This is a genomic window from Patiriisocius marinus, from assembly GCF_008974325.1.
GTDB lineage: Bacteria > Bacteroidota > Bacteroidia > Flavobacteriales > Flavobacteriaceae > Patiriisocius > Patiriisocius marinus.
This window is the reverse complement of sequence record NZ_BKCG01000008.1, coordinates 1-57,671: the sequence shown is the minus strand read 5'-3', so window position 1 is coordinate 57,671 and position 57,671 is coordinate 1. Positions and strand designations below refer to the sequence as shown.

Genomic DNA, 57,671 nt, shown 5'->3' with positions numbered 1-57,671 from the left:
TTGTAACCAATGAAAACATTATACTTTGCTCGTCATGCAAAATCATCGTGGAAGCACGATGTTGATGATCATCAACGCCCATTAAAAAGTAGAGGTAGAAGTGATGCCTCTTTAGTATCTGACAAAGCTGCTACTGAAATGAAGCCACCTCAGTTTTGTATAAGTAGTGATGCAGTGAGAGCAAAAACTACCGCTGCATATTTTGTAAATGCTTTTAAGGTAGCTGATGAAAATTTTAAACTAGACCATTCATTGTATGACTTTAGCGGTCAACAAGTAATGAGTTTGATTAAAGAATTAGATGATTCCTATAATCGTGTGATGATATTTGGGCACAATCATGCCTTTACATCAATAGTAAATATGCTAGGGAATGAGTACATTGAAAATGTACCTACTAGCGGCTTTGTTGCTATAGAATTTGATTCAGACTCTTGGCAAAATATTACAGTAGGGAAAACAATTAAAACAATTTTCCCAAGAAATTTAAAATAATTCAATGACGCCATCTAATACAGAAAACACATATTTTAATAGAGAGTTAAGTTGGTTACAATTTAATGGAAGGGTTCTTCAGGAGGCTGAAGATATAAGTACACCATTAATTGAGCGACTTCGTTTTATTGGGATTTTTTCAAATAATCTTGACGAGTTTTTTAAAGTACGTTACGCTACTATTAAACGTATTGCTGATGCAGGAAAGGGTGGGCGTAGTTTTTTAGGTGGTAAAAGTGCAGCTGAACTACTTGAAATGATTACCCAAACGGTAATTAAACATCAAAAAACAAGTTTACGTATCCTTGATGATATTAGAAAGGAATTACGAAAAGAAAATATTTTCATTATTGATGAAACTGAAGTTACTGAAAGTCAGAAGCCATTTATAATGGATTACTTTGTTTCTAAAGTAAGTCCGGCGTTAGTCACAATTATGATTGGTGAATTAGAGAAATTTCCTTCCTTAAAAGACAGTGCAGCCTATTTAGCAGTCAAAATGGTCATGTCTAAAGATGACACTATTTTTAACACTAAAAATAACTATGCACTTATTGAGATACCAAAAAATGTAGAGCGTTTTGTGGTACTTAATCCTGAAGGTGATAAACAGTTCCTTATTATTTTAGATGATTTAATTCGTTATTGTCTTCATTATATTTTCAATATTTTTAAATACGATAGTATTTCGGCACACATGATTAAAATAACACGTGATGCTGAATTAGATATTGAAAGTGATTTAAGTAAAAGTTTCATTGATAAAATTTCAAAAAGTGTAAAAAACAGAAGTACAGGAGATCCTGTTCGTTTTGTTTATGATAAAAAAATTGATAAAGAAACCCTTCAATTTTTGATGCAAAAAATGGGTATTGACGCTACCGATAGTATTATTCCTGGAGGAAGATATCATAATAGACGAGACTATATGGGATTCCCTAGTTTAGGTAGAAAAGATTTGCAGTATGAAAAAATTGCGCCTTTACCTATTCCTGGTTTAAACTTGCAAGGTAGTCTATTAGATAAAATTTCATCTAAAGATTATTTGCTTTATGCTCCTTATCAATCGTTTTCGTATGTTGTTAAGTTTTTAAGGGAAGCTGCATTAGACCCAACAGTTACTACTATTAAGATTACAATTTATAGGCTTGCTGAAGTTTCACACATTGCTAGCTCGCTTATAAATGCAGCTAAAAATGGAAAAGAAGTAACAGTTCAAATTGAATTACAAGCACGTTTTGATGAGCAAGCAAATATCTATTATGCTGAACAAATGCAGAGTGAAGGTGTTAAGTTGATTTTTGGGGTTACTGGCTTAAAAGTACATTGTAAGGCTTGTGTAGTTGAAAGACAAGAGAAAGACAAAGTGCGTAGATATGCTTTTATTAGCACAGGAAACTTTAATGAATCTACTGCTCGTATTTATACAGATTATACTTTGTTTACAGCAAACCAAAAAATTGTAAAAGAACTAAACAAAGTTTTCGACTTTTTTGAAGTAAATTATAAGGTGAAAAAGTACAATCATTTAATTGTATCACCACATTATACTAGAAATGCCATCTATAGTTTAATTGAAACCGAAATATTAAATAATATTAAGGGTAAAAAAAGTGGTATTAGACTTAAGTTAAATAGTTTGTCAGATTATAAAATGATTGATAGGTTATATGCTGCTAGTAGAGCGGGAGTGAAAGTACAGTTGATTATTAGAGGAATTTGTTGTTTAATTCCTGGTGTAAAAGGAATGAGTGAAAATATTGAAGTTATTAGCATTGTAGACAAATTTTTAGAGCATCCTCGTTTGTATATTTTTGAGAACGATGGCAATCAAAAAATGTATATTTCTTCCGCAGATTTTATGGGAAGGAACCTAGATAATAGAGTTGAGATTTCTTGTCCTATTTATGATGATGAAATTAAACAAGAAATAAATGATACATTTAATATATGCTGGAGTGATAATGTTAAAGCAAGAATGATTAATGATAAGCAAGATAACGCGTACCGTAAAAACGATAATATTAAGGTACGCTCGCAGTTTGCTACATATGAATATTATAAAAATAAATTAGAAGCTTAACGTGTTAAAAATCAATAAATATGCGGCAATTGACATAGGATCAAATGCCATTAGATTATTAATAGCTACGGTTATTGAGAAGGAAGGATATGCGCCGCAATTTAAAAAAACATCTTTAGTGAGATTGCCTATTCGATTAGGGGCAGATGTTTTCCTTGAAGGTAAAATTTCAGATGTTAATTATGAGCGTATGAAAGATGCTATGAAAGCATATAGCCTCATAATGAAAAATCATAAAATAAAAAAATACCGTGCTTGTGCTACAAGCGCAATGCGTGAAGCTGAAAACGGAATTCAAGTTGCAAAAAAGCTTTTTGATGCTACTGGTATTGATATCCAAATTATAGATGGAAATGATGAAGCTGCAATTATAGCTACTACAGATTTGAACCATTTAATACAAGATAACAAAGTATTTCTTTATGTTGATGTAGGTGGTGGAAGTACAGAGTTTACGGTATTTGCAAATGGTAATACTATAACTTCACGTTCTTTTAAATTAGGAACTGTTCGTATAATCAATGATATGGTTAAAGAGTCTATCTGGAACGATGTTAAGTCTTGGATAGTTGAAAACACTAAGGATTACGACAAAATTGAAGTAATTGGTTCTGGTGGAAATATAAATAGTATATATCGATTTAGTGAGAAAAAGGTTGGGAAGCCTTTAAGTTATTTTTTTCTAGCTAATTTCTATGAAGAGGTTAAATCATTGACATATCACGAGCGTATTTTTGAAATGCAAATGAACCCTGATAGGGCAGATGTGATTGTGCCGGCAACAAGAATATATTTATCTGCAATGAAATGGTCAAAAGCTAAAAACATTTATGTACCAAAAATTGGTTTAGCAGATGGTATTGTAAAAAGCCTTTACAATGAACAAAAAGCAAGAGATTTGTTAGTGAAATAAGTACGAAAGGTAGCGCTTGTTTTATCCGTGAATACTGCCGCCAGTACTTAAATTAGACATTACTTCGGCTTCAAATTCTAATAATTGTTGCCATTTTTGATCCACTTCTTGGCGGTCACCGTATTGTCTTGCAAATCCTAAAAACATTGTATAATGTCCTGCTTCACTAATCATCAAATTACGATAAAAAGTTGCTAGTTCTTGATCTTCAAGTTGTTCGCTCAGTAATCTGAAACGTTCACAGCTTCTAGCTTCAATGAGTGCGGCTAATAATAAGCGATGTACTAGCTGAGTAGTTCGACTTCCACCTTTTGGGAAGAATTTCAATAAGGCAAGCACATATTCATCTTTACGATCGCGCCCCATTGTCCAACCACGTTCTAAAATTTTATCGTGTACTAGCTTGAAATGGCTTATTTCTTCTTTTACAAGTTTCACCATTTCTTGAACTAAGTCAGAATATTCCGGAAATGAAACTATAAGTGAAATAGCTGTTGAAGTTGCTTTCTGCTCACAGTAAGCGTGATCTGTAAGGATTTCTTCAATATTTTTTTCGACAATATTTACCCAACGTGGATCTGTAGGTAATTTTAATCCTAACATTTTTATTACTGAAGTGTCGTCTTGTGCTTTCATTTTAAATATCTAAGTCGAATGTTTTTCGAAGTTCTTCAAGTAGCGGGTTTATCGCTACTAATTTTTCGTATTTTTCTTTAGTGGTATAAGCATAACGTTTCATCTCTTTTTCATCTACTTCGATAGAGAGATCTACATCATAATTTTGAAGTTTTTTACGCAAAAACTGAAGTAACTCATACTTTTCGCGTTCCATTTCTATTTTAATAGTCTCGTTAGGAAAAACTAAATGAATTAAGTTTCCTTCTAATTTTGGAGTGCCCATCCTTAAATGAGAGTGAAGAATATGTTTTCCTTCTTTTGCTACTATTTCGGTAAATTCTTTCCATCCTTCAAGCATTTCGGCTTCTGTAAATGGATTAGTAGGTAAATTTTCAACGTCTGGTTCGTTTGCTTCTTGCTCTAGTTTGAGTTTCTTTTTAGCAACAATACTTTTTAATGATAGCGCAGATACTTGTCTTTCCCGTCTAGGTATATTTATTTCTGGAGCCTTTTTTTGTTGAGAGACTTCAGCAGGACTTTCAGTTTTTGTTGTAGTTTGTTTATCGGTTACTTCGGTTTTAGCTATTACATGAGTGTTTGGTTCAGTACTTTCTTTGTTAATTGCACTAGTGTAACCTGATGGTTGTTCACTCTTTTCGATATCTAATATTTCAGGAGGAGAAATAGGAGTAACGTCATTAAAATGTGATGGTGGAAGTATAAATGGAGTGTCTCCTATGCTACTGGAGTTTTTTTTTTAGCAGTAAGCGAAGCTAATTGCATTAAGCATAACTCTACGAGTAAGCGTTGGTTTTGTGATGTTTTGTACTTTAAGTCACAATTGTTAGCTAGTTCAATACCTTCCAATAAAAAGTCTCGGTCACATTTTTGCGATTGTTCAAAGTACATTGCCTTAACTTGTTCACCTACTTCAAGTAGTTGAATGGTAACTTGGTTTTGACAAACCATTATATCTCTAAAGTGTGATGCTAGACCCATAACAAAATGGTGCCCATCAAACCCCTTAGATAAAATGGTGTCATAAGCTAATAGTATTTTAGGGATATCATTTGCAAGAAATAAATCGGTTATCGCAAAGTAGTAAGTGTAATCTAATACGTTCAGGTTTTCTGTAACTGCTTTTCGGGTAAGGTTTTTACCTGAAAAACTAACCACACGGTCAAATATTGAAAGTGCATCTCTTAATGCACCATCTGCTTTTTGAGCGATAACGTGTAATGCGTCATCTTCAGCTTCAATACCTTCTTGTTTTGCAACATCGTGAAGATGTTCTTTAATGTCTTTTACTGTAATTCGTTTAAAATCGAATATTTGACAACGAGAAAGTATAGTTGGTATAATCTTATGTTTCTCAGTTGTTGCAAGTATAAATATGGCGTGTTTAGGTGGTTCTTCTAGAGTTTTTAGAAATGCATTAAATGCTGATGATGACAACATGTGTACCTCATCAATAATATATACTTTGTATTTTCCTACTTGTGGTGGAATTCTAACTTGGTCAGTCAGATTTCTAATATCATCTACAGAGTTATTAGAAGCAGCATCTAATTCAAAAATATTAAATGCAAAATCTTCATCAGTTTGATCTGTACCATCCTGATTTATTTTCTTTGCTAAAATTCGAGCACAGGTTGTTTTACCCACACCTCTTGGCCCTGTAAACAATAATGCTTGCGCTAAATGATTACTTTCTATGGCGTTTTCTAAAGTATTAGTTATAGCCTGTTGTCCCACTACGTCCTTAAAAACGAGGGGTCTGTACTTTCTGGCTGATACTATAAAAGGTTCCATAAATTGAATAATAGCTGTTACAGCAAATATACTAATGTGGGGTATTAATTATTAAAATTTCGGCTTCGTATTTATCGCTATTTATTAACATTAAAGGTACATTTGCCGCAGCAGGCCGCCTTACCGTCGCCAATTTTAATTGGGGGAGGAAAGTCCGGGCACCATAGGGAAGCATAGCGGCTAACGGCCGTCGTCTTAAACTTGTTTTAAGATAGGACAAGTGCAACAGAAAGTATGTACAGGTAATGCTGTAGTGAAACCAGGTAAACTCTATGCGGTGAAATGCCACGTAAACCAGCGCTAAGGGTTCCCGCCCGTGTTGGAGGGTAGGCAGATTGAATAGTGCGGTAACGTACTATCTAGATAAATGGTAAGGAATTTCTAGGATAACTTAGATTGAACAGAACCCGGCTTATAGGCCTGCTTTTTTTTAAAAGACTCTAATTGAGTCGAAATCCACTCTAAGGCTTTAGACTCGATGTGAAAAATTTCAATTAAACAGTTATGCAACGTACTTTCAAATTGGGCGTTTCTGTATGATTTATCATTATAACAAACTATAGCGGTACCGACTAAGTTTTCATATTGTAATGAATATATAAAACTAGTAGGATTTACTGTGTAATCAAATACTCTATTTGAAATATAACCGAAAGGTTTATGTTTAAAATACTTGTCAAATACTTTATGTACTTCGTCTAGTTTTTTGTGATCAAAAAGTACCCCTTCGTGAACGGTTGTCACAATATATTCATCATAAATTTCAAGTTTGACAAAGTCTAAATTAATAGTCTCTAATAGGGGGGATCTCATTGGTAATAGGTTGAAAATTTAAGTAAGAAAGATAAATCTTTAGCTTACAAGTAGCGACGTTGAGTCTTTCCTACGTAAATTTAAACAAAATAATGAATTATTTAACTAAAAAAGCTAAAAACTGAACCACCATACCTTCTAGCTTCTGTAAAGCCTTTAATACTAGATAGGTTTAAATGTTTTGTATGTTCTATTATAACTTGACCATCAGTTTTTAGAAAACCATTTTCAATACTTGAAGTCACTAATTCTTCTAATTGCTCTACGGTAAAATTATATGGAGGATCTGCAAAAATAATATCGAAGCTAGCACCGCGGCTAGTTTTTAAATATTTAAAACAATCTGCTTTTACAGTTTGAATATTAAAGTTTAATTCTTCGGAAATTTGCGAAATGTATTTAATACAGCCATAATGACTGTCTACCGCTGTAATTTGAGGACAACCTCTAGATCCAAACTCATAACTAATGTTTCCCGTACCCGAAAACAAGTCTAACAGTGACGATTCGCTAAAATGGATATTATTATTTAATATATTAAATAATGCCTCTTTGGCAAAATCTGTTGTTGGTCTAACAGGTAGTGATTTTGGTGCTGTTAATCTTTTGCCTTTATACGTTCCTGATATAATTCTCATTTGGTTGCTTTAGATAATAAGTAGTAAGTATAAGCTTTATTTGAAATGGTATTCAACATAGAAAGCTCTGCAAAGGTAATGTGTCTAATGTACTTAAAAAGTATTGTAAACAAATCAACTTCTTTTGAGATAGCTCCACTAAGTACTATTGGTGTTTCATTAGGGTCTAATTGTAACTGTTCAAAACAGAATAAAATATAATATATAAAATCTTCACTTGTTTTGTAAGAGTACACATTGTGTAATTGAAGCTTACCTTTAAATATTACTGTGCAGAAAAAAATGTCTTTAGCAACATCAATAAATACAGTAGTTTCTTTCTTAAAGCTAGATGATTTTATGGAATCTTCGATAGCTATAGTAGAGGAGTGGTAATATTTAAATGACCCATAAGTGTCAAATATGTAATTATTGATATTGATGTAAGGAACATAAACAACAACAATTTCTTGATTTGTGATAACATCAAATGCTATGAAATCTGTGGGGAGTATTTTAGTATTAAATTTTAAATAATTAGCAGCTTCATTTTCATCAAAAAGTGCTTGAGGTACAACGGTAATTAAATCGTTTTGATGTACAACAGTTACCGAATCAAAAGAGCCTTGTAATTCAGGAAATTTGGCAATGGTTGTTGTTAGTGCTATAAGAGCTTCATCAGGTGATGTGGCGTTACTAAAAGTAGCGGTATGCGAAAAAAGCACGGTGTTTAAACTAACATCTTTCACTAAAAAAGAATGTCCGATCAAAGAAATTTGAACGGACAGACTTTTAATGATATGTTGTTGACTATTTGTCTTGCTTAGGTGCGTCATAAATTTTAGGCCAGTTACCTGAAGTGTCTACAGTTTCTAACGATCCTACTTTAATATATTTTCCGTTAACTCCCTCAACAGAGACAACCATCTTCTCTTGAGAAAGTAAGTCTTTATCTAAGTCACCAAGAATTACATCTTTAGCAACCTTTGCTTCGAATGCTGAGTAAGGATCATCATTTTTGATTACAACACCAGCTTTCAATTCGAATTCAGCATCAACTCCTTCAACTGGAATTTTCATCATTCTTTTGTAACGATCAGTTCCACCGTAAAGTGAATCTTTAATAGGAGTAAAACCTAACGTGTCAATTAAAGTTTCCTCTAAAATATACCCACCAGTTTTAGCATCAAGTCCAAAAGCTCTGTTTTTCTTCTCATCTGCGTAGAATGTATCTCTACGTTGTACTCTTGCAAATTGAGCAGTATCAATAAAACGAATTAAACTGTCAAAACTTCCTGTGAATTTTCCGTTAATTTCTTTAAAAGCTAATTCGGCAGAGCGAATATCTTTCAAATTATCGATTACTTTTGCATAACGAGCATCACGTTTCTCGTTAAACTTTACCGGTCCAATAATGGAACTATAAAGTTGCCAAGCTAAAAATGCGATTAATACCCATAATACGAGCTGAATAATTAGTTTCATTATCTTGAAAGTTTAAGTTTTTAGTTTATAATGGTCTCTCGCAAATCTACAATTTTTTTTTGTTCGTAAAAGTATATTGTAAAAAAATCATGGCATCTTTAACCCATAAATTTAAGTAGTGTAAATGGATATAAAACAATTTTACAGCGTTTTAAAAAGCGATTTCCCTCATAATGCAACACTTAAACAAGATATTGCGCTTCAATTACTGTCAAAATTTTTATTAAGTAAGGAAAAAAATGAGCTATTTCTTCTCAAAGGATATGCTGGAACAGGAAAAACTACAATTACAGGTACAATTGTTAAAAATCTATGGAAAGCTCAAATGAGCCCAGTGTTAATGGCACCTACGGGAAGAGCAGCTAAAGTAATTAGTAATTATGCAAATAAAGAAGCTTTTACTATTCATAAAAAAATATATTTCCCAAAAGCTAAAAAAGGTGGTGGAGTTAGCTTTACACTTCAAACAAATAAACATCGTAATACCTTATTTATAGTTGATGAAGCTTCAATGATTCCTGATGTTAATCAAGATGCTAAATTATTCGAAAATGGCTCTTTATTAGATGACCTTATCCAATATGTATATAGTGGTCATAACTGTAAAATTCTATTTATAGGAGATACAGCACAGTTACCACCAATTAAACTAGACGTTAGTCCTGCGCTCGATGCACGAATTTTAGAAATGAAATTTGATAAAGAATGTATTGAATTAGAATTAGACGAAGTTGTAAGGCAACAACAGGATAGTGGAATTTTAACTAATGCAACTAGACTTCGTGAAGTATTAAACGAAGGAATATACGATAGGTTTAAATTTAGTGGAATCACTTTTCCAGATGTAATTCGTCCATCAGACGGAATGGAAATTATGGATGCACTAGAGGAAAATTATAATGATGATAAACAGGACGATACAGTATTTATAGTACGTTCAAATAAAAGAGCAAACCTATATAATCAAAATATTAGAAGTAGAATTTTATACCAAGAGGAAGAACTTTCTCCTGGTGACCGCTTAATGGTGGTTAAAAACAATTATTTTTGGGTCTCAGCAGAAAGTGATGCTGGTTTTATTGCAAATGGGGATATTATTGAAGTACTCGAGCTATTTAGAATTGTAGAATTATATGGTTTTAGATTTGCTGAAGTTAAAGTGCAAATGGCAGATTATCCAAGAATGAAAGCATTTGAAACAGTACTGCTGTTAGACACATTGTCATCTGAGTCACCATCGTTAACTTATGAAGATTCCAATAAATTGTATCAAGCCGTTATGGAAGATTATCAACACGAAACTTCAAAATATAAAAAGTTTCAAGCGGTTAAAAAGAATCGATATTTTAATGCATTGCAAATTAAGTTTTCTTACGCTATCACCTGCCATAAAAGCCAAGGTGGACAATGGGAGAACGTTTTTGTAGAGCAACCTTATTTACCAAATGGAATAGATAAAGACTATTTGAGATGGCTCTATACAGCAATCACAAGAGCACAAAAAAGATTGTATTTAATAGGTTTCAAAGAAGATTTTTTTGAGGCATAGCCAAAATATTAATGAATTAAAATTTCGGCATAACTTATGATTGTTTAATTCCGAAATATTCTAAAAACAAAAAAAAGTGAAGATAATTGCTATGATACCCGCGCGTTATGCTGCATCAAGATTTCCAGGAAAGCTAATGAAAGAGCTAGGCGGAACCCCAGTAATTGTTAGAACCTATGAGGCTACTGTTGCTACTAATTTATTTGATGAAGTATATGTAGTTACTGATAGTGATATCATCTATAATGTAATTACTGCTCAGGGTGGTAAAGCTATTATGAGTAAAAAAGAACACGAATGTGGAAGCGATCGTATTGCTGAAGCCGTGGAGAATATGGATATTGATATTGTTGTTAATGTTCAGGGTGATGAACCTTTTACAAATAGAGAAGTTCTGGAGCAGGTTTTAGAAGTTTTTAAAGGTGAAGATGCAGATAAAATTGACCTCGCATCTTTAATGGTGAGAATTAATGATTGGGATGAAATAAATGACCCAAATACCGTTAAAGTAATTGTAGATAAAAATAATTTTGCACAGTATTTTTCAAGATCTCCTATTCCTTATCAAAGAGATAAACAAGTGGAGGTGCCCTATTACAAGCATAAAGGTATATACGCATTTAGAAAACAAGCAATTTTAGATTTCTATAAATTACCAATGGGAACCCTAGAGGCTGCCGAAAAAATTGAATGTATTCGATATTTAGAATACGGAAAAAATATTAAAATGGCCGAAACTACAATTCTAGGAGTAGAAATTGACACTCCAGAAGATTTAGAAAAAGCTGAAAGACTTTTAAGTAATAAAACTGCAAATTAAAACGGACTAAACAGGTAGTTTTACATTGTTTTATAAATAAAAGTGAACACATAAAAGTTAGTACAGTACATGGGAATAACAAGTTTTTTTTATCATAAAGTTTTAGGTTGGACAATTGATGGTGACTTTGATCGATCAATTAAAAAGGCGGTGCTTATTTGTGCCCCGCATACTAGCTATTTTGATTTTATTTTATCCATATTAGCTCGCCGAATTTTAAATGTTGAAATCAACTTTGTTGGAAAAAAGGAATTATTTAAATGGCCTTTTGGTTGGTATTTTAGATGGATGGGTGGAGCCCCTTTAAATAGAGGTAAAGCCGAAAATAAAGTGGAAGCTATTGCTAATGTAATAAATAGTAAAAAAGAATTTAGAATGGCACTTGCTCCTGAGGGAACTCGAAAAAAAGTAGAATCTTGGAAAACTGGTTACTACTATATTGCTATGAAAGCTGGTGTTCCTATCATTCCAATTAGTTTTGATTATCCAAAAAAAACCTTGAGTATAGGTGATGCCTTTTATCCTACAGGTGATTTAGAAAAAGACGAGAAGGAGTTGCGTAAATTTTATGTAGGTGTAGTAGGTAAAATTCCAGAGTGGACATAATAACATTACGCAATTACTAAAATCTTATGTTTTTCTTTTGTAGAATTAAGATGTTGAGCTTAACATTCTATTATACAAATTTCTTGTTAACTCAACTTTTCTTGGAATGAGTTAACTGTCTGAATTTCAGTTGCATTTAGTTAAATCTTAGTTAATGATTGCAAGCAGGTTTTTTCTGTTTCATTGATGTAGTTATCTATGTCATAAACATAAAAACAAATCATATGAAAACATTAAAATTTTTAACAATTTCAGCAATCGCTTCACTAACATTTATTTCTTGCGGAGATGATGATGACATAACTGGAGACGACTTGAGAGTTAATCTTTATGCATCAAGTAATACAAGTGGAAATATTACAGCGTATCAAATAGAAGATGACGGTGATGTAGAAGTTAGAACACTACTTACAATAGCAGCAAGTACAGATGGTGAAGGTCTTTTTGTTGATAGTGATGAGGACGAAATTACACAAGTAAGTAGAAGTAATAAAAACATTAATACTTACGATGAATTAGACGGAACTGATGACGGTGATGCATTAGAAATTGAAGCAGGAGGACCAACAATTTTAGGGAGTCCTAGAGATATAGCTGTTAATGGAAACCTATATGTTGTTTCAGATAATATGGATGTTGATGGAGATGATTCTACAGTAGATAATCGATTATGGGTTTTTGTAAGGAACGATAATACGTATACTTTAAGAAACGTTATCACTACAGATTTTGCTGTATGGGGTATTGAATTTGTAGGTGGAAATTTATACGCAGTAGTTGATAAAACAAATGAGGTAGCATTGTTTTCAGATTTTGAAAATAACTTTACAACTTCAGGAACGGCTTTACCATCTAAACGAATAGCTATTGAAGGAATTGTAAGAACACACGGTTTAGGACAAGATGGAGGAACAATGATTTTAACTGATATTGGTGATGCACAAAGTGATAGCGATGGAGGTTTTCATTTTATATCAGATTTTCAAGCAAAATTTAGCGCTGTAGAGGATGGTGGAACATTATCGGTTGCTGGTAATCAAATACGTGTAGCAGGTTCTTCAACATTTTTAGGAAATCCTGTAAGCGTTGATTTTGATTCAGATTCTAATACTGTTTATATTGCAGAGAGAGCAAATTCAGGAGGACGAGTATTAGCATTTACAAATCCAATAGCAGGAGGTAACATTGCGCCTAATTTTAACTATTTATTAGATGGAGCATCTTCAGTAATATTTTCTCAAGATTAAATTTAAGTTGATCTATAAAATTGATCTAAATATAAAACTCCCAATTCATATTTATGAATTGGGAGTTTTTTGATCAATGAGGTTACCTAAAATTTCTAAGAAGAATAACTAAGCATATTACTCAGCACTTTCTTCCATTGTATGATATACGTTTTGTACATCATCATCTTCCTCTAATTTTTCTAAAAGTTTTTCAACGTCAGCTGTTTGTTCAGCGGTAAGTTTTTTAGTAACCTGTGGAATACGTTCAAAACCTGAAGACAAGATTTCAATATTATTAGCCTCTAAATACGCCTGAATATTTCCGAAGCTTTCAAAAGGAGCATAAATCATCACGCTAGTTTCTTCTTCACCATCTGCATTTTCCTCAGTATCTTCGAAAATTTCCTCAACTCCTTCGTCAATAAGCTCTAGCTCTAAATCTTCTAGATTTAAACCTTCACCTTTAACTTTAAAGTTACAAGTGTGGTCAAACATAAAAACAACTGAGCCTGAAGTACCCAAACTTCCATCTGTTTTATTGAATGCTGCACGAACATTAGCTACAGTTCTTGTATTATTATCAGTTGCAGTTTCAATTAAAACTGCAATACCGTGTTGTGCATACCCTTCAAAAATAACTTCTTTATAATCACCTTGACTTTTGTCACTCGCTCTTTTTATGGCGCGTTCAACGTTGTCTTTAGGCATATTTACAGACTTCGCATTTTGAATAACGGCACGCAATCGCGAATTAGAATCTGGATCTGGACCGCCTTCTTTAACAGCCATTACAATATCTTTCCCTATACGTGTAAACGCTTTACTCATTGCTGACCAGCGTTTCATTTTACGTGCTTTTCTAAACTCAAAAGCTCTTCCCATAATTAGTTTCTTAGTGTTTGAAATCGATAAGGATTTCAAGTATTTATTAATAGTTCAAATATAGAAATTCCAAAACAGATTTTCCAAATTCTAAAAAAAGAAAAATGTCTTGCTAAATTTCTATTTAAACAATATATTTTTTTACCGAAATGCGCTTTCGGGTTAAATAGTAATTAGCCTATTAACTCGTCAATAATTTCAGCTAATTCAAAATCCTTTTCAGTTACTCCATCAGCGTCATGTGTAAGTAAGAAAATTTCAAGACTATTATAAACGTTACTCCATTCGGGATGGTGGTTTAGGCGTTCACATTCAAATGCAATACGTGTCATTGCAGAGAAACATTCTTTAAAGTTTTCAAACTCAAAAATTGTATATAATGCTCCATCTGTATATTCCCAACCGTCCATTGTTGCAATACGCTTATTTATCTGCTCATCTGTTAATTTGCTCATAGTATAGTATTTAAATATGTTAGTTTCTAGTTATTTCGAAGTGTAATTATATCTTCTAGTATGCAATTATCAACTACTTGCGCTACAGTAATAGTATAGGGTTCAGGTAGTTTATTAAATTTAGGAAGTATGGCATTGTATGAATCATCATTCCTAGAATAGGCATTTTTAAAGATAGGAAATTTGCCATTATAACGATTGCATATTTCCATCATTAAATCGTGATGGTGTATTACATCTTCACTTGCTAAATGGAAAATTCCATCAAGATTTTTATTAATGATATAATGTATTTGTTGCGTAATTTTATTGATAGTATTTACACTAATTATTTTATTAGGATAAACTTCAAAGCTAGTTGCAAACTCTGCCGATTTTCTTAAAAGTGTTATTATAGGAGATGTGTTTCCTAAGACTAACGGTAATCTAATAATGGCTAGTTGTGCTGGAATTTCGGTTAATAATAACCGTTCCATTTTAATTTTAAAAACTCCAAGTGCGGTAGCAGATTTAGGAGTGTCATTTTCATACGAAGGGTATTCAAACATTCCATCAAAAACTTGTGCTGTACTAATAAAAAGTAATCGTGAGTTATGATGTGCTTTGATGTATTCGCAAATTACTTTATGTTCTTGAAATGTGCTTCTTTGATCGCCTTTATGAGATGATATTATTACAGATGGGTTTACCGCTTTTAATATTTCGGCTATGCCACCTTTTGCAGTATCGTAATAATGAAATACTTGATTTTCTATAAACTGTTCTTTTTGCAAATAGTAGGTTCCATGTGTTTCAAAGTAGGAGCAGACCTCTTTATAGATTGCATTGCCTATAAAGCCGCTTGCGCCTAGAATAAGTATGGTGTGTTTTTGGGTATTCATATAAACTACAACTAAAAAATAGACGAATTAGTCTGCGTTGTAAATTTTTCTAAAGCCTGCATTCCGTAATAGGAGTTTCCTTTTTCATTTAGTGCAGGAGACCAAGTTGTTATTACAAATTCGTTTGGTAATAAAGCAACGATACCTCCGCCAACACCAGATTTTCCAGGTAGTCCTACTTCAAAAGCAAATTCACCAGCCTCGTCATAAAACCCGCAGGTAAGCATAATTGCATTGATACGTTTAGCTTGCTTAGCAGAAACACAAGCATCATTAAGTAAGCTCTTTCCTTTGTTTGCATAAGGAACAAAAGCGTTCGATAATTGTTTACAATTCATCTCTATAGAACATTGATGAAAATAAAAATCGAGTACTTCTTCAACAGGATTTGCAAGATTGTTATACGATTTTAAAAGATTTGCAATAGCATAGTTTTTAAAACCTGTAGCTTTTTCTGAAGCAGCAACTTCTTCATTAAAATTGATGGTTTGATCATCAGCGAGATCTCTTACAAATTGCAGAAAATCTTTTTTAGGATTTTTAAGAGTACTTACTAGGCAATCTGCTACTACAATAGCGCCACTATTTATTAGTGGGTTACGTGGTATACCTTTTTCGCGTTCTAATAGTGATAAATAGTTGAAAGGATTTCCGGATGGTTCTACATCAACACGGTTCCACAATGCATCACCTTGATTGGCAAATGCCACTGTAAGTGAAAATACTTTAGAAATACTTTGGATTGAAAATTTTGTATCTGTATCGCCTTCAGCGTAGTTATTGCCGTCAATTCGGTTTAAGTACATCCCAAAATGATCTTTACTTACTTTCGCAAGTTCTGGAATGTAAGAAGCTACTTCACCAGTGTTTTCTAGTGAAGTGACTTCTTTATAAATAGTTTTTAAAATTTGCTCGTACTTCATAAATCCTTCAATTTGCAAGCGCTATATTTTAGAGTACGCTTATTTCTTTTTGTAAAAAGGTAATTTTACAACAGTTGCAGGAATTGCATTTTTTCTTATTTGGATATTTATAGCACTTCCTACGTCTTTAAATACAACTGGCACATAGCCAAGTCCTATTCCTGTACCCATTGAAGGAGACATTGTACCACTAGTTACGACACCTATCTTTTTACCGCTTCCATCAACTATATCGTATCCTTGTCTTGGAATTCCACGTTCGTTTAGTTCAAAAGCAACTAATGTTTTTTCAACGCCACGTTCTTTCTGTTTTTTAAGAGCTTCACTGTTTACAAAATCTTTAGTGAATTTAGTAATCCAACCTAAACCAGCTTCAAGAGGAGAAGTGGTATCATCTATATCATTTCCGTAAAGACAATATCCCATTTCCAATCTAAGTGTATCACGAGCTGCAAGACCTATTGGCTTAATACCAAAATCTGCTCCAGCTTCCATAACCTTAGTCCAAACTTGGGCTACCTCTTCATTTTTGCAGTAAATTTCAAATCCACCACTACCCGTGTAACCTGTAGCACTAATAATTACATTTTCAATACCTGCAAAGTCACTTACTTTAAAAGTGTAAAATTTTATTGCACTTAGGTCTTCACTGGTGAGAGACTGCATAGCATCGATAGCTTTAGGCCCTTGTATAGCTAGTAAAGAGTAGCCTTCGCTTATGTTTTTAAGCTCAGCACCCATTGTGTTATGCTTATTAATCCAAGCCCAATCCTTATCAATATTTGATGCGTTTACAACTAATAACCATTTTTCTGCTTCAAGACGGTAAACAATTAAATCATCAACAACACCACCATCTTCATTAGGCAAACAACTATATTGTGCTTGTCCGTCTTTAAGTTTAGATGCATCATTACTACAAACACGCTGAATTAAATCTAAAGCATTAGGGCCAAGTACTAAAAACTCACCCATATGGCTTACATCAAAAACACCTACGCTTTCACGTACAGTTTCGTGTTCTGCATTTACGCCTTCGTATGAAACGGGCATATTATAACCTGCAAAAGGAACCATTTTTGCTCCTAACGCTTCGTGTATTGTAGTTAAAGCTGTGTTTTTCATCTTGTATTAATCTTTTAAAATTCTATATATAATTTACAAATAGGGTAGTTGGCTTTTGCCGAAATTTTAAAGCATTAAACCCTATGCGTAGTGTTTATTTATTGTTCCACAAATGTAACGTCTTGATGGTTGCTTGACCAAATTTTTAAACAAATTTGTTTTTAGAGCAACAAGTTATTTTTACCTTGTCATTCTATTAAAAGAAGGCGAGTTAAAATAAGTATTTAGCCTTCAATAACTAATAAAAGAATTAAATTTTAAGTTTATAATATTTCGGCGAAAGCCAGAACTCTATGAAAATATTTTCCAGTAAACAGTTTTACGAAGCAGATAAAATAACAACAGAAAAACAAGGGATTACTTCTGTAGATTTAATGGAGCGTGCTGCTACACAAATTTACGGTTGGTTGCACCAGCGCTTACAAGGTGCGCAAGTACCAATTCATATTTTTTGTGGAATAGGTAATAATGGTGGAGATGGTCTAGCGCTAGGAAGACTTCTTGTTGAAAATGGCTATTTAGTAAAGTGCTATATCGCTAATTATACAGATAAACGTTCGCCAAGTTTTTTGACTAATTATTCTCGTTATAAGGATGTGACTAAAAATTGGCCTTTGCTCATGACTTGCGTAGAAGATTTTCCTGCAATAGCTAGGGAGGATATTATAATTGATGCACTTTTTGGGATTGGTCTAAATCGTCCACCAGAAGGATGGGTAAAACAATTAATCCAGCATATAAATACAACACCTGCATACAAGTTGTCAATAGATATACCTAGTGGTTTATATGCAGAGCAAGCAATTACAGATCACGAAGCAATTATTAAGCCTAATCATACACTTACGTTTCAAGCACCTAAATTATCTTTCTTTCTGCCTGAAAGTGGACCTTATGTAACGTTTTACGAGATTTTAAATATTGGACTTGATGAGGAGTATATGCAAACGACTAAACCTGTTGCACAACTTATAGCTAAACCACAAGCACAACGTTTTTATAAGCAACGAAATAAATATGCGCATAAAGGTAATTTTGGTCACGCATTAGTTGCTGCCGGAAGTTATGGAAGTATGGGTGCTGCTGTTTTAAGTACGAAGTCAACATTACGTATAGGAGCTGGAAAGGTAACAGCTTTTATTCCAGAATGTGGATATAATATTATGCAGATTTCTGTACCAGAGGCACTAGTGCAAACTGATGTAAATCCAAAGGTTTTAAGTAAAATTGAATTTGATTTTATGCCTGATGCTATAGCAGTAGGTATGGGAATGGGAACAGGAAAAGAATCTGTTGCTGCATTAAGGGGCTTGCTTAAAAAAGTTACCTGTCCTATATTATTAGATGCAGATGCACTTAACTGTATTTCGTCAACTAAAACGCTCTTAAAATTGATTCCACAAAATGCAATTTTAACGCCTCATTCAGGAGAGTTAGAACGATTAATAGGAGAGTGGTCTGATGATTACGATAAAATTGAAAAAACAAAAGCCTTTTCTAAAAAATACAATGTAATTGTAATAATTAAAGGAGCTAACACGATCATAATTTCGGAAGGAGAAATGTATATCAACACAACCGGAAATCCAGGAATGGCAACTGCAGGAAGTGGAGATGTATTAAGCGGAGTGATAACAGGACTTGTAGCTCAAGGATATGATCCTTTGATGTCATCAGTATTTGGAGTTTATCTTCACGGAAGTGCAGGAAATATAGCTTCGCAACTAATAGGTTTTGAAGCAATGATAGCAAGTGATATTACTGAAGCTTTAGGAGATGCTTTTATAGAGTTGTTTAGGCAAGATGAACAGCAACAAGCACCAGCTGATTAATATATATGTACGTCTTAATTAAATTTCAAAAGCTCCTTTTCTATTGAAAAGGAGCTTTTTAAGTATAAAATAGTACTTAATTTTTTTAGATTAAACCATCTAATAAAGTTCTTAAAGTATCTTCACTAGGGCGTGGAGCACTTGCATCAACGATGTTTCCTTCTTTGTCTAAAAGTATAAATCTAGGAATACCATTTACACGGTAATCTCTAATAAACTTTGTCTGCCATCCATTTGGGGCATAGATTTGAATACCACCAAGGTCCATATCTTTAACCATAGTCTTCCAGTCAGTTTTAGCTTGTTCCCAAGATCCACCGTGAGATCTGTCATCATCAATTGACATACTTACAAATGCAATATTTTTTCCGTGGTAATCTTTTTCTAATTGCTTTAATGCTGGAATTTCGGCTTTACAAGGAGCACACCAAGTTGCCCAAACATCGATGTAGACATTTTTACCTTTTAAATCTGCAAGTGAGGTTTTACTACCATCAATATTTTCAAAATCTTCAAAAACAGGTGAAGGAGAACCTTTAGGCATATCTATACGTAAAGAGATCATTTCGCCATAATAGTTTTTAAACGACTCCATCATCATACTTACTTCTAGCTTATTTTGATTAGTAAGTATGGTGTCAATACCTTTTTTAGAATCAATAAACTCGTTTATGCTAGTAGACATTTCTACAATTTTAGCATCAAGTTCTTTCATCCCTAAAGCATCGAAATTTTGATCATAAATTTTTTCTTCAAATAACATTTTCTCTGACAGATATGTGCTATTTTCGGCTCCTTCACCAGCGTACTTTACAGTTTCGTCAAACTCCTTAGAATCAACAGTCATATTTATATCATAGCCATTTTTTAGAAACAGTTGCGTACTCTCGCTACCATTATCAAAATAGTAAACACCAGTTTTAACTTTTAAAGTATCACTAAATGTACCATCTGCATTAACAGCTATTTCTTTTCTAAAATCTCGACTATTTATTGAAATCATTTCAACATCGTTATTCTCAATTTTACCAGAGAATGTTACATAGTCTTTAGGAGCTTCTTCTTTACAACTTGCTAAAATGGCAATAGCTCCAAGCATCAATAATTTTTTCATATTCTTATAAGTGTGTTATTTTCAACCTTAAAGATTGACAATTTTTTACAAATTTAGGGCATAATACTTATCTTCATTTAGTTTAGTAAAACCTTAACAGAAATTGTATTTTTGTGTAAACAAGCTACCCATTTAATGCAAGATACACATTACATCAGTTCAGCCCTTTTAGATTTATCAATAATTGAATCAATTATTAATGACGATAAAAAATTAGCCCTTTCCGAAGAAGCTATAGCTAACATCAATAAATCATTCACATTTCTTTCAGAAAAAATAAAGAATAACGATACTCCCATTTATGGAATTAACACAGGTTTTGGATCACTTTGTAATGTGAAAATTTCAAATGAAAATTTATCTAAACTTCAGGAAAACCTTGTAAAGTCTCACGCTTGTGGAACAGGAGATTATGTACCTCAACAAATAGTAAAGTTGATGTTACTACTAAAAATCCAATCCTTAAGTTATGGATACAGTGGGGTACAATTAGTTACTGTTGAGCGTTTAATTGCTTTTTATAATAACAATATTATTCCAGTTGTGTATACGCAAGGAAGTCTTGGCGCATCTGGTGATTTAGCGCCTTTAGCACATATGTCACTTCCATTATTAGGAATGGGAGATGTGTGGATTGATGATAAGATAGTGACTTCAGCCGAAATTTTAACGCGTCATAATTGGGAGCCAATTGTACTACAAGCTAAAGAAGGATTAGCATTGCTTAATGGAACTCAGTTTATGAGTGCTTATGGAGTGTATTGTTTATTAAAAGCGCATAAACTATCATACTTAGCCGATGTTATTGGATCTGTATCAATTGATGCTTTTGATTGCAATATGAGCCCTTATGATTCATTAATTCATTTAGTACGTCCACATAGAGGTCAAGTAAAAACAGCCGAAAGAATTCTTGAACTTCTAGAAGGAAGCGAATTAGGTGCTTCTGAGAAGAAAAATGTTCAAGATCCTTATTCTTTTAGATGTATTCCGCAAGTTCACGGAGCAACAAAGGATACAATTGTTTTTGTGCATAAAACATTTAAAACAGAAATAAATAGTGTGACAGATAACCCAAATATTTTCATAGAAGAAGATAAAATTATTTCTGGCGGAAATTTTCATGGTCAAGCACTTGCGCTAGGACTTGATTATTTAGGTATTGCGATGTGTGAATTAGGGAATATTTCAGAAAGAAGAACTTATCAAATGGTTTCTGGGTTAAGAGGTTTGCCAGCATTTTTAGTAAACAATCCAGGTTTAAATAGTGGGTTTATGATTCCGCAATATACTGCTGCTAGTATTGTTAGTCAAAATAAGCAGTATGCAAGTCCAGCATCAGTTGATTCAATTGTTTCATCTAATGGGCAAGAAGATCATGTAAGTATGGGTGCTAATGCAGCTACTAAATGCTTAAAAATCATAGACAATATTGAAACTATTTTAGCGATAGAGTTGTTTAATGCTTCGCAAGCGCTTACATTTAGAGAACCTAAAAAATCATCACCATTTATTGAATCGTTTGTTGCTCATTTTAGAGATGTGGTTCCATTTGTAGAAGATGATCGCTTAATGGCGAATGATATTCATGCAGCTGTGGCATTTTTGCAAACGTTTCAGATAGATGGAGACTTACTTTATAAATAGATGATAAAGAAAATTGTATTTGTGATTAGTATTATTTTATGCTCTCATTTGAGTGCACAAGATTACACGCCGCTACTTGCGGATGTAAACGAATGGCAATTTTCAACCTGTTTTTTAGGTGACTGTACGAAAGATGTTTATTATACTGATGGTGATACTTTAGTAGATAATAAAAGCTATAAAATACTTGATGGGTATCATTATATTTCACGTACATTTTTATTGAGGGAAGATATTTCAGAAAAACAAGTCTTTCTTTTAACAATAGTTAATGGCGTAAAGCGAGAACATTTATTGTATGATTTTTCACTAGAAATTGGTGATGAAATTTTAATGAAAAATCCATTCACACCATTTCCAGAAAATGGGGGGATGTTTACGTTAAGTTCTATTGAGTCCCTTCCATTGGTAGACGGGTCTAATTATAAGCACTATACTTTTTCACCTTCTCCAGGTAATACAATAAGTTCGACTAATGCGGTATGGATTGAAGGAGTTGGGTCTTTATCTATAATTAATGCGCCAGGAGGAGAACCTGATTTTGATGATGTAGGGGAGTTGAGTTGTAGTTTTAGAGATGGAAATTCATTTTATTCAAATTTTGAGCGTGTTGATGTTTGTGAACAAGTTATTTTAGATATACCCGATAACAAATCAAAATCTGCCATTGTTGTAGTTAGCACAGATAGTAAACTTAAAATATTAAATACTCAAGAAGTTGTTTCCGTTGAAGTTTATAGTTTGGATGGAAAATTAGTTGAAAATATACACAATGAGGAGCAATTAGAATCCCTTCAAATAAAACGAAATCCATTAAGTAATGGAGTATATATTTTGGTATTTACTTCAGTTAATGGCCTCTTGTCAAGTAAACAAGTTATAGTTGATTAAACTAAACTTTCAATCCATTCTACGGCTTCGGGTAGTGAAGTGAATTTTTTAATGGGTTGCTTTAAAAATTTCTGTTCTAAATTCGAGTTATCTATATTTATTTCATTTACTGAAACAATAGCGAAAGCTACTAAGTTGAAAATTTTAGATGTTTCAAAGTATATTTTAGGATCTACTGAATAAGAATTTTTTCTGTGAGAAATATATCCAAAAGGTCTGTCATAAAAATAAGTATCTCTCATTTCTATTAGATCGTCATTGTATTTTGGTTCTACAATAATACCCTCATTCATTACAACAATAATATAGTTTTCAAAAATTGAAACTTCTCCAAATTCAAATGTTAGCTTATCTCTCATAAGTTCATTGATTAATCCTAAATAATTGATAATAAATACTTATAAAGCTTTTAAGTATTAGTAATGAGGGGATTAATAAAACAAATGCAAAAGAAGTCATTTAATTTCATTGTTGCTAACTATACTTAAAATAATTAACTACTGAAATAGTTAATAGTGGGTGTTTTCGGAATGTAGGTGTAAGAAAAAAGCGACCAATTATATAATAATAATTGGCCGCTTGAATGTAATTAATTACAAGAAACTAAGATTCGGTGGTCTTTTTTTGTTTTTTGATTTTAATAGTTAATTCATTTGTTTCTTCGTCAAGATCCATTGTGATGGTGTCACCCTCTTTTAGATTGCTATTAATAATCTCTTCGGCAAGAGCATCTTCAATGTACTTTTGAATTGCGCGTTTTAATGGTCTTGCGCCGTAATCTTTGTCAAAACCTTTATTTGCGATATAATCTTTTGCTTTTTCAGTTAGGATTAATGTGTAGCCTAAATCTGTAATTCTTGCAAAAAGTTTTTCTAATTCAATATCAATAATTTTATGAATGTCCTCACGCTCTAGTGCATTAAACACCATAACATCATCTACACGATTTAAGAATTCAGGAGCAAATGCTTTTTTTAATGCATTTTCTATAATTCCTTTTGCATTCGCATCTGCTTGGCTAGTTTGAGCTGCGGTACCAAAACCAACACCTTGTCCAAAGTCTTTTAACTTACGAGCCCCAATATTAGAGGTCATTATGATAATTGTATTTCTGAAATCAATTTTTCTACCTAAACTGTCCGTTAAGTGACCATCGTCTAATACTTGTAAAAGCATATTAAAAACATCTGGATGCGCTTTTTCAATTTCATCAAGTAATACAACTGCGTAAGGTTTGCGTCTAATTTTCTCTGTCAATTGACCTCCCTCTTCATAACCTACATATCCTGGAGGTGCACCTACAAGTCTTGAAATTGCAAATTTTTCCATATACTCACTCATATCAATACGTACAAGTGCGCTATCAGAGTCAAATAGCTCTTGCGCAAGAACTTTCGCTAATTGAGTTTTACCTACACCGGTTTGGCCTAAGAAAATAAATGAACCAATTGGCTTATTAGGATCTTTTAAACCAGCTCTGTTTCTTTGTATTGCTTTAACAACTTTAGAAACAGCTTCATCTTGTCCAATAACTTTTCCTTTGATGAGTTGAGGTAGTTCTGCTAACTTGTTACTTTCAGTTTGTGCTATTCTATTTACAGGTACTCCTGTCATCATTGACACAACTTCAGCAACTTCTTCTTCGCCTACAGTTTCGCGATGTAACTTAGCGTCGTTTTCCCAGTTTTCTTGAGCAATAGCTAATTCTTTTTCAAGATTTTTTTCATCATCACGTAACTTAGCTGCTTCTTCATATTTCTGTTTTTTAACAACAGAATTTTTAAGATCTCGAACTTCTTCTAATTTTTGTTCAATTTCAAGAATTCGTTTAGGAACATTTATATTGGTAATATGAACACGAGATCCAGCCTCATCTAAAGCATCAATAGCTTTGTCTGGCAAAAATCTTTCTGTCATATAGCGGTTTGTCAATTTGACACAAGCCTCTAGTGCAGCATCAGTATAAGTCACATTATGATGCGCTTCATATTTTTCTTTAATGTTTTGCAGAATCTCTACTGTTTCTTCAACAGATGTTGGCTCAACAAGTACTTTTTGAAATCTTCTTTCTAGTGCTCCATCTTTTTCTATATACTGTCTGTACTCATCTAGAGTAGTAGCACCAATACATTGAATTTCACCTCTAGCTAATGCGGGTTTAAACATATTAGATGCGTCAAGCGAACCTGTTGCTCCACCAGCACCAACGATAGTGTGAATTTCATCGATGAATAAAATGATATCATCATTCTTTTCAAGCTCGTTCATAACGGCTTTCATTCGCTCTTCAAACTGTCCACGGTATTTAGTACCTGCTACTAAACTAGCAAGGTCTAAAGTAACTACACGTTTATCATATAAAATTCGTGATACTTTACGTTGAATTATACGAAGTGCTAAACCTTCTGCGATGGCAGATTTACCAACTCCAGGTTCACCAATTAGAAGAGGATTGTTTTTCTTTCTTCTACTTAACACTTGTGAAACCCTTTGTATTTCGGCTTCACGACCAACTACAGGGTCTAGTTTTCCATTTTCGGCCATAGCCGTAAGATCTCTACCAAAGTTATCTAAAACTGGTGTTTTAGACTTTTTGTTTCCCTTAGCGGCAGCACCACCAAAAAGGTTTTCTTTATTACTGTCTTCAGCACCAGCGTCATTATCTTCATTTGGGAATGATTCAGCTCTTGGTGTGTCTATAAAATCGTCGTCGTTTGCTAACATAAGTTTAAATTGTTCTTTGACGCCATCATAGTCAACTTTCATTTTGTTTAAAAGTTTTGTAGTAGGGTCGTTTTCGTTTCTCAAAATACACAACAGTAGGTGTGCAGTATTTATAGACGAACTTTGAAACAATTTAGCTTCAAGAAATGTTGTCTTTAAGGCACGCTCTGCTTGTCTAGTGAGATGTAAATTCTTTTTATCGTTGCCAATAAGTCCAGTGCCTGGATTAGCGGGGCTTAATATTTCAACTTTACGTCGAAGGTGATTTAAATCAATTTCGAGGGCATTTAAAATAGTTACCGCTTTTCCGTTGCCGTCTCTTAAAAGTCCAAGCATTAGGTGCTCAGTGCCAATGAAATCGTGGCCTAAGCGTAATGCTTCTTCTTTACTGAAGGCTATAACGTCCTTAACTCTTGGGGAAAAATTATCATCCATACGCTCAATGTCTTTCTTCTAAAATTACACAATTATACTGCAATAAGGACAAAAACTATTCCTATTTGAAGTGATAGTAGGTAAAATGACAAAAAAACAGGCAAATAAAAAAGCCTTAACCCTTATAGTTATTAACTGTTGGACGCTAAAAATTTGTTAATAAAATCGTGAATAACCCCCTTGGTTGAGGTTATAAAAAAGTACGAAATACTGTATCTTGCTTGTTTAGTAAAATAACTTAAATTAAGACAAAAATACTATGGCTGAAGGCGAAAAAGTGATCCCTATCAACATTGAAGATGAAATGAAATCGGCTTACATCGATTATTCGATGTCTGTTATTGTTTCCCGTGCATTACCTGATGTTCGTGATGGTATGAAACCTGTTCATAGACGTGTACTTTTTGGAATGCATGAACTAGGAATTCGAGCTACAGGAGCACATAAAAAATCTGCTAGAATTGTTGGAGAAGTTTTAGGTAAGTATCACCCACACGGTGATACCTCTGTATACGATGCAATGGTGCGTATGGCTCAAGAATGGAGTTTACGTTATATGCTTGTAGACGGACAAGGTAACTTTGGGTCTGTAGATGGAGATAGTCCTGCCGCAATGCGTTATACGGAAGCTAGAATGCAACGTATAAGTGAAGACATGTTGGCAGATATAGATAAAGATACTGTAGATCATCAATTAAACTTTGATGATACGTTGAAAGAACCAACAGTGCTTCCAACAAGAATACCTGGATTACTTATTAATGGTGCTTCTGGTATTGCAGTGGGTATGGCGACTAATATGCCACCTCATAACTTAACAGAAGTAGTAAATGGAATCCAGGCATATATAGATAATCCAGATATTGATGTTGATGGTTTAATGGAGCACGTTAAGGCCCCAGATTTCCCAACAGGTGGAACTATCTATGGATATGATGGTGTTAAAGATGCTTTTCATACAGGACGTGGTCGTATTGTAATGCGTGCTAAAACAAGATTTGAAGAAGTTGCTGGTAGAGAGTGTATCATTGTTTCTGAAATACCATATCAAGTAAATAAGGCGGATATGATTAAGAAAACCGCTGATATGGTTAATGATAAAAAAATTGAAGGTATCGCAAACATTCGTGACGAAAGTGACCGTAACGGAATGCGTATCGTTTACATATTAAAGCGTGATGCAATACCTAATATTGTTTTAAATACTTTATATAAATATACAGCACTACAAACTAGTTTTAGTGTAAATAACATTGCCCTAGTAAAAGGACGTCCACAAATGTTGAATCTTAAAGATTTGATTCATTATTTTGTTGAACACCGTCACGAAGTAGTTGTTCGTAGAACTGAATACTTACTTAAAAAGGCAAATGAACGTGCACATATTTTAGAAGGGTTAATTATCGCATCAGATAATATTGATGAGGTAATTAGATTAATACGTGCATCAGCAAATGCAGATGAAGCTCGTGCTACTTTAATGGAAACATTTAAGCTTAGTGAGATTCAAGCAAAAGCAATTGTTGAAATGAGGCTCCGTCAATTAACAGGTCTGGAGCAAGATAAGCTTCGTAGTGAATATGACGAGTTAATGAAAACGATAGCTGATTATGAAGATATTTTAGCAAATAAAGAGCGTAGAATGTCTATCATTAAAGAAGAACTTGCTGAAATTCAATCTAAATATGGTGATGAGCGTCGTTCAATAATTGAATACGCCGGTGGAGATGTAAGTATTACAGACCTTATACCTGATGAACAAGTAGTATTAACTATTTCACACGCGGGTTATATTAAGCGTACTTCACTATCAGAATACAAAACTCAAAATAGAGGAGGAGTTGGTCAAAAAGCTTCGACTACACGTAATGAAGATTTCTTAGAACATTTATTTGTAGGTACCAACCACCAGTACATGTTATTCTTCACTCAAAAAGGAAAATGTTTCTGGATGCGTGTATTTGAAATTCCTGAAGGAAGTAAAACATCTAAAGGTAGAGCCATCCAAAACTTAATCAACATAGAGCAGGATGATAAAGTAATGGCATTTATTTGCACTAATGATCTTAAGGATGAAGAGTATGTAAATAGTCGTTATGTAATTATGGCTACCAAAAAAGGACAAGTAAAGAAAACGCCACTTGAACAATACTCTCGCCCACGTACTAATGGAATTAACGCCATTACTATTAAGGACGATGATGTTTTATTAGAAGCAAAATTAACTCGTGGTGATAGCCAAGTAATGTTAGCTGTTAAAAGTGGTAAAGCAATTAGATTTGAAGAAGAGAAAACTAGACCAATGGGGCGTAATGCTTCAGGAGTTCGAGGAATTCGCTTAGCAGATGAAAATGATGAAGTTGTTGGAATGATTGCTATTAACGATAAGGAGTCTGAAATATTAGTAGTTTCAGAAAACGGATATGGTAAAAGATCAAGTATTGAAGACTATAGAATCACTAACCGTGGAGGTAAAGGGGTTAAAACAATTAGTGTAACCGAAAAAACAGGTAAGTTAGTTGCAATTAAAAATGTTGTTGATAGCGATGATTTAATGATAATCAATAAATCTGGTATTGCAATACGTATGGCTGTAGACTCTTTAAGAGTTATGGGTCGTGCAACGCAAGGGGTGCGTCTCATTAAAGTAAGAGAAGATGATTCAATAGCTGCGGTAGCTAAGGTAATGAAAGAGGATGATGATGTAGAACTTGATGAAGAAGGTAACCCAATTGTACCTGTTGACATAAGCGAGTCTGAAAATGGCACGCCTCTTGCAAATAGTGAAGAAGAATAATTATATAAAAAAACAAAACAAATTCTAATTTAGAATTTGAACTAAATTCAATTTAAATGAAAAAACAATTCATACTTGCGGGAGCGTTGTTAATTGCAGCCGCATCTTTTGGACAAAAAAAAGAACTTAAAAAAGCACAGAAAGCATTCGCTAAGAAAGACGTTGCTGAAGCATTAATTCAAATTGATGCTGCTGAAAAATTGATGGGATCTGCAGATGATGATTTAAAAGTTGATTTTTATGCATCAAAAGGTGAAATTTACCTGGCCGATGCTGGGAAGTCTAACTATAATAGAATGAAAGAAGCTGCTGAAGCTTTTATGATGGCTCGTGAGTTAGATGTTGATAATAAGAATAAAGTAAATATTGACAATGGTATTGATAACACTCGTGTAGCATTAGTAAATAGTGCAGTAGGTGATCAAAAAACAAATCCAGAATTAGCGGCTGAAAAATTATACAAAGCATTTGAAGTAAAAAGAGATACTTCAGATTTGTATTATGCAGCTGGGAATATGCTTAATGCTAAAAATTACGATAAAAGTGTTGAGTACTATGAAATGTTGCTTGATATGGGATACACTGGTATTAAAAAGGAATACACTGCATTACGTATTGAAGACAACGTAACAGTACCTTTTGCTTCTGAAGCAGATCGTAACTCTGAAATGATTTCAGGTAAATACACTAAGCCAAGTGAGCGCTATACAGAATCTGCAAAAGGAGATATGTTACGTTCTTTAGTTTTGATTTACTCAAGTCAAGGTAAAAATGATAAAGCAATTAAATTGATGGCTGATGCTCGTGCAGCAAACCCAAATGATATGTCTTTAGTGCGTACTGAGGCTGATATGGTTTACCGTATGGGAGATTTAAAGCGTTATAATGAATTAATGCAAGAAATTCTTTCGTCAGATCCTGAAAATCCTGAATTACATTTCAACTTAGGTGTTGCAGCAACTTCAAATGGAGAAACTGCTAAAGCGATGACTTATTATAAAGATGCTATTCGTTTAAAACCCGATTATTCTTCAGCTCAAATAAACCTTGCTTCTTTAATTTTAGGACAAGAAAAAGGTATTGTAGATGAAATGAATGCTCTTGGAATGAGTAAAGCAGACGAGAAAAAATACGATGCTTTAAGTGTGAAAAGACAAAGTTTGTATACTGAAGCTTTACCTTATTTAGAATCAGCTTACAATTCTAGAAAAGATAATAAAGAATTAGTTAGAACATTAATGAATATCTATAGCCAACTATCAATGACTGCAAAGTACAATGATTTTAAAGCTAAGTTAGATGCGATGGAATAACATCTAAAATTTATTTTAACAAAAGCCTCAAGATTTTCTTGAGGCTTTTTTTATATCAATTATTTTATATAAATAAGAAGTAGTAATTAATAGTCTTAATCTATTTAATTTATTTTTTAGAGAGCGTTGCTTTATATATGAATTCAAGTATAAAACTGAAAACGATTATTCCTAAAGCAGTGATAACTCCAATTCTATTTTCTGAATACTGCTGTATTACTAGAGTTAGAAATGCTAAAGAACATAATATTGTTGCTAATAAATGTATCCATTTATTTGACTCAAGAACTTTATGTTTTTTATAGCCTATATAGTTAACAATTGCAAATACTAGAAGGAATCCGGCACTTCCAGCTGTTGAAATACTTTGCAAATTAAAAAGATTTACTAATGCAATAGATAAAATGGCGGTTACTAAAAATCCAATAGGTTTGCCCCAAAAAATATGACTAAAATATTTAGGAAGTTCATTATCTTTAGCAATGACATAATTAACTCGTCCACTTCCCAAAACTGTTGCGTTGATAGCAGAAAATGTTGAAATTAAAGCGGTAATAGTAATGATTGTAAAACCTAATTGTCCCAGAGTAGGCTCAGCTGCTTTTGCTAAAACATAATCTTTAGCTGAAGCAATTTCGTCAAAAGGTAAAGCTCCAACTGTAACTATTGAAATAAGAATGTAAAGTACTACTACAAAACCAACAGCACCAAAATAAGCTTTTTCTGTATTTTTCTCTTTGTCTTTTAGGTCGGCTATTGAATTTGCAATTAATTCAAAACCCTCATAAGCAACAAATATTACCATACCTCCGGAGAGCAATAAAATTGGACTTTCCCAATGTTGAGGTGATAATTGTTCTATATTTTCTGGATGAATTGAAAAGCCATAAAAACCTACTACAATAAAAGCGATTAAAATAAGGAGTTTTACAACTACTGCTATGGATTCTATTTCTCCCACGAGTTTAACACTCAGGTAATTTATAGACAAAGCTATCAATATAATAGAGGACTGAAATATTCTAATATCAATCTCTTTTGTTCCTGTAATTGAGAATAGTTCAGCACCATAGGAGCCAAAAGCTGAAGCATACAGTGCTAACATAACAATGTAGCTTATCCAAAGTAGATTGTTTATTCCTCCTGCAAAAACTCCACTCCCGTATTGTTGATGTACAAACTTTACAGTACCCCCATTTTCAGGAAACTTTTTTGAAAGTTTTGCATATGAATATGCTGTTAGTAATGCTATAATACCGGCAAAAAGAAATGCAAGGGGAGTACCACCTTTAGCTAAAGAAACTGCAAGTCCTAAAACAGCGAAAATACCTCCGCCAACCATTCCGCCAATTCCTATTGAAATAGCATCTTTAAGACTTATTTGTTCTTTCATATTTCTTATAATTCAAATAAAGATTTTGGAATAGCGTGAAAGCCTGTTTTCGCTACAGCATCTTCAATATCTTTTACTGAAACTACTGATTCAGTATGTATTGAAAATTTCTTAGGAAAAACATTCTCATCTAAAGTTACATTTTTGACTCCAGAAACTGAAGCCATAGCGTCTTTAATCTTTAGTAAATCAGCATGTTCTGTTGCATTTGTTTCAAAATCTTTTCCGTGATTTCCAGGAATTACATTGTCTGATAGTAAGCTCATAATTTTATTATTTATAATTTATTAATGTTTCTTTTAAACAAATAACACAAATCAAAAGTTTGAAAACTCGTTTAGTTGTTTTAAAAGATGTAGTGGATATTAATTAATCTGTAGGTTAAATCTACTTCAGACTAATAAGTGTGTAAACAAAACTAGGTAAGGATAATCAATTTATATGCGTCACTCAGGTTAAAATTATGCAAATAATTATGAAACTAGTCCATTTCAAAAATAGGAGTACTTGCCTTCGAGTCAGAAATTAATAGAGCATAGTCGATAAATTGTAATGTTGACATCCCCTTTACAGCTTCGCTATTAGATGGATTGTCCTGCATAATAACTTCTATTAAGTCGGGTTCGTTTATGGAGTAAGGTGAGTTTTTATTATTTAACCGAAATAGAGTTTTATCAGATATTTTGGCATCTTTTAAATTTTGAATTCCTCTAAAATATTCTTTTTCATAATCACCAATTCCAAAACCGCCTTCTATAGTATAACCCGTGTAATTTCCTTGCTCATCGTAAAGTTCGTCCCAAACCACTTCGCTATCCATAAAATAGCCAATTATGGATAATACTTTTTCATTTTTGTAGAATTCATTTTCAATAAGTCTTGCAAAAAAATGAGGATAGCCATTTATGCCTTCTCTCGATTTTTCAATATGTGAAAACCCCATTCTCAAAAACTGCGGTTTTTCTTTAAAATGATATATTTTATCTAATGCCAGGTAATTATCGTACATCACTCGATCTCTATCTCTGTATTGCTTAGAGTATTCAAATGAAATTTTCAAGTTGGATATTATGTGATTAAAGGCTGGAATATTTTCAACATAATTTTTATAAATTTCAGTATTTGTTTCTACATGATTTACAAACGATTTTAAAATATTATGCGCATAACTTAAGTCTCCAAAAGCATAACTCGTAGTGTCTATTTTTACCATTTGACGAATTTCTTCGAGTGGTTTTAATGTGTTTTCTGGAGCGTTAACTAGTTCTAGTATATGTCTAGAAACATATTTGTAATTTACTTGTATATCAATTCCAATAACCTCTAACTTATTTTCTATAGCTAGTTTGTCATTAACTTCTTTTAATTTTTTCCATTTTTCATATATCTCTATAGTTCTTTCTTGTTCAACGCGAGTTCCAGCGACGGTAACTAAATCTTTTAGTAAAATAGTATCCCCAGTTTTTAAAAACTGATTGAAATAATGAGCGATACTAAAATCGGTTTCTGGTAAGTAGTAATCAATCGCATTATTTTTTGTTAGCGCAGTAATTAAAGCGAGTTCAGCTTCTTCTGTTTTTACGCTTCCGTGATAGGCTCCAAAGCCAATGATATTGAAATCGTTTTCTGGGAACACTAGAGTACTAGTATTTAAATCAAATCGGTTTTTCATTAAATATTCCCTTTTTGATTTTGAACAGGATTGAAATAGCACACTTAAAAGTAGGGCAACTAGTATTTTTTGCATTATATATTGTTTTCTTAGAGATAGTATTTAATAAGAAATGTTACAGACTTTTCTAATAATTAATTTAATAATTTACCAGGCCTCGAGTATTTCTTATAAAAATTTTGTGATTCTTATATTTTCTGAATGTCATTTAAAGCGTTGTTTAACAATGTGTTGGCTTTGATTTGCAATTTTTTTAACAATTCCCTAAAAACTTTTAACAAACTTTAACTTCGATTAGTTCGGTTGCTTCCGAACTAATAATATATTTGCAGTATAAAATATTGTGAACTCTATTTAATTAAAGTTCATATTAATTAAATATTTAAAATGAAAGATACTGTTTGTGATGATAAAATGTCCTTAGTTGAAAAACTTGGAGTCCATTTGGAGGCTAGGGAAAACTTGGCACCAGTTGCTGCACGCATTTTATCTTATATAATTCTTACGGGTAAAAAAGGTACCACATTTGAAGATTTGGTAACTAATCTTTGTGCAAGTAAAAGTACTATTTCGACACATTTAAATCATTTACAGGATTTGAATAAAATTCACTACTTCACTAAAACTGGAGATCGTAAAAAGTACTTTGTAATAAAGAAAGATATTATAATTCAGCATATTGATAAAATGGTAAAGCATTGGAAAGAAGAGCGTGCCATACATTTAGAAATTAAGGAATATAAAGAATCAATTAACGACTTAAAAATAGAAAATGAGGAGGAGAAATTCGATTTATCTTTTCATACAGATTATATGAAATTTATAGATGAAGCTAGTTCTTCCATTGCTAAACTAAGAAAGAAAATCACTGATAATACATTCAATATTTAAATTAAGCTAGAAAATGAGAAATACTAAATTATATAATATAATAGCCCCTCTATTATTTTTAGCAGCTATTAGCTGTGGGGATGAGAAAGAGAACACAGCAGCTGTAAGTGCACCACCACCAGCATTTCCTGTAGCTCAATTACAACAAAAAACGGTTACTGGTTACAAAGAGTACCCTACAAATATTGAAGGTGTTGTAAACAGTGATGTTCGAGCAAAAGCTTCAGGTTATATACAAAAAGTATTTGTAGATGAAGGTCAAAAAGTTAGAAAAGGTCAAGTGCTTTTTAAAATTGAAACGCAATCTTTAAATCAAGATGCAAGTGCAGCAAAAGCTCGAATTAATGTAGCTCAAGTTGAAGTCGATAAGTTAATTCCACTTGTGGAGAAAAACATTATTAGTTCGGTACAATTAGAAACTGCTAAGGCTAATTTAGCTCAAGCAAAAGCTAATTATAGTGGTATTTCAGCAAACATAAGTTATGGTACTATTAAAAGTCCTGTAGATGGTTATGTAGGTGCTATTAATTTTAGAGAAGGTGCATTAGTAAGCCCTAATGATACGAAATCATTAACAACGGTTAGCGATATTAGTATGGTTTATGCTTTTTTCAGTTTAAATGAAACTCAATATTTAGATTTTCTTCAAAATGCCGAAGGGAAGAACCTAGAAGAAAAGTTAGCAAATTTTCCTGAAGTTGATTTAATACTAGCAAACGGAAGTGTTTATGAGCAAAAAGGAAAAATACAAACTAGTTCTGGTCAAATAAACCAAAGCACAGGAACCGTGAGTTTTAGAGCAATTTTCGATAACCCTAATCAACTTGTTACTAACGGGAATAGTGGGAAAATTCAGATTCCAACAATTTATGAAAATGCTATTGTAATCCCTCAAACTGCTACATATGAACAACAAGGAAATATTATGACTTTTAAATTAGGTGAAGGTAATAAAGTTGCAACTTCATTAGTAAAAGTAAAAGCTTCGGTAGATAATTTATACGTTTTAGCATCTGGAATTGATATTAAAGATAGAATTGTTATTTCGGGGGTTGGAAAACTTCGAACTGGTATGGAAATTACTCCACAAGAGACTTCTTTTGAAGAGGCAATTAAGCCAATACCTACTTTATTTAGAAACTAGAATAAAACCAACACACATATCATGTTAAAAACATTCATTGAAAGACCAGTACTTTCGACGGTAATCTCTATTATCATAGTCGTACTTGGTATTATAAGCATTTCAAGCTTACCTATAGAAGAGTATCCAGATATTGCTCCACCTACAATTAAAGTGGTGGCTTCATATCCAGGAGCAAATGCAGAGACTGTATTAGAAAGCGTTATTGTGCCTATTGAGGAGCAAATAAATGGAGTAGAAGGGATGACCTATATTACTTCAACAGCATCTAATACAGGTACCGCAGAAATTACGGTTTATTTTAATCAAGAAATGGATGCAGATATTGCAGCCGTGAACGTTCAAAACCGAGTTTCTAGAGCAACACCATTACTACCTCAAGAGGTAATTCAAACAGGAGTAACAACACAAAAGCAGGAAACAAGTGCTTTAATGTTTATCTCTATGTATTCTGAAAGTGATAATTATGATGCCACTTTTATTCAGAATTATTTAAAAATAAATGTAATTCCTGCTATGCAACGTATTAGCGGTGTGGGAGATGTGAGCGTTTTTTCTCAACAAGATTATGCAATGCGTGTTTGGTTAAAACCAGAAAAACTTGCTGCATACAATTTAATACCGTCAGATATAACTGCAGCGCTACAAGAACAAAATTTAGAAGCAGCAGCAGGATCTTTAGGTCAAAATAATGGGGAAGCGTTTACTTATACACTTACTTATAGTGGTCGTTTTAAAGAAGTTAAACAATACGGAGATATTGTAATTAAGGCATTAGGGAATGGAGAGTTTCTTCGTTTAAATGATGTGGCTACTATTGAGCTAGATGCTCAATCATATGCTGCAAACGCAATGAGTAAAGGAAATCCCGCAGTTTTTATGGGTATTTTCCAAACAAAAGGATCAAATGCTCGAGAAATTATAGAAAACATTAAGGTTACTCTTGAATCAGTTAAAAAAGATTTACCTGAAGGACTAGATGTTTTTGTTCCTTATGATACAAGTTTATTTTTAAATGCCTCTATTGAAAAGGTAATAAGTACCTTATTAGAAGCTTTTTTACTAGTTTTCTTAGTTGTATTTATATTCTTACAAGATTTTAGATCGACATTAATTCCTGCAATTGCAGTTCCGGTTTCAATTATTGGAACTTTCTTTTTCTTGAATGTATTTGGTTATTCAATTAACCTATTAACATTATTTGCATTAGTACTCGCAATTGGTATTGTAGTGGATGATGCCATTGTAGTTGTGGAAGCAGTCCACGCTAAAATGGATGAAGGAGAGAAAAATCCTAAAAAAGCGACACTTACGGCAATGAATGAAATTTCTGGAGCAATTATATCTATTACATTAGTAATGGCAGCAGTATTTATTCCAGTAACATTTGTAACAGGTCCTACGGGAGTATTTTATGAGCAATTTGGAGTAACACTTATTATCGCCATTCTAATTTCCGCAGTAAACGCATTAACATTGAGCCCTGCCTTATGTGCATTGTTTTTAAAATCGCATAACGAAGATGAAGAATTAAAAAGTAAAGGCCCTTTAAAACGTTTTTATACCCTATTTAATCGTGGTTTTAACGCAACTATAAATAGATACGGTAGATCACTTCAGTTTTTATATAAAAGAAAATGGGTACCTGTATTATTATTAGCATTAGCTGTTGTAGGTATATTTTATGCTTCTAAAACAACGCCTACAGGTTTTGTGCCAAATGAAGATAGAGGAATTATTTTCGCAAATATTGAATTACCTGCAGGATCATCATTAGATAGAACTGATGCTGTTTCAAGAGAATTATATGAAAAGGTAAATGGTTTAGAAGGTATTGTTGCTGTAAACTTTATTAAAGGTAGTAGTTTAATTAGTGGAGCAGGGAGTAACTATGGTTTTGGTATTATAAAACTAGAAGATTGGGGAGAACGTGAAGATCCTTCACTTTCAGCAAATGCTATAACCGGAAAATTATTTGGAATCGCAGCATCAATTCCTGGTGCTAAGATTATTTTCTTCTCACCTCCAAGTATTCGTGGTTTTGGTAACTCATCTGGTTTTGAGGTTAATTTATTAGACAAATTTGGTGGAGAATTTAAAGATTTAGATCAAGCAAATAAAGAGTTTGCAATGGCATTAATGTCTCATCCAGAAGTTAAATACGCGCAATCATCATTTAGTACAGAATATCCTCAATTTGAACTAAATATTAATGTGCCTTTAGCAAAAGAAAAAGGGGTGCCTATTAATAGTATATTCTCAACTTTACAAGGATATATAGGTGGAGTTTATGCATCAGATTTTTCTAAATATGGAAAGCAGTTTAGAGTATATATTCAAGCATTACCAGATGATAGAGCAGATGTAGAAGATTTGAATAGTATGTATGTGAGAACTGATACAGGTGAGATGACACCAATAACACAGTTCGTGAAACTAGAACGAGTATATGGTCCACAATCTGTAACACGTTTCAATCTTTTTAACTCTACAGCAATTACTGGAGCGACTAATGACGGCTTTAGTACAGGTGATGCTATTAGAGTTATAGAAGAAGAAGCAGCAAAATTACCTAGTAATTACACTATTGCTTATTCAGGTTTAACAAGAGAAGAGGTAAGTGCAGGTAATCAAACAACCTTCATTTTTGGACTAAGTATTTTGTTTGTGTATTTCTTGTTAAGTGCGCAGTACGAAAGTTACTTGCTTCCATTTGCGGTAATATTATCGCTGCCATTTGGGGTATTTGGAGCCTATATTAGTACAAAGTTATTCGGACTTGAAAATAACATTTACTTCCAGATTGCTTTGATAATGCTTATAGGACTATTGGCCAAAAACGCCATACTTATTGTGGAGTTCGCACTAGCAAGGCGTAAAAAAGGAGAGGGTATTGTAGACGCAGCTATCGATGGAGCTAAATCACGTTTACGCCCTATTTTAATGACATCATTTGCCTTTATTTTAGGTCTAATGCCTTTAGTATTAGCAAAAGGAGTAGGATCTGAAGGTAACAATTCTATTGGTACAGGTGCCGTAGGAGGAATGCTTATAGGAACAATTTTAGGAGTTTTTGTAATTCCTGTTCTATTTATATTATTTCAATGGTTACAAGAAAAAGTTTCTAGTACACCAGCAGTACAAACAATTGAAGAATAAGAATGATGAAATCAATTAAAATACATAGCAATTTTAGCAAAGGAATCTTGTTATTACTAGTTGCTGTAACACTACAAAGTTGTTTTGTTGCAAAGGAATATACAAGACCAGAACTTACTACAGAAACTGAAGCATTATATAGAACTGAAAATCTGCCTGCAGATAGTTTATCATTTGCCGATGTATCCTGGAAAAAATTATTTACAGATCAGTACCTTCAAAAATATATAGAAGAAGGACTGCAGAATAATATGGATGTGCGTATTGCAATTCAGCAAATGATAGCAGCGGAAGCTTACGCAAAACAAGGAAAAGCAGGTTATTTACCAACGTTACATGTAGGTCCTAATTATACACACCAAGAATTATCAAAAAACAGTCAGTTTGGATCATTTTTAACCAATACAACAACTGATCAATTTGATGTAACTGCTAACCTTTCTTGGGAAGCAGATCTTTGGGGAAAAATAAGAAGCACTAAAAGAGCAACTCAAGCAGCATATTTACAAAGTGTAGCTGGACATCAATTGGTCAAAACGCAGTTAATATCAAGTATTGCTAACACCTACTATAATTTATTAGCATTAGATGCACAATTAAAAGTAACTGAGCAAACCATAGCGACAAGAGACAGTAGTGTGACTACTATTAAAGCCTTAAAAGAAGCAGGACAAGTTACTCAAGTAGCAGTAGATCAAAATATCGCTCAGTACAATAGTGCAAAAGCATTACAAGTAGATATTAAAACTGAAATTTTCAAAACTGAAAACTTGTTAAGCATTTTACTAGGTAAATCACCTCAGCATTTTGAAAGAAGTTCTCTCGATATTCAAAAATTAGATCAAGATTTAAAATTAGGTGTACCTGCAACATTATTAAGCAATAGACCAGATGTTATGTCAGCTGAATACGGTTTAATACAATCATTTGAGTTAACTAATGTAGCCAGAAGTAATTTCTACCCTTCTTTAACATTAACAGCATCTGGAGGATTTCAAAGTTTAGAATTAGATAAATTGTTTAATGTAAATTCATTATTTGCTACAGTTGTGGGTGGTCTAACTCAACCGTTATTAAACCAGCGTAAACTTAAAACTGAAAAAGAAGTTGCACTTGCAAACCAAGAACAAGCATTACTTCAATTTAAGAAAATATTATTAGTAGCAGGAAGTGAAGTTTCTAACGCATTGTTTACTTATGAATCTGAAGTGAAGAAATTTGAATTCAGAAAAAACGAAGTAGAAGCATTACGAACTGCTGAAAGTAATTCTGAAGAGCTTTTAAAAAGTGGTTATGCTAACTACTTAGATTTACTTACCGCAAGACAAAGTGCCTTAAGCGCAGAGCTTAATATTATTGATAGCAAACTTCAACAATTAGTTTCAGTTGTTGATTTATACGAAGCACTTGGTGGTGGTTGGAAATAATTTGAATAAAATTAGCTGTTATTCATTTTCTTGAAATTCAAAAAAATAAATAGCAAATACTACAAATATAGATGATTACTAAAGCAGAATTATTAAAATGTTCTATTGAAATGTTTACTGAAATAGGTAGTAAGCATGTGACGTTAGACGAATTAGCTAATGAGCTTGGTATTTCAAAAAAAACGATTTATACGTTTTATAAAAACAAACACGATTTAGTTACTGCTAGTCTTGAATGCATATTAGGAGATTTCAAGAAAGATATCAATACTATCATTTCAGAAAATAGTAACGATCCAGTTTTAAGTGTTATATTAATTTATGAAAAGGGGTTTGGATATTTAAAATATTTCAAACCTTCTTTTCTATTTGGATTAGAGAAGTACTATCCCAAAGCAAGCGCGAAATTTTATGATTTTATTGAAGACTTCTCTAGTAATGTAGTTTTTCGGTTATTAAGACAAGCTCAAGAAAACGGGAGTGTTAAAAAAAATATCAATTTAGAATTATTAGTGAAAATCTACTTTTTTAGGATGGATAATATTGTTTTTAAAGGGAACGATTTATTTGACATCTATTCTAAAGAAGACATATTTAAATACTTAATAGTGTATAATTTAAAAGGAATTATTACAGATGGTTATACTAACCCATATTTTGAAGAAAAATCTGTTTCACACTCATAAATATTGAAATGACTAGTTACTTGTAATTTCAATTTCATTCATTTCTTTAGCCTCTTCAAGTTCGATTACTTTATTCTTCACAGCTCTTAGCGCAATATCTTTGGCTTCAGCATAGGAAATAGCATAACGACGTTCAATATTTCTGAATTCTTCTGGAAAAGGCTTTAATAAAGCGTTATAATAATTGTCTAATTCGCTAGTATTAGGTGCTTCAAATTTCAGTTTTAATTGAAAACGCCTTAATAAAGCAGTATCAATAATACTAGAATGATTGGTTGCTGCAATTAATAAGGTGTCATTTGGTAGATGATCAATTAGCTGAATTACAGTATTTACTAAGCGTTTCATTTCACCTGAATCCTTATCATCGTAATCACGTATTTTACCTACATAATCAAATTCATCTAAAAAAAGCACTGCCTTTTCATAAGATGCTTTTTTAAAAATCGCGGTCATATTTTTAGCAGTTTCACCAAGACGAGAGGAAACTATTTCTCCTAAATTTAGCGTAAAAATTTTTTTGTTTAAAGCCGCTGCAATTGCTTTAGCAGTGGTAGTTTTGCCGCAACCTGTATGACCAAAAAGTAACAGCTTATTATCTACCGGTAAACTGTATTGGTTAAGTTTATCAATGTACTTAAACTCTTTTAGTAATTGATCTATTAAATCTTTATTGGCATTACTTAAATGAATGTTATGTAGTTCAATAACAGTGTCATTATTTGAATTTATGATGAGATCAGATATAGCCATTGCGATACTTTTTTTAGGATTCGAAGTTAGTTATCCTATTTAATTTTTCTTACTAATTAATGTTAGAGATATACACCCAAGCTTTTTTTCCAGATTTAAAAGTTTCCAAAACCCGTTTATAATCTGAAACTTCATAGGTATCTGTTTCAAGGAGTTCTTCTTCCGTAATTTCAAAAATAACACCTTCAATATGGTCTTCTCTATTTTTAGAAGGAATAGCAATAGGGTGGAATTGTTGTAGACTTTTAGCTAATACAGTTTTATCAGTTATTTCAAGTTGTTCTATTCTGTAATTTTCGAGTACATCTTTAGCGCCTTTTAAAATTCTCCCATAACTTTCTAATTGAACTTTTTCTAATTGAAGTGTTCCATAGGAGAATAAATAGTGATTTTTCATAAAAAGATATTTTCTGAAATATTAAGATTTTCTCTTATAAATCTCCATAACTTCTACAGGAAGTTTTTTATCTGATTTTTCAAGTATCAAACCGTATTTTTTCAATTCGGAATGTAATGTTTTAGCATCCACTTCCTGCCATTCTAGGTCAATGTCATATGCTCCGTTTAATTCAGTGACATCAAGTACAGGAAGACTTGTGAAGTTTTCTAAATACTCAGCAAGTTGTGACATTTTTATTTTTTTAGTTTTAAGAATTGAACCCATAAACATATATTCTGTTTCCTCTGAAATAGATTCTTCAATCGTATTATCTATATTTCTTAATACAAAACAGTTTAAGGTGTCAACCCCCATTTTTGCATTAACATCGAAATTTTCATTTAAAAAATCAATTCCTATTTTTTTCCATTCATTTTGATAAGTGTCTGAAACCTCAACAATCATATTGTATCTATTTTCATTGTCATAAGGAAAATCTTCATCACTTAAGCCATCATTATACACAACTCTGTGGTATGATACCACGTCAAATAATGTCTGGTAAAGCCTTGGTAATGTATTGTTCCACATTTCGATTCCATTGACAGCACCTTCTGGATCTTTTAAAATTCTAGACCCACCTCTTTTTGATTGGTCGTAACTTTTAAGCTCAATTCTGTAATCTGAATTTGAAACGGCTTTAATAGTTTTAACTTCTAATGTAGGGTCAACGTAAAAATCATCTTTAAATGCTAAGTCTATTTCATCATTAGAAATAAGGTTTTGAATAACCGACTCAGTAACGTTTTCGGGATTTGTAATCGCTCTCACAATTCCATTTTTATCAATAACTATTGTATGCGGTATAACTTGATATTTGATTTTTTTTAAATGTGTAGTATCTGAAACAATACGAAGCGATGTTTTTGAACTCTCAATAAATTTTTGAAGTCTTTCAGGTTTTTCTGCTGAAATTGTAATGATTTCAATTTGGTCACCAAATATAGTTTGCAGGCTATCTAGCTTTTTCATAGCGGGAATACAAGGGCCGCACCAAGTTGCCCAAAATTCTAAAATGATAGGCTTTCCTTTTAAATCGCTTAATGAAATTTCTTTTTGATTGCTATTAAGAATAGTGCTGAACGTTTGGTTTGGAACAGTTTTTCCTAATTCAGCAATCGTGTTTTCATTTTTACAAGATGCTAAACCAACAAGTATAAGTAAAAGTAAAAAGTGTCTTTTCATAGGTAAGATGTTATTGCAAACAATGTAGCAATATTTATGTTTTATAATAGCAATATTTGTTAAAAGTAAACAATTGAAAATTTAGAAATAAATTTTATCTAAAGTAGGAGTGGAGGAGTATTACCTCGCTTTGTTTTATACTATTTAAAAAATTAAGCCTCTTAAAATAAAGCTTTAAGTCACTGAATTATAAAATACTATTAAATAAGTATCCTGAAATAATAATGCAAAGTGTTACTACTCCAAAGAAAATTGCAATAAGTTTTAAAGTCATTACTTTTTTTAAGAGCATAGCTTCAGGTAATGATAAGCCAACAACTCCCATCATAAATGCAATGGCAGTTCCTAACGGAATTCCTTTTGCAACGAGAACTTGAACCACAGGAAGTATTCCTGAAGCATTAGAATACATTGGTATTGCCAATATTGTTGCAATAGGCACAGCAAAAAGATTGTCTTTTGCCATATACTTTTCAAAAAAACCCTCTGGAATATAACCGTGCATTAAACCTCCAATGGCAATTCCAACTAATACGTAAGGGATAATACCTTTTAGAATTTTAATTACCTCTGCCCATATTATTGGCAAACGTTGCTTAAAGGGTTGTTTTTCTTCTTGAAATATATCTTGATCTCTTTGAGCGTTTGCTAATACTTCTTTTACCCAAGGCGTTAAAAAGGATTCTAATTTTAATTTCTGAAGAATTGCTCCAGAAACGGTTCCTAATAACACACCACTAATTACATAAATGATGGTTGTTTTTATACCGAATAAACCAACGAATAACCCTATGGCAACTTCATTAACTAATGGCGAAGTAATCAAAAAAGAAAAAGTCACACCTAATGGAATTCCACCTCTTACAAAACCTATAAATAATGGAACTGAAGAACAAGAACAGAAGGGTGTAACAACACCAAAAAGACTTGCTACCAAATATTCTAGCCCGTATAATTTTTTTCTAGATAGATAGTTTTTAACCTTATCTATGGGAAAGTAACTGTTGACAATTCCCATAAAAAAAATAACAACAAAAAGTAAAATTAGAATCTTGGTGCTATCGTAAATAAAGAAATTTAAAGCCTCAGCTAAGTGTTGTCCTCTGTCTAAATTTAGAACCTCATAAACAAACCAATCTGCTATATTTTGAATCCAATCAAACATCTCCAACTGTACTAATGGTACCTGAAATTGCACAAGACAATTTTACAGTATTATAGATAGTCCCAAACTTTTCAATATTCTTTTTTAATAACACAGTATTGAGCTTATTATCGTTGCTGTGTATTTTTAAATTGTAAGTAATATTTTCCATTCTTGGTGGATTTTCAAGACGTGTTGCATCAACTTCAATAGTGGCTTTTTTGTAGCTAAATTTCATCATACCAGAAAAGCGTTCTACATTTTTTAATATGCACGACGCAAACGAACCCAAAAATAACTCAGCTGGATTTGGTAAAACTTCAGCAGTTTTTTTAGTTGTGCCAAAATCGATAGCCGACTTTTTTATAGTAACAACAGCATCCTGATTTGATACGGATGACGCTTTGATATGATATTCCATAGTAGCGCTTTTTATTAATTTAAAAGCGCTAATACTTCTTCTTTTGAAGGTATTCTGCCTTTAATAGTAATAACATCATCAATTACAAGCGCTGGTGTTGCCATTACATTGTATTTCATAATTTCCATTACATCTTCTATCTTTTCAATAGTAGCATCAATGTTATTTTCTGAAATAACCTCTTTAACCACGCCAGTCATAGATTGACATTTAGAACATCCTGTTCCTAAAATTTTAATTGATTTACTCATAATATTCATATTTCTTATAACAAATATATGATGGATACTTATGTGAAAATCTGATTTATATCAGTCTTAAATAAACACGAGCTGTTGGTTTTAGATTTGTGTGGTAATATGTAGAAAAGATATTTTTAATAGCGCAACTGCTTAGTTAACTATTTAAGTTAACAATGTGTAACACGAAACAATAAAGCGCGTGAGAACGTTTGTAAATAGGAGGGGACTAGTGGTAATTTATCAACTATGGTGTAACGAAACTTAATTATCAATTCTATTTTTTTCGGTAAAACCACCAGTTCATATCTCTGGTTAATTCGAATCCTAATTTTTCATAAAGTGAAATTGCTAAGTTTCCTTTATTAGTATGCAAAATAGGTTTTTTGTTTTCTTTTAAAATTTCATTTGTATTGTGAGCGATTAATTGTTTTGCCAATCCTTTTCTGGTATAATCTGGATGGGTAACCACTGCACTAATTTCAATAAATAGGTCAGTTTGCATACGTTGTCCTGCAATTGAAACTAATGTGTCATTCTTAAAAATACCAAAATATTTTCCCATTTCAAAAGTTCTCTTTTTATAATAACCAGGCATAACTAGCCAAACCAATTTATAAATTTCATCTATGTACGACTTGTCTAATAACACGATATTTTCAGTTATTTGAACTTCAGGTAGTTTATTTAAAACCATCTGGCAACCATCAACTTTTTTTTCTAAAACTACCTTACTATCATCTATTATAGGTGTTTGATTTTCTGAAACGAAGAAGAAATTATCTGTATTTTTTACATACGCATTTGCAGCAACGGCTGTTTTTGAATCGTCGAAAAAAGCCCCAAAAGTGCAAATCTCTGGATTATAAAACTGTACTCCATCAAGTGCTATAGAAAAGTCTTTATGAGTCTCTTTTAAGGAATGCCAAACGGGATTTTTTAATTGATGTTCTAAATCGATCATTTAAATGGATGTAATTAAGTTCTTAAATCAAATTTATGAATAAAAGGATGAGTTTAATTGAATCCTAAAATGAAATTATCTTGATCATTTGAAGCTTTCGTTTTACACATTCCATTAACTAATTGTAATAATCAATATCTGCTTTAATGTGGATATAAAATGTGTTTTGAGTGAGGATTCCCCAAGGGAGAAGAAGCCGTAGTAAACTTGCAACGGACTTTAGGTTGAGTACTAGATAGTTTTTTTGCTAATTAGAAATTTTATTTTGGTTCAAGATGGTACCCTTTTAAAATTCCAGTATATAATTCCCAATTTACGTCTTCGTCGTTCGTTATTTCAATTGGCAGTTTTTCAAAAGCCGATAGTGTTTTATTAATCCTTATAAGAAATTCAGGTACAGATTTGGTATAGAAGATCCACGAGCGAATATTATCATTTGTATGGACAATTGCGAGAACAGACTGTAAGTCGGTTTCCAAATCGTTAATTAAAGCGTCTTCCACTTTACCCATAAAGAAATTTTCATCTGGTGTTGGAATTCCGCTTTCAGTCTCCCTTTCCATTTTCCAAACGAGTTCTATATATTCATTATATTCTTTTGAATCGATAAAGTTTTTTAAATGGTCTCGACCTCTAATGATTACAGGTTTTCCGTTACTTTCAGATTCTCCGCCAAACCACGTATCATTCAGTGCTAATGTATTCTCTTTTGATTGAGAAAATAAAGAGCTAAAATTTAATATCAATAGTATTGGTAAACTATATTTCATCGTTTTGATCAAATTATGTAGAATGGTTTGGTATGAGACTAGTGCGTGTTTATATTCAAGCAATTTCAGTAGGAAATTCGGAAATAGCAAATATGCAACTACTTTTATTTTAGCACTAAGCCGTAATTATTTTTTACGTTGTTGGTCATAGTTTTTTAATGTATTGCTTCGTCTACCAATTTACTGTCTACAAATTGCTCAAAACTGATAATCTTGCCATTGTTTAGTTTCCATATATGGGCAACCCTTGCTTCAAAATACTTTTTCGTTTTTTTATAGGTGCCCGAATATGTGCCATAAGCAACTACTTTATCTTCATTTGCAACATAATCTTCGGGTGAAAATTTATAATCAATCCACTCGCTGCCCAAGCGATTAAAAACATTTTCGGTAACACTTTCTAAACCAATATAAGTTCCTGCATAAGGAAAGCCTTTGGCTTCTGTCCAACAGATATTTTCGGCAACATATTTTGCTAAATTTTCACCGTTTTCTTCTGAATTTTTGCCTTCATATGTGCTTTTTATTATCTCTAAATTTGTCATAGCTTTTTGTTTATATGAACAACTTGACAATACTAAAAGCATTGTCAAGTTGATGATCATTATAGTTCTTACCATTTCATTTCTCCTGTGTTCACTTTTGCACCTAACATTAAAGCTGTTTCAAAAGTTAAATTTGGATATTTTGATTTTATAGTTGCTATTAATGCTTCAGAAGTTTTACTACTTTTTAAAGCTTCTTCATAAAATTGAATGTAATTATTCGTATGGTTTACAGCATCTATTGTGAAATCTGAATTTGTATTTGCGTGTGCAGGAATTACTATTTCAGGTTTTAATTCACTGATGATATTTAATATTGAAATCCAGTTGTTACGTGCTTCTTTTGTTTGTGCATCTGCCATCCATACATTAAATGTTGTGCCAAAAACATTGATGCCACCTAAAGCAGTTTTAATTGAAGGAATCCATACAAAGGTTCTTTTTTGGAAATCTTCTAATCCAATAATTTCTAATTTTTCGCCTTCTAATTCAATAGAATTTCCTTTTAAAATTTGAGGTAAAATAACGTTGGACGTAATTTTATCGCCTAATCTTTCGCCCCAAACTTCCAATTTCTTTTGAGCTGTTACTTTAATATGTTCTACTGTTGCGGGTGTTGCATAAGCTGTTACCTCTGGAAAATATTTTTTGAATACTTCTAATCCGAAATAAAAATCAGGGTCGCCGTGAGAAATATAAATTGTAGTTAAGGTTTTTCCTGAGTTTTTAATTTCTTGAGCAACTTTTTCTGCCTCTGCCAATGTAAATTGTGCATCTATTAATACGGCATCATTTTCACCTGAGATAATTACTGATGCCACTCCAAAACTATTTTCTGATGCGTTAAAAACTTGAAGCTTAAATTTGCTTGTTTCTATTGTTTTAAAAGGTTGTTCTTGTGCGTTCATTTTGAATAAAATTAAAATTGTTAAAAATAGGGTTGAAATAATTGATTTCATTTTTGTCTTGTTTTTAATGATGGTACAAAGATGCAACGGTTACCTACCTCAAAACATTGAACAAGTTCAATAAATGAATTCTCAACGATTATTTACTAGCTATTTTTCGTCTAATTTTACTCAAAAACTCATGGCTTATGCCTAAATAAGCGGCAATCTGTAAATTGGTTAACCTTTGAAAGAGGTTGGGGTATTTTTTAATAAAGTCTATATAACGCTGGTCTGCAGTTTTACTCAAATTATCTATCATTCTTCGTTGTAATGCGATATGCGTTTTTTGAGTCATTACTCTAAACAGTTTTTCTATTTTTGGAATATTAATATAAGCAAACTCTTTGTCCTTTTTTGAAATTAATAATACTTCACTATCCTCTAATGCTTGTATGTATAGTTGTGATGGTTGCTTATTGGTAAAACTATCAATATCAGTAATCCACCAATTTTCTTGTGCAAAATAAAGTACTTGTTCAAAGCCATTTTGATCAACATGAAAGACTCTAAAAAGCCCTTTAGTCACAAAACCTTCAAACTTGCAAATTTCTCCTTCATGCAGAAGAAAGCTTTTTTTTAGAACTTTTTTATGGTTGAATAAGTCGCAAAAGTTATCTAGCTCTTTTTTGGAAAGCGAAATATGATTTAATATATTTCGTGTTAGTAATTCTGTCATATACAGTGGATTTTTACATTGCGCCCAACGTGTGTGTGATTAATTGCTGGTTTAAAGCACTGAAGTTAGCAAATATAAACTGAATAGAAATTCTGAGAGGGTTTTGAAAGTAGGTGAGAACTAGCACTAAATGATATAGGTTATTGAAAATATTACTTTACTGTTCTTTACACCAAAAAATAATTTTGGGATATAAATCCTTAATTTTTTCATTTGCTGATTTACCTTTATAAAGTTTAATCAATTTTTGATTAAATTCTTTGAACTTTTTAAATCCTCTCCTTTCTGTCATTTGTAACTCTATTTGATTATTAATAAATTCAAAGTTTTCTGATTTATAATTATCAAAAGCATATAATGTAAATACAGACCAAGTCATATATTCGTTAAAGACCGAATATGAATTTCCATAATTGCTTAAAGCATTCTCCGTAGCCCATTTAGAAAGTTCATTTAAAGAATTATTTATTTCATTCTGATATTCGTCGGAAATGGGATTTACATAATTATGGTCGATTTCTGTAAAGACAACTCTTGTCATTAATCCTTCAATAATTTCTTCGTCATATTTTGTGCTTTGTGTAGGACCACAAATGAACATTACGGTTTGTTTAAAATTGTTCTGAATAAAGTTATTAGTTGAATGACCACCTTCTACTAATGGAGAAAATGTAATTCTATAATTATCGTAATTAAAATCAAATTGCTTTTCCAGCCAATCCCATTGCTTTTTAATAGGCATTTGCTTTTCGATTTTAGTCGTAAGGTCATTATAGTATTTTTTGTTCTTTTTGTAGAATTTTCTAAATGCTATTTTAGTAGCGAATTTTTCTATTTCAGAAATAAACGGTTCAATTTGGTTTGCACCATTCCAACTCAATCTTTCGTAGATTGAATCTTTTTCTATTTTATTTCCATTAAAATAAAATCCACAAGCATCCATTTTTAATCTTGAATAATACCCTTGTTTTAGTAAAGAATCTAATTTAAGTACAATAGGGGCATCTTTATATTTTGAAAATTCTTCAATAATTTCTTCGTAATATTTTGTTCGATGATTTACCATGTTTTTATCATCTATTCCAGTAGGTGTTAAGGCAAAAATAAGATGAACTAATTCTTGAACTTCCGGAATTTCAAAACTATATTTTCCACTATTTTTCTCAATATATTTATCATCAAAGTCAAAATGAGGTACTGTATTTATTTGAGTCCAACACGTATCTTTTTTATTCAGTAAAATTATAAAATCATACTTTTTTTTAGGCTCAACTGTAAACGTTATAGAATCTAAGTTTGTGTAAAATGTTACATTTTTTGAAGTAATTACATCAGTTTTATAAATGTCTGGCTTTACATCTGGTGCTAAAGACCAACCACCTTTTTTTAAGTTTTCTCCATCTCTAATATCAACTAAATCTGATGTTGCCTCCACAATAGGAATTTGAGATGAGCAAGAAAAGTTAATCAGCAATATTGCTAAAATTATGTATCTATTCATTTTTCTTTTTAATGATTGCCGACAATTTTATGTGTAATTACTGGCGTATTTAAGCACTGAAGTTAGTAAATAAAAACCGAATAGAATATTCATAAGTAGGATAGAATTAGCAATGGATTATATATTTTGTTGTATTCTGTTTTCTATTTTCCAATCGGTTTTCAAATATTTCAAGGCATCTTCCAAAGCTTTTTTTGACGGTTTAGGATTATAACCTAATTCCTGTCTTGATTTACTAATATCATAATCTTGTTTTAAACCATAAAACATATCTAAGTAATGCCTCTGTAATAGAGGTTCTTTTCCTGTTAATTTACTGCTAAATTCCATTAAACTAGCAACAGAGTACAGTAAACATTTTGGTACTTTTTTAGGTGTTTTTAATTTTAGTTCAGGATATAATTCTGATGCTATTTTTACCGTTTCTTGTAGCGTAGTATGTTGCTCGTTAGATAAAATATACCTTTCACCATTTCTTCCTTTAGTCATTGCATTATACATTCCTGAAGCTACATCTTTTACGTCTACCCAATTTAAAGTTACGTTGGTGTCTACAGGTATTTCTCCATTTAAAACTTGTAATACAAGGTTGTTCGAATAACTTAATTTATAGGCTTTATCACCAATCATAGCAGAAGGTAAAACTAGAACAGTTCTAATATTATATTTTTTTCCTAATGCTAATGCTAGCATATCTGAATCATTTTTGGAATTATAATACCAGTTCCGTCTGTCCTTGTTATATCCATTGTCCACATTAGCTGGTAATTTCGTGAAATCTAAACTAGCTACAGAACTTACATAAACAATATTTTTGATGCCACATTCTTTAGCTATGTCAAACACATTTTGTGTTCCTTGCATATTATTGTCATAAATTTCAGTTTTAGGGTTTTTAGCCCACATACTAAAATTAGCAGCTACTGCATATAAGTTTGTGACTCCTTGAAAAGCTTTTTTTAGAGATTCTCTGTTGGTAATATCAGCTTGAACAACTTCACATTCTAGTGCTTTAAAAGGCTCAGTGTTATTTATGTCCCTTACAGTTGTTCTTACTTTTTGTTTTTCGGAAAGTAACAGTCTAATTAGGTTGTTTCCTAAATGTCCGTTTCCTCCTGTTACTAATGAAATTTCATTGCTCATAATTCTTAAATTTTGTTTGAGCAAATTTCGATAGCTTTTAAGAGCTAAGAAATAACATTTGTTAGAAAGCGATTTGTTTTCTAATACGACTTAGAGATTGAGGCTCCATTCCTAAAAATGAAGCGATATTGTCAATAGATACATTTAACGCTAATTTTGGATACTGATTCACAAATTTGAGATAACGTTCTTTTGCAGTTAAAATTTGAAAATCTTTAACACGTTCTAATTTGCAACTTAAATGTTCGTTTGTTACTTCTTTGACAAATATTGCCCAAAATTTTGTTTCCTTTTGTAATATGTCAAAATCAGGTTTTGATATTTTTATTAGATTACAATCAATGATAGTTTCATAATAATCAACGGATGGGGTTTCGGTCATAAAGCTATCTAACGATGTGAAAAAATCTTGCTCAGCTACAAGATGTTGTACAACAATCTTTCCGTCAATATTTTGATATCCTTTTACAATTCCAGTATCTAAAAAATAAATATGTCGCTCAACTTTTCCTGCTTCTAAAAGATTAGTTTGAGCTGGAATTTGTTCAGAAACGAAATATTTTTTAATTAAATCAATTTCGTTTTGAGTTAAAACAATCTTTGATTGTATGTAATTAATTAGATTTTCCATTGTTGTGTTGTAATGGTGTAAAACGTTTTTGTGTATGGTTAGTTGCGTGTTTCAGCAACTAATTTAGCAAATACATACTGAATAGAAAATCCGCGAGGATTTTCGTAAGTAAGCTCGAACTAGCCATTAATTATATGCTTATTAAGTTTGATTTCTATTAAAATAGGTAGTTTTAATTATTAATCAGAAAGAACAAAAGAGCGCATTAAGGTTACTATATACGGTGAAGCTTAGACTTCGACAACATTGATAATCCGCTCTCTTTTACTACTTTAATTACGATCAGTTCTGTGAGACTTTAGATCTCGTTTTCAAGTCGATGTACTACTAGTAGCTAGTTCTTTCATAAATCAATTTATATGAATAAATATAAAGAAACTTTTGGAGTTGACATTAGCAAAGATGTCTTTGATGTTCACGGTAGTACTTCTGGCCATAATCAGTACAAAAATGATGCGTCTGGGTTTACGAAATTTCTAAAAGATTTGCCTAAAGCATCTTTAGTTGTAATGGAAGCTACAGGATATTATCATTATCGACTTGCACAGTTTCTTTACAAGAATGGAACAGTCGTCTCTGTAGTAAATCCTTTATCTGTAAAGCGTTTTATACAGATGAAACTAGCAAAAGTAAAGACAGATAAAAGTGATGCAAAGATGATTTGTGAATATGGGGTACTTAATGAAGTCCCTTTATATACTGCGCTAACAGATATACAGAGTGAATGTTTACAATTATTTAGAGTATTAGATAATTTTATAAAGCACCGTACAGCCACAAAGAATAAGATGCACGGAGAAGAGGTTCTAGGCATACCTTCTAAGTTTACTTATCGAGCTTTAAGAAGAAACACTATGATATTGAGATAAAAGCTATTGAAGCAAAGATTCTTTCATTAGTTAAAGAGGATCAGCAGCAACAACTAACTTTATTAACTAGTATACCAGGCATAGGCCAAAAGACCGCTTTGTTTTTAATAATTGTAACCGATGGTTTTTCAAAGTTTGAAACCGCTTCTCAGTTGTGCAGTTATGTAGGTATTACACCAACGATAAGGGAGTCTGGAAGCAGTGTTAGAGGCAGGGAACGAATAAGTAAGGTTGGAAATAGGAAACTGCGTAATCTGTTGTTCTTGTGTTCCTTTAATGCTTGCAAACACAACAAAGCTTGCAGAGAACTTTATGAGCGAATAGTAAACAAAGGAAAAAGCAAAAAGTTAGCCTTAATTGCAGTTGTAAATAAGTTAATTAAACAATGTTTTGCTATAGCAAAATCGGGAAGACCTTACGACGAAACATACGTTTCTATCTTACCTAAATAAGTAGAAAAAAATAGCATAAAAAAAACTCAAAGAATCACAAAAGCGAATCTCTGAGTATGGCATTATAATGTCAAAATTTAATGAAGAAAAGAGTTGTTTTTTACCTCAGTTCTTTGTTGGCAATAGTTTTTGTTTTAAAACCTGACTAGCGTGTAGTTTTCTTCAGTCGTAACGGTTATTTAGCAAGTTATTAAATAAATATTATCGTGTCAAAATTACTATTTTGACATGTTCAGTCAATTTATTGGAAGCCTTAGTCAGTTAAAATACTTATATTTTCTCTAGTTTTGATTCATACAATAGTAAGTTAATAATAATCAAAAATATTTCAACCATGCTTAAAAACAAAAAGAACATTAAAGTAATGAAATTAGCAGTCATAACCACGTTATTCATCATTGTTCAAGGCTGTGGTGAAAATGTGAATAAATCTGATAAAAAAGATGACTCATTAACAGCTCATTCTCTTAACGAAAAAGAAGAATCTCATATTCACGATAATTCCACGCATTCACACACTAGTAAAAGAATAGTAAAGCCAGAAGATGCTCAACAATTGTGGATATTTCCAGAGAGCAAAGACAAGCTTGGGTCTGGAGGATTACTTCAAATTTATATGGATCCTGAAAGTCACCCTGATGCCTCTTCAGGTTTTTCAAAATACGAGTTAGGTGTAGGTGGAGCCTTACCAGAGCACAAGCATAATAAGACGGAAGAGATTGCTTATTTTATTTCAGGAACTGGTATCGTTATAAATTATGAGAACAATGACCGTAAAGAAACAATTGTTAAAGAAGGTTATGTATGGTATACGGCACCTGGAGAATGGCACTCTTTCCAAAATACTGGTAATGAACCTTTAAAACTGGTTTTTGCTACTGTTCCAAATGCTAAGCATGGTTTGTTGGATTTTTTCAAAAAAGTAGGAGTAGAACCAGGAATGGAACCATCTAATACCTTAAGTGCAGAGGAATTTGCCAAATTGGCATCTGACAATGATCTTATTTTAAAACCTGCAAAAATCGATTAGAATGTTGATATATATATCTAGTTAAATAACAGTTTAATATAGTCTAAGATATTTTTAATGAGTTAATTTCTTAAAAAAAGTGTATTTTATAAGATAAAAATTGACTTAAAAATTATGGGTAACGGTTACGACATAGCAAAAAATACGCCTACGTTCAAGAAAATTGAAGTGTCGTCACTTATGTTTTCGGAGTATAGATGTACGGAGGAAAAATCCATATTCACTACTTGGAACCATCTTAATTATTTTATTTATGTACTAGAGGGTAAAAAGAAATGGCGAACGCTGGAACATAGTTATATGGTTCATGCTAATGAGGTGCTTTTTGTGAAAAAAGGGGCAAATATAATTGAGAAGTATTTTGACTCAGATTTTTGCGCTATAGTAATCTTTATTCCCGATTGTTATGTCAAGGAATTTATGTCACAAAAACCTGAAATAGGTGCCAGTCATAAAAGTAGTCTTCAAAGTGATAGTGCAATACCGCTGAAAATGGATAGAACGTTAAGTACTTATTTTACTTCAATGTTAGATTATTTTTTTAATCAAGAACAGCCTTCAAAATATTTAATGGAAATTAAATTTCAGGAGTTGTTGGTCAATATTTTATCACTGCCTTATAACCCTGAAATCGGTAGCTATTTTAAACAGATTGCCCAAGAAGTTAAACCATCTGTTAAAAACATAATGGAGTCGAATTTTGTTTATAATTTATCATTAGAAGAATTTGCAAGACTATCGCACAGAAGTTTAAGTACTTTTAATCGCGACTTTTATAGTGCTTATGGAACATCACCAGGAAAATGGCTTACTAAAAAAAGGCTTCTTCATGCGAAACGATTATTGGAGAATACCAATCAAAAAGTATATGAAGTGGCTTTTGATAGTGGTTTTGAAAGTCCTGCCCATTTTGCAAGAGTATTCAAGACCGAGAATGGAATTACTCCTTTAAAATATCAAAAAGCACAACTGTCTGTTTAAGCGATATCATAGAAAAAAATTAATCGTATTATGCATATTCACAAAAACAAGGTAACTAAAACTCCTTCAAAGCACTGGTTAAACATTTTAGACGAGCTTGGGTACCAATTAGCTTTAAATGGAATTGACCACGATAAGGCCGATACCTTTGTAGCCGATAATTATAAATTATTGAAAAAGCATGGATATTTAACAGCCATGATACCAAAAGCATTGGGAGGTGCCGAAGTTTCCTTTACAGATATGTGCGCTATATTGGTTAAAATAGCGCAGTATTGCCCTTCTACGTCATTGGCATTGTCTATGCATCAACACCTTCTTGCGGCAAATATCTGGAAATATAAACACCAAGGCACAGGCGAAGAATTTTTAAGGAAAGTAGTTGATGAAAACTTGGTGTTGGTCAGTACAGGCGCACGTGACTGGCTAGATTCTAATGGAACCATGAAAAAAACTGACAATGGTTATTTGGTTTCAGCAAAAAAACAATTTGCAAGTCAATCTGCAATTGGTGATCTCTTGGTGACCAGCATACCATTTAATGACCCAGAAGACGGATGGCAAGTATTCCATTTTACAGTATCTATGAAATCTGATGGGATACAACTATTAGATGATTGGCATACTTTGGGAATGCGCGGAACAGGTTCGCAGACCGTGACGCTTAATAATGTGTTTATTCCAGAAGATTCCATTGTTATGAAAAGGGCAAAAGGGGAATTTCCTCTGTTTTGGAATGTTGTTTTAACAGTGGCATTACCCTTAGTCATGGCACCATATTTAGGAATTGCAGAAAAAGCGATGAAGATTACTTTAGAAAAATTAAAAGCAAAACAGAGTAGGCCACTTCATACTACTTTCTTGCTAGGAGAAATTTACAACAGCCTTACATTGGCCCAAGTACTTCATAAAGATATGATTGAAATAGCCAATAATTTGGATTTTGAAGCCGACGAAAGAATAGGTGTTGAAATATTGACTAGAAAGACCTTGGTTGCTAATGCATGCAAGGAAACGGTCAGTAAAGCCATGGAAACAGTAGGAGGACAAAGTTATTACAGAATATTTGAATTGGAACGACTGTTTAGGGATGTTCAAGCTGTAGGTTTTCACACATTACCAGAAATGATACAGCAACATTTTACGGGAGAATTTTTATTGAAATAGAAATTATTGCCAACGTTGTTGTGTATGGTTAGTTGCGTGGTTAAGCAACTAATTTAGTAAACAATTACGAGCCCGAGAAAATTCCGAAGGAATTTTCCAAGTAGACGTGAACCTAGCCATTAATGATAAACGGTGTTGCCAGTAGTTTTTTATTTCATTCGTTCAATTAAAATTGGATAAAACTCATTAAATTTTGAATATTTTTCTCTGTTATTTTCATATTCTTTTAAAATTTCTACAATATTATCTACTAATGAAAATCCAATAGATTTTTCGTAGTCTAAAAGTTCTTTAGCTTTTTCTGTTCCAAAATTTTTATTTGCTATTCTTATTGTTATAGCTCTTATTATAAGTTCGTTAAAAACATATTTCCATTCGCTATAAGCTTGGCTTTTTCCATCTTTTTTTAAACTTTCAGTGTAATATTTTTCTTTAATAGTTTCTATTTCATTTTGAAATTTTTCTGTTAAAGGATTTACGAAGGAATGACCAAATTCGTGTAAAATCATATCCATTTCAAGATATTCTTTTTCAAAATATGGGATATGTTCAATTTCTCCATTTGGTCCAATTATAGCATAAACTTCTTTTTCCCCATCTGCTATGAATTTTGAATTAAAACCTCCTGAATGAACTAATGGTGAGAGAATTAAATTATAGGAACCCAATTCACTTCCGTAATATTTTTCTAAATAAGCTGGAAGATGTTGAATAGATTTAGATTGTTTAACTTGATTAATTACTTTCTCATTCAATTCTTTTACTTCGATTAAATAGGCTTGAAATAAAGAATCTTGATTAAAGGAAATAAATTCTTTTTTAAATTTTTTAATTAGATAATCCCCTTTGCTTTCATCAAAAGATTCAGGATTTATGACTTCTCTTACTTTATTCAATTCAGGAAATTCCCCGAACTGTAGAACCCAATCTGTCACGTTATTAAAATTAAAACCGTGTTTTTTAGATAATGTATCAAACAAAGCAACTGCCTTATGGTTTTTCAGAGCTTTAAAATTATTTTTTAACTTTGACTTGTAAAGATTATCGTGATTACTGACTAGAAAGTAATTATCTAAAAATGCTATTGAATAGATGGTCTCTATCCTTTCGTCAATTGTAATGTTTAATTCCGAATTTTGTCCGATACTTTTTAATGAAGCTAAAAGTAGAATAAGGAAAATAGTTTTTTTCATTTACTTTGTTTTCATTTAAAGATTATATTTTTTCAAATTGTTACAGTTTAATTTACTGGCAACGGTCTTGTGTATGATTTCGTTGCGTGTTTAAGCATTAAAGTTAGCAAATAAATCACAGATAGAAAGTCCGCGAGGACTTTCGTAAGTAGGCTATAACTAGCAATGAATTATACACATTGTTACC

General features: G+C 32.3%; 52 protein-coding genes, 1 other RNA gene and 1 pseudogene. 22 read left to right on the top strand and 32 right to left on the bottom strand.

Annotation, left to right across the window (positions count from 1 at the left end):
* The first annotated feature begins 9 nt into the window (after positions 1 to 9).
* From GBH57_RS13045 to GBH57_RS13035, 3 genes are read left to right on the top strand one after another with little or no spacing between them, the layout of a single operon-like run.
* Entirely contained in the window at positions 10 to 495 is a 486-nt protein-coding gene (locus GBH57_RS13045; protein WP_151674939.1) for a SixA phosphatase family protein, read from the top strand.
* A 4-nt stretch (positions 496 to 499) separates the two neighbouring features.
* Entirely contained in the window at positions 500 to 2,578 is a 2,079-nt protein-coding gene (gene ppk1, locus GBH57_RS13040; protein WP_151674938.1) for a polyphosphate kinase 1, read from the top strand.
* 1 nt (position 2,579) lies between these two features.
* Positions 2,580 to 3,491, top strand: coding sequence for a Ppx/GppA phosphatase family protein (locus tag GBH57_RS13035; protein WP_151674937.1), 912 nt, complete (start codon positions 2,580 to 2,582; stop codon positions 3,489 to 3,491).
* Between the two features lie 21 nt (positions 3,492 to 3,512).
* Here the strand turns inward: GBH57_RS13035 and GBH57_RS13030 are convergent, their stop codons facing one another.
* The 3 genes from GBH57_RS13030 to dnaX all read right to left on the bottom strand — a co-directional run bounded on the left by GBH57_RS13030 (position 3,513) and on the right by dnaX (position 5,921).
* Positions 3,513 to 4,094, bottom strand: coding sequence for a MiaE family protein (locus GBH57_RS13030; RefSeq protein ID WP_151675027.1), 582 nt, complete (start codon positions 4,092 to 4,094; stop codon positions 3,513 to 3,515).
* 34 nt (positions 4,095 to 4,128) lie between these two features.
* Positions 4,129 to 4,467, bottom strand: coding sequence for a DUF8439 domain-containing protein (locus tag GBH57_RS16405; RefSeq protein ID WP_151674936.1), 339 nt, complete (start codon positions 4,465 to 4,467; stop codon positions 4,129 to 4,131).
* A 377-nt stretch (positions 4,468 to 4,844) separates the two neighbouring features.
* Positions 4,845 to 5,921 carry a DNA polymerase III subunit gamma/tau gene (gene dnaX, locus GBH57_RS16400; protein ID WP_151674935.1) on the bottom strand — a complete coding sequence of 359 codons (1,077 nt, stop codon included), beginning with the start codon at positions 5,919 to 5,921 and terminating at the stop codon, positions 4,845 to 4,847.
* A gap of 107 nt (positions 5,922 to 6,028) precedes the next feature.
* Here dnaX and rnpB point away from each other — a divergent pair.
* An RNA gene (rnpB, locus tag GBH57_RS13015) (RNase P RNA component class A) lies at positions 6,029 to 6,352 on the top strand.
* A gap of 483 nt (positions 6,353 to 6,835) precedes the next feature.
* On the opposite strand, the gene GBH57_RS13010 is transcribed toward rnpB, so the two are convergent.
* From GBH57_RS13010 to GBH57_RS13000, 3 genes are read right to left on the bottom strand one after another with little or no spacing between them, the layout of a single operon-like run.
* Positions 6,836 to 7,372 (bottom strand): RsmD family RNA methyltransferase, encoded by a 537-nt coding sequence (locus tag GBH57_RS13010; RefSeq protein WP_151674934.1) that lies wholly within the window; start codon positions 7,370 to 7,372, stop codon positions 6,836 to 6,838.
* Positions 7,369 to 8,187: a DUF3822 family protein gene (locus GBH57_RS13005; protein ID WP_151674933.1), complete on the bottom strand. Its 819-nt coding sequence runs from the start codon at positions 8,185 to 8,187 to the stop codon at positions 7,369 to 7,371. The genes GBH57_RS13010 and GBH57_RS13005 overlap by 4 nt, the downstream gene beginning before the upstream one ends.
* Positions 8,162 to 8,836 carry a hypothetical protein gene (locus GBH57_RS13000; protein WP_151674932.1) on the bottom strand — a complete coding sequence of 225 codons (675 nt, stop codon included), beginning with the start codon at positions 8,834 to 8,836 and terminating at the stop codon, positions 8,162 to 8,164. The genes GBH57_RS13005 and GBH57_RS13000 overlap by 26 nt, the downstream gene beginning before the upstream one ends.
* Positions 8,837 to 8,960: 124 nt before the next feature.
* Here GBH57_RS13000 and GBH57_RS12995 point away from each other — a divergent pair, with 124 nt between their 5' ends.
* The 4 genes from GBH57_RS12995 to GBH57_RS12980 all read left to right on the top strand — a co-directional run bounded on the left by GBH57_RS12995 (position 8,961) and on the right by GBH57_RS12980 (position 13,058).
* Complete coding sequence (locus tag GBH57_RS12995; RefSeq protein WP_151674931.1) at positions 8,961 to 10,385, top strand: ATP-dependent DNA helicase; 1,425 nt, start codon at positions 8,961 to 8,963, stop codon at positions 10,383 to 10,385.
* Between the two features lie 91 nt (positions 10,386 to 10,476).
* The gene (gene kdsB, locus GBH57_RS12990) at positions 10,477 to 11,205 is read left to right on the top strand and encodes a 3-deoxy-manno-octulosonate cytidylyltransferase (RefSeq protein ID WP_174844040.1); all 729 of its coding nucleotides are present in this window, start codon (positions 10,477 to 10,479) and stop codon (positions 11,203 to 11,205) included.
* Positions 11,206 to 11,274: 69 nt separating this feature from the next.
* The gene (locus GBH57_RS12985; protein WP_151674929.1) at positions 11,275 to 11,811 is read left to right on the top strand and encodes a 1-acyl-sn-glycerol-3-phosphate acyltransferase; all 537 of its coding nucleotides are present in this window, start codon (positions 11,275 to 11,277) and stop codon (positions 11,809 to 11,811) included.
* Positions 11,812 to 12,035: 224 nt separating this feature from the next.
* Complete coding sequence (locus tag GBH57_RS12980; protein ID WP_151674928.1) at positions 12,036 to 13,058, top strand: hypothetical protein; 1,023 nt, start codon at positions 12,036 to 12,038, stop codon at positions 13,056 to 13,058.
* Positions 13,059 to 13,175: 117 nt separating this feature from the next.
* Here the strand turns inward: GBH57_RS12980 and GBH57_RS12975 are convergent, their stop codons facing one another.
* The 5 genes from GBH57_RS12975 to gcvT form a co-directional block, all read right to left on the bottom strand.
* The gene (locus tag GBH57_RS12975) at positions 13,176 to 13,922 is read right to left on the bottom strand and encodes a YebC/PmpR family DNA-binding transcriptional regulator (RefSeq protein ID WP_151674927.1); all 747 of its coding nucleotides are present in this window, start codon (positions 13,920 to 13,922) and stop codon (positions 13,176 to 13,178) included.
* Between the two features lie 173 nt (positions 13,923 to 14,095).
* Positions 14,096 to 14,377 carry a 4a-hydroxytetrahydrobiopterin dehydratase gene (locus GBH57_RS12970; protein ID WP_151674926.1) on the bottom strand — a complete coding sequence of 94 codons (282 nt, stop codon included), beginning with the start codon at positions 14,375 to 14,377 and terminating at the stop codon, positions 14,096 to 14,098.
* Positions 14,378 to 14,403: 26 nt separating this feature from the next.
* Positions 14,404 to 15,258, bottom strand: a complete 855-nt coding sequence (locus GBH57_RS12965) for a sugar nucleotide-binding protein (RefSeq protein WP_151674925.1) — start codon at positions 15,256 to 15,258, stop codon at positions 14,404 to 14,406.
* An 11-nt stretch (positions 15,259 to 15,269) separates the two neighbouring features.
* Positions 15,270 to 16,181, bottom strand: a complete 912-nt coding sequence (locus GBH57_RS12960; RefSeq protein WP_151674924.1) for a glutaminase — start codon at positions 16,179 to 16,181, stop codon at positions 15,270 to 15,272.
* A 39-nt stretch (positions 16,182 to 16,220) separates the two neighbouring features.
* Positions 16,221 to 17,306, bottom strand: a complete 1,086-nt coding sequence (gene gcvT / locus GBH57_RS12955; protein WP_151674923.1) for a glycine cleavage system aminomethyltransferase GcvT — start codon at positions 17,304 to 17,306, stop codon at positions 16,221 to 16,223.
* 293 nt (positions 17,307 to 17,599) lie between these two features.
* Here gcvT and GBH57_RS12950 point away from each other — a divergent pair, with 293 nt between their 5' ends.
* The gene (locus GBH57_RS12950) at positions 17,600 to 19,138 is read left to right on the top strand and encodes an NAD(P)H-hydrate dehydratase (RefSeq protein WP_151674922.1); all 1,539 of its coding nucleotides are present in this window, start codon (positions 17,600 to 17,602) and stop codon (positions 19,136 to 19,138) included.
* A gap of 85 nt (positions 19,139 to 19,223) precedes the next feature.
* On the opposite strand, the gene GBH57_RS12945 is transcribed toward GBH57_RS12950, so the two are convergent.
* Complete coding sequence (locus tag GBH57_RS12945; RefSeq protein WP_151674921.1) at positions 19,224 to 20,252, bottom strand: TlpA family protein disulfide reductase; 1,029 nt, start codon at positions 20,250 to 20,252, stop codon at positions 19,224 to 19,226.
* A gap of 135 nt (positions 20,253 to 20,387) precedes the next feature.
* Here GBH57_RS12945 and hutH point away from each other — a divergent pair, with 135 nt between their 5' ends.
* Together hutH and GBH57_RS12935 are read left to right on the top strand one after the other, a co-directional pair.
* Positions 20,388 to 21,899 (top strand): histidine ammonia-lyase, encoded by a 1,512-nt coding sequence (gene hutH / locus GBH57_RS12940; RefSeq protein ID WP_151674920.1) that lies wholly within the window; start codon positions 20,388 to 20,390, stop codon positions 21,897 to 21,899.
* Complete coding sequence (locus GBH57_RS12935; RefSeq protein ID WP_151674919.1) at positions 21,900 to 22,790, top strand: T9SS type A sorting domain-containing protein; 891 nt, start codon at positions 21,900 to 21,902, stop codon at positions 22,788 to 22,790. It begins immediately after the preceding gene.
* Here the strand turns inward: GBH57_RS12935 and GBH57_RS12930 are convergent.
* Together GBH57_RS12930 and GBH57_RS12925 are read right to left on the bottom strand one after the other, a co-directional pair.
* The gene (locus GBH57_RS12930; RefSeq protein WP_151674918.1) at positions 22,787 to 23,149 is read right to left on the bottom strand and encodes a hypothetical protein; all 363 of its coding nucleotides are present in this window, start codon (positions 23,147 to 23,149) and stop codon (positions 22,787 to 22,789) included. The two genes, GBH57_RS12935 and GBH57_RS12930, sit on opposite strands and share 4 nt — an antisense overlap.
* A gap of 244 nt (positions 23,150 to 23,393) precedes the next feature.
* Positions 23,394 to 25,949, bottom strand: a complete 2,556-nt coding sequence (locus tag GBH57_RS12925) for an ATP-dependent Clp protease ATP-binding subunit (RefSeq protein WP_151674917.1) — start codon at positions 25,947 to 25,949, stop codon at positions 23,394 to 23,396.
* 259 nt (positions 25,950 to 26,208) lie between these two features.
* On the opposite strand from GBH57_RS12925, the gene gyrA reads away from it, so the two are divergent.
* Positions 26,209 to 28,746 (top strand): DNA gyrase subunit A, encoded by a 2,538-nt coding sequence (gyrA, locus tag GBH57_RS12920; RefSeq protein ID WP_151674916.1) that lies wholly within the window; start codon positions 26,209 to 26,211, stop codon positions 28,744 to 28,746.
* A gap of 56 nt (positions 28,747 to 28,802) precedes the next feature.
* A complete protein-coding gene (locus tag GBH57_RS12915; RefSeq protein WP_151674915.1) occupies positions 28,803 to 30,059 on the top strand; it encodes a tetratricopeptide repeat protein in 1,257 nt (418 codons plus the stop codon).
* A 109-nt stretch (positions 30,060 to 30,168) separates the two neighbouring features.
* Here GBH57_RS12915 and GBH57_RS12910 read toward each other — a convergent pair whose 3' ends face one another.
* The 3 genes from GBH57_RS12910 to GBH57_RS12900 form a co-directional block, all read right to left on the bottom strand.
* Positions 30,169 to 31,452, bottom strand: coding sequence for an APC family permease (locus GBH57_RS12910; RefSeq protein WP_151674914.1), 1,284 nt, complete (start codon positions 31,450 to 31,452; stop codon positions 30,169 to 30,171).
* A 5-nt stretch (positions 31,453 to 31,457) separates the two neighbouring features.
* A complete protein-coding gene (locus tag GBH57_RS12905; protein ID WP_151674913.1) occupies positions 31,458 to 31,718 on the bottom strand; it encodes a heavy-metal-associated domain-containing protein in 261 nt (86 codons plus the stop codon).
* 215 nt (positions 31,719 to 31,933) lie between these two features.
* The gene (locus GBH57_RS12900) at positions 31,934 to 33,199 is read right to left on the bottom strand and encodes a hypothetical protein (RefSeq protein ID WP_151674912.1); all 1,266 of its coding nucleotides are present in this window, start codon (positions 33,197 to 33,199) and stop codon (positions 31,934 to 31,936) included.
* Between the two features lie 312 nt (positions 33,200 to 33,511).
* Between GBH57_RS12900 and GBH57_RS12895 the strand changes: the two genes are divergently transcribed.
* From GBH57_RS12895 to GBH57_RS12875, 5 genes are all read left to right on the top strand, one after another.
* On the top strand, positions 33,512 to 34,015 hold the full coding sequence (locus tag GBH57_RS12895) for a GbsR/MarR family transcriptional regulator (protein ID WP_151674911.1): 504 nt from the start codon (positions 33,512 to 33,514) through the stop codon (positions 34,013 to 34,015).
* A gap of 13 nt (positions 34,016 to 34,028) precedes the next feature.
* Positions 34,029 to 35,159, top strand: a complete 1,131-nt coding sequence (locus GBH57_RS12890) for an efflux RND transporter periplasmic adaptor subunit (protein WP_151674910.1) — start codon at positions 34,029 to 34,031, stop codon at positions 35,157 to 35,159.
* Between the two features lie 21 nt (positions 35,160 to 35,180).
* On the top strand, positions 35,181 to 38,318 hold the full coding sequence (locus tag GBH57_RS12885; protein WP_151674909.1) for an efflux RND transporter permease subunit: 3,138 nt from the start codon (positions 35,181 to 35,183) through the stop codon (positions 38,316 to 38,318).
* A 5-nt stretch (positions 38,319 to 38,323) separates the two neighbouring features.
* Positions 38,324 to 39,745, top strand: a complete 1,422-nt coding sequence (locus tag GBH57_RS12880; protein WP_151674908.1) for an efflux transporter outer membrane subunit — start codon at positions 38,324 to 38,326, stop codon at positions 39,743 to 39,745.
* A gap of 71 nt (positions 39,746 to 39,816) precedes the next feature.
* Positions 39,817 to 40,431: a TetR/AcrR family transcriptional regulator gene (locus GBH57_RS12875; RefSeq protein WP_151674907.1), complete on the top strand. Its 615-nt coding sequence runs from the start codon at positions 39,817 to 39,819 to the stop codon at positions 40,429 to 40,431.
* Between the two features lie 12 nt (positions 40,432 to 40,443).
* Here GBH57_RS12875 and GBH57_RS12870 read toward each other — a convergent pair whose 3' ends face one another.
* From GBH57_RS12870 to GBH57_RS12805, 14 genes are all read right to left on the bottom strand, one after another.
* The gene (locus tag GBH57_RS12870; protein ID WP_151674906.1) at positions 40,444 to 41,184 is read right to left on the bottom strand and encodes an AAA family ATPase; all 741 of its coding nucleotides are present in this window, start codon (positions 41,182 to 41,184) and stop codon (positions 40,444 to 40,446) included.
* Between the two features lie 52 nt (positions 41,185 to 41,236).
* Complete coding sequence (locus GBH57_RS12865; protein WP_151674905.1) at positions 41,237 to 41,581, bottom strand: gamma-glutamylcyclotransferase family protein; 345 nt, start codon at positions 41,579 to 41,581, stop codon at positions 41,237 to 41,239.
* 21 nt (positions 41,582 to 41,602) lie between these two features.
* Complete coding sequence (locus tag GBH57_RS12860; RefSeq protein ID WP_151674904.1) at positions 41,603 to 42,808, bottom strand: redoxin domain-containing protein; 1,206 nt, start codon at positions 42,806 to 42,808, stop codon at positions 41,603 to 41,605.
* A gap of 187 nt (positions 42,809 to 42,995) precedes the next feature.
* Positions 42,996 to 44,006 carry a permease gene (locus GBH57_RS12855; RefSeq protein ID WP_235904717.1) on the bottom strand — a complete coding sequence of 337 codons (1,011 nt, stop codon included), beginning with the start codon at positions 44,004 to 44,006 and terminating at the stop codon, positions 42,996 to 42,998.
* Positions 43,966 to 44,373, bottom strand: coding sequence for an OsmC family protein (locus GBH57_RS12850; protein WP_151674902.1), 408 nt, complete (start codon positions 44,371 to 44,373; stop codon positions 43,966 to 43,968). Before GBH57_RS12850 ends, GBH57_RS12855 begins: the two co-directional genes overlap by 41 nt.
* A gap of 14 nt (positions 44,374 to 44,387) precedes the next feature.
* On the bottom strand, positions 44,388 to 44,624 hold the full coding sequence (locus GBH57_RS12845) for a thioredoxin family protein (protein WP_151674901.1): 237 nt from the start codon (positions 44,622 to 44,624) through the stop codon (positions 44,388 to 44,390).
* A 265-nt stretch (positions 44,625 to 44,889) separates the two neighbouring features.
* Complete coding sequence (locus tag GBH57_RS12840) at positions 44,890 to 45,576, bottom strand: GNAT family N-acetyltransferase (protein WP_151674900.1); 687 nt, start codon at positions 45,574 to 45,576, stop codon at positions 44,890 to 44,892.
* Between the two features lie 260 nt (positions 45,577 to 45,836).
* The gene (locus GBH57_RS12835; RefSeq protein WP_151674899.1) at positions 45,837 to 46,346 is read right to left on the bottom strand and encodes a DUF695 domain-containing protein; all 510 of its coding nucleotides are present in this window, start codon (positions 46,344 to 46,346) and stop codon (positions 45,837 to 45,839) included.
* Between the two features lie 155 nt (positions 46,347 to 46,501).
* The gene (locus GBH57_RS12830; RefSeq protein ID WP_151674898.1) at positions 46,502 to 46,891 is read right to left on the bottom strand and encodes a nuclear transport factor 2 family protein; all 390 of its coding nucleotides are present in this window, start codon (positions 46,889 to 46,891) and stop codon (positions 46,502 to 46,504) included.
* A gap of 68 nt (positions 46,892 to 46,959) precedes the next feature.
* Positions 46,960 to 47,850 (bottom strand): MBL fold metallo-hydrolase, encoded by an 891-nt coding sequence (locus GBH57_RS12825; RefSeq protein WP_151674897.1) that lies wholly within the window; start codon positions 47,848 to 47,850, stop codon positions 46,960 to 46,962.
* A gap of 88 nt (positions 47,851 to 47,938) precedes the next feature.
* A complete protein-coding gene (locus GBH57_RS12820) occupies positions 47,939 to 48,517 on the bottom strand; it encodes a Crp/Fnr family transcriptional regulator (protein ID WP_151674896.1) in 579 nt (192 codons plus the stop codon).
* Positions 48,518 to 48,674: 157 nt separating this feature from the next.
* On the bottom strand, positions 48,675 to 50,018 hold the full coding sequence (locus GBH57_RS12815) for a DUF4932 domain-containing protein (RefSeq protein WP_151674895.1): 1,344 nt from the start codon (positions 50,016 to 50,018) through the stop codon (positions 48,675 to 48,677).
* 117 nt (positions 50,019 to 50,135) lie between these two features.
* Complete coding sequence (locus GBH57_RS12810; protein ID WP_174844038.1) at positions 50,136 to 51,161, bottom strand: NAD-dependent epimerase/dehydratase family protein; 1,026 nt, start codon at positions 51,159 to 51,161, stop codon at positions 50,136 to 50,138.
* 61 nt (positions 51,162 to 51,222) lie between these two features.
* Positions 51,223 to 51,792, bottom strand: coding sequence for a Crp/Fnr family transcriptional regulator (locus tag GBH57_RS12805; RefSeq protein WP_151674894.1), 570 nt, complete (start codon positions 51,790 to 51,792; stop codon positions 51,223 to 51,225).
* A 359-nt stretch (positions 51,793 to 52,151) separates the two neighbouring features.
* On the opposite strand from GBH57_RS12805, the pseudogene GBH57_RS12800 reads away from it, so the two are divergent.
* From GBH57_RS12800 to GBH57_RS12785, 4 genes and pseudogenes are all read left to right on the top strand, one after another.
* A pseudogene (locus GBH57_RS12800) lies at positions 52,152 to 53,113 on the top strand (IS110 family RNA-guided transposase).
* A 334-nt stretch (positions 53,114 to 53,447) separates the two neighbouring features.
* Complete coding sequence (locus GBH57_RS12795; protein ID WP_151674893.1) at positions 53,448 to 54,143, top strand: cupin domain-containing protein; 696 nt, start codon at positions 53,448 to 53,450, stop codon at positions 54,141 to 54,143.
* Positions 54,144 to 54,257: 114 nt separating this feature from the next.
* Positions 54,258 to 55,124: a helix-turn-helix domain-containing protein gene (locus tag GBH57_RS12790; RefSeq protein WP_151674892.1), complete on the top strand. Its 867-nt coding sequence runs from the start codon at positions 54,258 to 54,260 to the stop codon at positions 55,122 to 55,124.
* Between the two features lie 30 nt (positions 55,125 to 55,154).
* The gene (locus tag GBH57_RS12785) at positions 55,155 to 56,291 is read left to right on the top strand and encodes an acyl-CoA dehydrogenase family protein (protein WP_151674891.1); all 1,137 of its coding nucleotides are present in this window, start codon (positions 55,155 to 55,157) and stop codon (positions 56,289 to 56,291) included.
* A 149-nt stretch (positions 56,292 to 56,440) separates the two neighbouring features.
* On the opposite strand, the gene GBH57_RS12780 is transcribed toward GBH57_RS12785, so the two are convergent.
* Positions 56,441 to 57,484, bottom strand: a complete 1,044-nt coding sequence (locus GBH57_RS12780) for a DUF4932 domain-containing protein (RefSeq protein ID WP_151674890.1) — start codon at positions 57,482 to 57,484, stop codon at positions 56,441 to 56,443.
* Between the last annotated feature and the right edge of the window lie 187 nt (positions 57,485 to 57,671).

Coding starts and splice junctions, on each gene's coding strand:
- GBH57_RS12870 (WP_151674906.1), bottom strand. CDS start 41,184: ATGGCTATATCTGATCTCATCATAAATTCAAATAATGACACTGTTATT.
- GBH57_RS12985 (WP_151674929.1), top strand. CDS start 11,275: ATGGGAATAACAAGTTTTTTTTATCATAAAGTTTTAGGTTGGACAATT.
- GBH57_RS12805 (WP_151674894.1), bottom strand. CDS start 51,792: ATGGAAAATCTAATTAATTACATACAATCAAAGATTGTTTTAACTCAA.
- GBH57_RS12910 (WP_151674914.1), bottom strand. CDS start 31,452: ATGAAAGAACAAATAAGTCTTAAAGATGCTATTTCAATAGGAATTGGC.
- GBH57_RS12830 (WP_151674898.1), bottom strand. CDS start 46,891: ATGACAAATTTAGAGATAATAAAAAGCACATATGAAGGCAAAAATTCA.
- hutH (WP_151674920.1), top strand. CDS start 20,388: ATGCAAGATACACATTACATCAGTTCAGCCCTTTTAGATTTATCAATA.
- GBH57_RS12785 (WP_151674891.1), top strand. CDS start 55,155: ATGCATATTCACAAAAACAAGGTAACTAAAACTCCTTCAAAGCACTGG.
- GBH57_RS12860 (WP_151674904.1), bottom strand. CDS start 42,808: ATGAAAAGACACTTTTTACTTTTACTTATACTTGTTGGTTTAGCATCT.
- GBH57_RS12925 (WP_151674917.1), bottom strand. CDS start 25,949: ATGGATGATAATTTTTCCCCAAGAGTTAAGGACGTTATAGCCTTCAGT.
- GBH57_RS12980 (WP_151674928.1), top strand. CDS start 12,036: ATGAAAACATTAAAATTTTTAACAATTTCAGCAATCGCTTCACTAACA.
- kdsB (WP_174844040.1), top strand. CDS start 10,477: ATGATACCCGCGCGTTATGCTGCATCAAGATTTCCAGGAAAGCTAATG.
- GBH57_RS12840 (WP_151674900.1), bottom strand. CDS start 45,576: ATGATCGATTTAGAACATCAATTAAAAAATCCCGTTTGGCATTCCTTA.
- GBH57_RS12835 (WP_151674899.1), bottom strand. CDS start 46,346: ATGAAATATAGTTTACCAATACTATTGATATTAAATTTTAGCTCTTTA.
- GBH57_RS12850 (WP_151674902.1), bottom strand. CDS start 44,373: ATGGAATATCATATCAAAGCGTCATCCGTATCAAATCAGGATGCTGTT.
- GBH57_RS12915 (WP_151674915.1), top strand. CDS start 28,803: ATGAAAAAACAATTCATACTTGCGGGAGCGTTGTTAATTGCAGCCGCA.
- GBH57_RS12880 (WP_151674908.1), top strand. CDS start 38,324: ATGAAATCAATTAAAATACATAGCAATTTTAGCAAAGGAATCTTGTTA.
- GBH57_RS12900 (WP_151674912.1), bottom strand. CDS start 33,199: ATGCAAAAAATACTAGTTGCCCTACTTTTAAGTGTGCTATTTCAATCC.
- GBH57_RS12965 (WP_151674925.1), bottom strand. CDS start 15,258: ATGAATACCCAAAAACACACCATACTTATTCTAGGCGCAAGCGGCTTT.
- GBH57_RS12795 (WP_151674893.1), top strand. CDS start 53,448: ATGCTTAAAAACAAAAAGAACATTAAAGTAATGAAATTAGCAGTCATA.
- GBH57_RS12905 (WP_151674913.1), bottom strand. CDS start 31,718: ATGAGCTTACTATCAGACAATGTAATTCCTGGAAATCACGGAAAAGAT.
- GBH57_RS12875 (WP_151674907.1), top strand. CDS start 39,817: ATGATTACTAAAGCAGAATTATTAAAATGTTCTATTGAAATGTTTACT.
- GBH57_RS12995 (WP_151674931.1), top strand. CDS start 8,961: ATGGATATAAAACAATTTTACAGCGTTTTAAAAAGCGATTTCCCTCAT.
- gcvT (WP_151674923.1), bottom strand. CDS start 17,306: ATGAAAAACACAGCTTTAACTACAATACACGAAGCGTTAGGAGCAAAA.
- GBH57_RS12780 (WP_151674890.1), bottom strand. CDS start 57,484: ATGAAAAAAACTATTTTCCTTATTCTACTTTTAGCTTCATTAAAAAGT.
- GBH57_RS12845 (WP_151674901.1), bottom strand. CDS start 44,624: ATGAGTAAATCAATTAAAATTTTAGGAACAGGATGTTCTAAATGTCAA.
- GBH57_RS12825 (WP_151674897.1), bottom strand. CDS start 47,850: ATGAAATCAATTATTTCAACCCTATTTTTAACAATTTTAATTTTATTC.
- GBH57_RS16405 (WP_151674936.1), bottom strand. CDS start 4,467: ATGCTTGAAGGATGGAAAGAATTTACCGAAATAGTAGCAAAAGAAGGA.
- GBH57_RS13000 (WP_151674932.1), bottom strand. CDS start 8,836: ATGAAACTAATTATTCAGCTCGTATTATGGGTATTAATCGCATTTTTA.
- GBH57_RS12810 (WP_174844038.1), bottom strand. CDS start 51,161: ATGAGCAATGAAATTTCATTAGTAACAGGAGGAAACGGACATTTAGGA.
- gyrA (WP_151674916.1), top strand. CDS start 26,209: ATGGCTGAAGGCGAAAAAGTGATCCCTATCAACATTGAAGATGAAATG.
- GBH57_RS12820 (WP_151674896.1), bottom strand. CDS start 48,517: ATGACAGAATTACTAACACGAAATATATTAAATCATATTTCGCTTTCC.
- GBH57_RS13030 (WP_151675027.1), bottom strand. CDS start 4,094: ATGTTAGGATTAAAATTACCTACAGATCCACGTTGGGTAAATATTGTC.
- GBH57_RS12815 (WP_151674895.1), bottom strand. CDS start 50,018: ATGAATAGATACATAATTTTAGCAATATTGCTGATTAACTTTTCTTGC.
- GBH57_RS13010 (WP_151674934.1), bottom strand. CDS start 7,372: ATGAGAATTATATCAGGAACGTATAAAGGCAAAAGATTAACAGCACCA.
- GBH57_RS12935 (WP_151674919.1), top strand. CDS start 21,900: ATGATAAAGAAAATTGTATTTGTGATTAGTATTATTTTATGCTCTCAT.
- GBH57_RS13045 (WP_151674939.1), top strand. CDS start 10: ATGAAAACATTATACTTTGCTCGTCATGCAAAATCATCGTGGAAGCAC.
- GBH57_RS12970 (WP_151674926.1), bottom strand. CDS start 14,377: ATGAGCAAATTAACAGATGAGCAGATAAATAAGCGTATTGCAACAATG.
- GBH57_RS12945 (WP_151674921.1), bottom strand. CDS start 20,252: ATGAAAAAATTATTGATGCTTGGAGCTATTGCCATTTTAGCAAGTTGT.
- dnaX (WP_151674935.1), bottom strand. CDS start 5,921: ATGGAACCTTTTATAGTATCAGCCAGAAAGTACAGACCCCTCGTTTTT.
- GBH57_RS12895 (WP_151674911.1), top strand. CDS start 33,512: ATGAAAGATACTGTTTGTGATGATAAAATGTCCTTAGTTGAAAAACTT.
- GBH57_RS12865 (WP_151674905.1), bottom strand. CDS start 41,581: ATGAAAAATCACTATTTATTCTCCTATGGAACACTTCAATTAGAAAAA.
- GBH57_RS12890 (WP_151674910.1), top strand. CDS start 34,029: ATGAGAAATACTAAATTATATAATATAATAGCCCCTCTATTATTTTTA.
- GBH57_RS12960 (WP_151674924.1), bottom strand. CDS start 16,181: ATGAAGTACGAGCAAATTTTAAAAACTATTTATAAAGAAGTCACTTCA.
- ppk1 (WP_151674938.1), top strand. CDS start 500: ATGACGCCATCTAATACAGAAAACACATATTTTAATAGAGAGTTAAGT.
- GBH57_RS12950 (WP_151674922.1), top strand. CDS start 17,600: ATGAAAATATTTTCCAGTAAACAGTTTTACGAAGCAGATAAAATAACA.
- GBH57_RS12885 (WP_151674909.1), top strand. CDS start 35,181: ATGTTAAAAACATTCATTGAAAGACCAGTACTTTCGACGGTAATCTCT.
- GBH57_RS12930 (WP_151674918.1), bottom strand. CDS start 23,149: ATGAGAGATAAGCTAACATTTGAATTTGGAGAAGTTTCAATTTTTGAA.
- GBH57_RS12790 (WP_151674892.1), top strand. CDS start 54,258: ATGGGTAACGGTTACGACATAGCAAAAAATACGCCTACGTTCAAGAAA.
- GBH57_RS12975 (WP_151674927.1), bottom strand. CDS start 13,922: ATGGGAAGAGCTTTTGAGTTTAGAAAAGCACGTAAAATGAAACGCTGG.
- GBH57_RS13005 (WP_151674933.1), bottom strand. CDS start 8,187: ATGACGCACCTAAGCAAGACAAATAGTCAACAACATATCATTAAAAGT.